This window comes from Sandaracinaceae bacterium (assembly GCA_016706685.1).
In the GTDB taxonomy this organism is placed as follows: Bacteria; Myxococcota_A; Polyangia; order Polyangiales; family Houyiibacteriaceae; genus JADJJE01.
The window spans coordinates 338120-394321 of record JADJJE010000003.1 but is presented as its reverse complement, the minus strand read 5'-3'; the positions used below and the strand labels follow the sequence as shown (position 1 = coordinate 394321).

Below are 56202 nucleotides of genomic sequence, written 5' to 3'. Positions count from 1 at the left end.
TCGTGGACAGAGCCCGCGCGACCAGTAGTAGAATGTGCGATACCAGGAACGCACCTCCTGCTCCACCATCTGCTCGAGGCAGTCCACGCCATACAACGCTGGAGACCCCGAACGGGGTGTCAGTGCACTGGATGTACCCATGATGTCTCCCTAGTGATGTCCTCATCACAAAAGAGGTCTATCGCGAAACTGAGACGTATTGGTCTCGGTATCCACGTGCCGCATCAGTGATGGAGGGGGGTGATGTGCCGGCTCCATACGCGCCGTGTGCACATTCGGTACAATATCAGACGATCCAAGAATGTGTTTTTAAATTCACCAATTTTTCGTCCCGACATTGGGACAGATGCACGAAATTCTTGATCAACTGGGGTACGCATCTACCCAGAATGGGTACGCTCGGGCATGCCTGACCGCTCTCTGCTCCTCGTGGCCGCAGCCGCCCTGCCTGCGCTGGTGGTGCTGGCGGTGAACACCCACGCGGCGCTCAGCCTGATGGTCAACGCCCAGATGTTCCTGGATGTGGTGGTGCGGTTGCTGAACGAGGGAAATCGCGACCGGGCCCTCAAGCTCAGCAAGACGCTCGAGGCGCCGGTCGTGAAGCTAGCGCGCTTTGCTCTCGAGCTGCGCCTGCCGCGGTTCGATGGCGAGCGGGCGGCCGGGGACTACCGAGACGCGGCCCCGAGCGACCTCGGAGCGCGAGCGCTGACCGCCCTCGAAGCGCACGCGCGTACTCAGCTGCGTCGCTTCCTGCCCAGCGCCCTCGCGGCGCCGCTGGCGCTGCTCTCGCCGTTGGTGCTGCCGGACATCCCGGACGAGCACGTGAAGTGGGTGGTCATCGCGTGCGTGGTGGGCTTCATCAGCGCCGCGGCCAGCGTGGCGCGCTACGTTCGCGTGAAGCGTCAGCTCGCAGACGTGGTGCAGCGTCTGTCACCGTGGGTGCTGGCCGAGTGAGAGGTGCTACGCCGCGGCGCTGAGCTGCGCGAGGGCGCTCGCCACCTGGGCCGGGCCGAGGCCGTGACCGGCAGGCAACGTCGCCAGCCACGTGCCCGCTTCCACACCCGTGGCGAAGCACTTCGACGGATACGGCTGCCGTGCGATGGCGAACGACGCGGTCATCACGCTGCGTGCCGCGCTGGCCCAGAACCCAGTCCCGTCCACCACCAGCGCCGAGCCCTCCACGTGCGTGCGGTTCTCTTCGATCAACACCGCCGCGCGCTGCCGGACCTGGCTCACGGGGAGCGGCAGGTTGGGGCGGGCCTGCCCCAGCACGAAGGTGCGTGGGAAGCGCGTCATGAGGTTGCGGTGGTGCTGGTTGGCAGCCTCGAGCGCCTCCAGTGTGAGCTCCCCGCGGTAGTCGCAGAGGTGCACGTTGGCAAAGGCGCCGATGGCGATGCTCGGCAGCACCTGCAGGACGTCGAGAGAGAAGGAGGTCGAGTCGGTCACGGCGTGGGTCGCGGCCTCTTCGACCGCGCTCAGGGGGGACGCGAACCCTGTCAGACGCGCCACGTGCCTGCCAGTCGGAGCCCGCGCCGGCTACTCCAGCAGCCGCTCGAAGGTGGCTGCCCGCAGGGCCGCCCGACCGATCACCAGGGCGCCCAGCGCGAAGAGCAGCGAGAGCGCCAGAGGCCGCAGCACGACTCCAGAGATCACCAGCATGCCCACCATGACCAACACGATGGCCGGCCCGATCACCGCGCCCGCCAGGTTGTTGGCGGTGCGGAAGTCTTTGGCCAGCAGGGCCACGAGCAACGACGCGGCGGTGGCGTAGGCGGTGGCCGACGCCAACAGCACCACGAGCGCCACCAGCTCGAGGACATCCGCCAGCCCGAAGACCAGCAGCTCCACGCACAGCACCAGCAGGCACGCCCCGCACACCCCCATGGCGGCGAGGTAGGCGGTGGCCAGCTTGGCAGCGATCACCTGCTGGATGCGCACGGGCAGCGCCACCAGCAGCTCGAGCGTGCGCGTCTCACGCTCTTGCACGATGGAGTGCGTGATCAGCGAGGTGGGCGCAATCAACGCCGAGAGGGTGATGAAGAGGGGCAGAAAGGCCACGCCGAGGCGCGTGGGGTCGCTCACGATGTCGGCGAGCAGCCCGAACGAGATGGGGGACGCTTCATTGGGTGCCTCCGGCGGGTTGTTCGCGACCGCGAGGACGAAGGTCTGCGGGATGAGCAGCAGCATCAGGACGGGGACCAACAGACTGGTCCAGAACGCGGCCCCGCTCGCGCGCAGCTGCCGCCACTCCTTCGCCATCAGACGCTTGGTCGCCGCGCCCAGCAGATCGCGCAGCGGGAAGGGCGGAGAGAGCGGCTCCAGCGTGGACAGCACGTCCGCATCGAGGCCCTGCGTCATGGCGCTCGGGTCCGGCTTCGTGGAGCTCGCCACGATGTCGAGGAAGAGGTCTTCGAGCGTGGGCCGCACTACGCGGCACTCCAGCACGTCCACACCGGCTTCCAAGAGTGCGCGCAGCACCCGCGGCGCGTCGGCCTCCGGGTGCGGCGCGGGCACCACCCACGCCGCCCCCTCACGCGTGCATGACCAGCCCGCCGCCTGGAGCACGGCCTCGGCGCGTTCGCCGCCCTGCAAGAGGCGCAGCGAGAGGGTGGGCGCCACGCGCCCCCGCAGCGTCTCGATGGCTTCGTGCACCAACACACGGCCACCGCTCATCACCACCACGCGGTCGCACAGGCGTTCGGCCTCGGCCAGGTCGTGCGTGCAGAGCAGGATGGTGTGCGCGGGCGACAGCGCGCTCAGGTAGTCCAGCACCTCGCGCGTGGCCACGGGGTCGAGCCCCGCGGTGGGCTCGTCCAGCAGCAGCAACTCGGGCTGCGCGATGACGGCGGCCGCCACGCTCACGCGCCGCTTCTGCCCCCCCGAGAGCTTGCCCATGGGGCGCTCCAGCAACGGCGTGAGGCCCAGCTCGGCGGCCACCACGTCGAGGTCGCCGCTGCCGTACAGGTCGCGCACGAGCTCGAGCCACGCCCGCACGCTCAGGTCGTCGTACATGCCCGGCAGCTGCGGCACCACGCCCAGCTTGCGCTTCGCGGCCAGGAAGTCGGGGTCCTCGCTCTCGCGCCCGAACAAGAAGGCGTGCCCCGCGCTCGTGGCGATGGCGCCCGTCAGCATGCGGATGGCGGTGGTCTTGCCGGCGCCGTTGGGCCCCAGCAGGCACGTGCGGGTACCCGGTTCGATGCTCAGCGAGGCGCTTCGCAAGGCGAGCACGTGCGCTCCGTAGCGCTTGCTGGCGCCCACCAGCTCCACCGGCGCGCCAGAGGGCTCGGGGCGCGGGGTGGCGTCCGTGTCCACCCGCGGCAGCGCGCGTCCCAGCGCCCACAGTAGCGTGAGGCTCAGCACCATCATCGCGAACACCCACACCTCGGCAGCCAGCCCCCCGTGGTGCCACAACAGCCACACCGTGGGCGCGTCCAGCAGCGCGTGGAACAGCACCGCCGCCAGCACGTAGCGCAGGTCACGGCGCACTACGCCCAGCGTCACCAGCAGCGTGGCTGCCAAGTGGAAGGGCAGCACCATCAGGCGCTCGAGCGCCGCGACCAGGGGCAGGAACGCGGGGATGTCCTGCAGCGCCGCGATCTCCACCAGCGCCTCGGCGCGCTCGCGGGGGCCGAGTCCGCTCAGGAACGCGCTCGGGTCGTTGCCCAGCACCAGCAGGTTCACGAGCCCGAGCGTGGCCATGCCCGCGATGATCAGCGCCTCGATGCCGCCGTGCCCCGCGCCGAGCATCAGCGCCGAGCCCTCGTGACGCACGCCCTTGGCCAGCGTGCGCAGCAGGGCGTAGCGCGTGAGCTCTTCGCACAGCCCGGCGCTCAGGCCGAGGGCGAGCGCGCTGATCCACAGCTGCCCCGGCGCGCTCGGCAGTAGCCGACCCAGCCCCAGGTTGAGCGGCAGGTGCACCACCTGAGACAGGATGAAGCCCAGCGCCCCCAGCGCCGCGATGCGATACGACACGCGCGTGCGGCTGCGCAGCCAGCCCAAGAGGCTCAGCGTGGCGCCCAGGATCACGAGGATCTCCACCACGTACGCCAGCACGAGCGCGCTGCTCTCGGCCATGGCGCGCACGCTACCACCATTGACGACCCTGGATCGGCAGGCTTTGATGGCGGCGTGACCAACGAGGTCGAGCCAGGCAGGACGAGCGCGGCCCCGAACCCCCGCCGTCGCGTTCTCCGTGCGCTGCTTGCCGTGGTGGTGCTGGTGGCCTTGCTCGCGCTGGGGCTCGAAGCCGACCGTCACCTGCGCGCGGCTGGCGCGCTGCTGCGCTTTGGCGACGTGTCTGAAGCCACCGGGGTCACGGCCTGGGTGGCGGGCTACCGCGTCACGCCGTTCGACGTGGAGCAGGGCCACGTGGCCGGCCGGCCCATGCGCACCTATCGCCCCGCGCGCGCCACAGGGCAGCAGCTGGTGCTGGCGCACGGCATGCACCCGCTCGGCTTCGACGAGCCGCGCCTGGTGGCGCTGGCCAGCGCGCTGGCGGCCGCGGGCGTGGTGGTGCACACGCCCGACCAGCCGCGCCTCAAGGCCCTGTCGCTGGACCCACGCACGGCGCCGGAGCTGAGCGAGACCATGCGCGCGCTCACGCAGCGCGAGGGGCGCGGGCCGCTCGGCGTGATGGCCATCTCGTTCGCCGGGGGCTTGGCGCTGCGCGCGGCCAGCGCAGACCCCGACGCCTTCGCCTTCGTGGTGCCCGTGGGCGCCCACCACGACCTCACGCGCGTGGTGCGCTGGTTCGCGGGCGAGGCCGCACGTGGCCCGGGTGGCGAGACCGTCACGCACACGCCGCACCCCTATGGCGTGGGCCTCTTGGTGCATGCCGACCCGGCGCGCTTCTTCCCGGCGGCCGAGGCCCAGGCGGCCGGCGAGGCGCTGGACCTCGCGCTTCACGACCACTGGCGCGAGGCCAACGCGCGCGCGGCGGCGCTGTCTCCCGAGGCGCGCGCGGTGCTGCGCGAGGCGCGTGCGCCTTCGCGGCCCACACCGCTCGCGCCCGGCCTGCGCAGCCTGCTGGCGGACCGCCGTGAGACTTTCGAGCAGGCCTCCCCCGCGGGCCGCCTGCGCGACCTCCGCGTGCCGGTGATGGTGCTGCACGGCGCCGAGGACCCCATCGTGCCGCCCACCGAGGGCCTGCACCTGGCCTCCGAGCTGCCCGAGGGCACGCGCCTGCTCATCAGCCCCGCGCTGCGCCACGCCGAGACGGCGGACACGGACCTGCGTGAGCAGCTGTCGCTTGTGCACTTCATCGCCGAAGTGCTGGGAGCCGCAGGGTGACGCGGGTGCTGTCACGCACCTGGCTCGCGGGCCTGCTGCTGCTCATGGCGTGCGCGTCGTGCGGCGGTGGGTCCGCCTCGCAGCGTGAGTCCGAGGGCAGCGCGGCCGGCGCCGCAACCGAGCCAGCAGAGGGCGAGCCGAGCGACACCTCCTCGGCGGGCAGCCCCACGCCCCCGGTGGATCCGCCCACGGTCCACGCGGCACCGGCCCTCGCGGCGCATGGCGTGTTGGCCGCGGCCAGCGAGGTGCCTGCCCCCAGCGTCCCTAGCCCTGCCGAGGACGCGCGCTTCGGCTGTGGCGCCATGGGTCGGCTGCCGCTCGGCCCGCCCACGTCCGTGCTGGACAACCGGCTCACCATCCGTCCGCTAGCCGGGGCAATCGCCGAGCCGCGCGCGTGGAACGTCATGGGCGCCCCCGAGCCCGAGCGCGCGGAGTCGCGGCTGTTCCTGGACCGCGACGGCGAGAAGATGGTCATCATGGCTCACGAGCTGTTCGTCACGGCCGGGCCGGACATCGTGGCGCAGGTGCGCGCCGACGCTGCCGAGAACTTCCCGGACAGCGACGTGACGCGCCACGACGTGCTGGGCGAGGGCGTGGAGGCGCTGCGCGTGGTGCCGCGCGCGCTCGACACCACCGGCGAGGCGGTGCGGGTGCTCACGCTCTACGTGATCTCCCCCGACCGCACGCTGCAGGTGCTCTCGTTCTACGTGAACCCGCGCGCGGCGCGCGGTGGGCGCGACGCTTGCCTGGGGCTCGCCCTGCGCTCGGCCCGCACGCTGCAAGCCGGCACTCGCGCGCTCGAGGTGGGCCAACGCGTGGCGCTCTGGGCCGGTAGCCGCACGCTACACATGACGCTGCCCGCGCGGGGCGTGGTGGTCTCGCAGCCGGGGCCCGACTATCAGGTGCACCGCTACTACGACCTGCTGCCCCTCGGCAGCCCCAGCGTCAGCGGCTTCCTCTACTTCGGCGGGCACCCCGCCAACATGGCCACCTCGCCCGTGACCGAGTCCCACCCGCTCTTCGGGGCCGCGGCCAGCTTCTACCGCACGGAGACCTCGCCCAGCACCGTGCGCCTCGAGCTCATGCAGCCGGTGGACGATCACCTCTTCACGCACGTGTCGGTGGTGAGCCGCGCGGGCGCCCCGCTCGAGCCCTGGCTGCGTGCGCTCGGCGAAGCGCGCTTCCAGCCATGAGCGCCCTCCCGTGAAGGCTGCGCGTGCGCTGACCGTGGGCGGCGTCCTCGGCTTCCTGTTGCTCACGGGCGTGTCGGCGCTGCGCTACCCCGGCGGGACGCAGGCCGACCGCAGCAGTGAGGGCTACGCGTTCTTCGGCAACTACTGGTGCGACCTCTACCGCTCGCAGGCCCTCAACGGCGAGGACCACGCGGTGGGCGCGCAGCTCGCGCAGGTGGGCGCGCTCGCGGTGGTGCTGGCCATCTTCGCCGGGCTGTGGTGCGCGAGCGCGTGGTTCGAAGGCCAACGCCCGCGCCGTGCCACGCGCGCGCTCAGCGGCATCGCGTGTCTGGGCATGCTGGCCATCCCGCTCATGCCGGCCGACCGCTTCGGCCGTCTGCACTTCCTGGTGATCGGGGTCTCCGCCGTGCCCGCGCTGCTCGCGCTGGCGCTCGCGAGCGTTGCGGTGGTGCGCGGGGCGGCTCGGGCCACGCCGCCGGCACACGGCCTGCGCGTGCTCACCCGCGTGGTGTTCGTGGGCGCGCTGCTGCACTTCGCGCAGTACGTGGCCGAGCTGGTGGGTGGGCCCGCCTATGGCGTGGGCGTGCCCGCCATCCAGAAGGTGGTCACGCTGTTGATCCTGCTGTGGCTGGTGGTGGTGGCGCTCACCCCGCTTGCGTCGGCGCCACCTTCGGCCCCCACACGCGAGCACTGAGCCGCCGCGCGGCTCGAAGGTGCAGCGTCACCACACGCCGTCGCGCACCAACCGCTTCATCTTGCCGAAGATGGACTCGTTCACGGCCTCGGGCGGGGCGCCGTGCTCCGCGTCCAGCTCGCCCAGGCTCTTCACCCCGGCCAGCGTGGGCGTGGTGTCCAGCGCGGGCGCGCCCTCGTCGTACAGCTGGAACCACGGGAAGCCGTGCGCCTTGTAGCTGTTGGCGTCCACGGGCGACGCGGGCGCGGGCTCACCCGTGATGGCGCTGTACAGCTCGCTGTTGCAGAGGTGCACGAAGCAGCGCCCGCTCTGGGTGAGGTCCCAGGTGTCTCGGCCGTGCGGGTCCGGGTAGAGCTTCTGCTGCATCTTGCCGCCCGCGGCGAGGCCCATGGTGGCCTGCTGACGTGGGGCGGGCGCGGCGCAGGGGGCCGGGGCGTACATGGGAGGCGGGATGGCTCCGGCCATGCCGTACGCCAAGGGCGGGCCGAACGAGCCGGAGTCCGGGAAGCCCATGGCGGGAGCGCGCGGGAAGGGCGGCGGCGGCGGCGCATCCGGAAAGCGCCCAGGCTTGGGGTCGAACACCTGCAACTGCAGCCCACCCACGCTCTCTTCGCCGGTCACCTGGCCCTCCACCGTGACGCCGGTGCCCAGCGGCATGGCCACGAACTGCTTGATGGTGCCGTGCCCCGCGCAGATGCCGTCCAGCCATGGCTGCGGCGGCGTCACCAGGTAGTTCTGGCCGCCCTTCTGGCTCGGGTCGCCCAGCGTGTTGGACCACGGCTTCCCGGTCAGCGCGCAGACCTTGCCCACGGCCACCTGCACGGCGCGCGGCTGGTGTGCGGGCCCGTTGAACGAGATCCACATGGCCTCGCGCTGGTACATGGGCAGGAACACCCCGCCGCGCTCGCGCCAGTTCTCGGGCACGCGGTCTTTGTAGTCCTCCACGTGGCGCAGCGGGAACGCGCCCAGCGAAGGCGGCAGCGGGTACTGACGGCCGTTGTCGGGGATGCGCAGCGTGCGGTGGAAGGTGATGGTCAGGGCCCCCATCTGGAGGGTGTTGCCGGCGATGCGAACGTTCATGGGCGAGGAGGTCATGGCGGAGTGTTCCTTTCTCCATGCCTGACGAGGCCCCGCTCGGCGTGTCACGCACGCGGCGAAGAAAACTTCTATTCGCCGGGAATCACAACGCTTTCCGGGTGCACGAAAAAAAGCCTGTGACAAAGCGTGGGGCTCCTTCGTCTACTGCCCTGGCACTCATGACCGAGACCAGCGCGCAGAGCTTCGAGGGGCACCTCGAGCGCGGTGACCTGCACGCCGCCGCCGACTGGCTGGTGCGCGCGCACGGGCGGGACGTGCTGCACCTCTGCACCACCATCGTGCGTGACCGCGGCACCGCCGAGGACCTGGCGCAGGACGCGTTCGGCAAGGCTTTCCTCGCGCTGCCGGAGTTTCGCGGCGAAGCGTCGGCGCGCACCTGGCTGCTCACCATCGCGCGGCACCGCTGCCTCGATCACCTGCGGCGCAGCGCGCGCCAGCCGTGGTCCCTCGGGCGCGAGGACGACGTTCGCGAGCCGCTGGTGGCCGACACCGAGGAGGTGCTGGTGAGCGACCTGATGGCCCGCCGCGCCGACATCCGCGAGGGGCTGGCCGTGCTCAGTGAGGGCGAGCGCGCCATGGTGCTGCTGCGCTTCGCGCACGGGCTGTCGTTCGACGAGATCGCGGAGAGCTTCGGGGTGAAGTCTGGGGCCGTACGAATGCGTGTGGGGCGCGCGCTCACCAAGATGCGCGACGCCATCGAAGGCCCCGCGCTCGGGGTGGGCGCTGCGGCGCCAGCCTACTCGGGGGCGCTCCCGTCGTTTGGTGCGCCCGCTGCCCCTGGGGCTCCGCTCGCGCAGCCCGCGCCTATGCCGCCTCCTCCGCGGGCTGCAGCGCCCGAGAGCGCGCAGGTGGCTCCGCCAGCTGCCTATGCACCGCCCGCGCCCGCTCCTGCACCGAGCGCGCGGCCCACGGGCGCGCCCAGCGGACCGGTGGCACCTCCTCTCAGCGCAGGCGCACCGGCTCGCGGAGCGGGAGTGTGGGTCGGGCTCACGCGCCTCTTCGATGGCCTCCGCGGCGTCCCGTCTGCGTCGCCGCCTGCACCCTCGCGCGAGGCCTCTGCCTCGGCCGCTCCGCAGCAGGATGCGAGCGCCACGCTGGGCGCGCTACTACTGGCGGCCGACTCCGACCCGAGCGCCGACGCGGCCTTCTTGGCCCGCCTCACCCTGCAGCTGCGGAGCCCCGCGTGACGGCCCCGAGCGCCTCCCCGTCGCTGCTCGCCGTGGTGCCAGCGGCTCTCTCGCTCGCTGCGGCGCACCCCGCGAGCGCGCTCCCCTGCCCGGGCTGCGGCAGCGTGGTGAACGCCCCCAACCTGGCGGGGCACCTGCACAAGGTGCACGACGTGCCCGTCAGCATGCAGCCTGGTCCGGGCACCCAGGCGTTCACCCTCAGCGGTTCCGACGGGCGCACCTGGAAGGCCGTGGTCGCGGTGGTGCTGCTGTGGTTTCTAGGCCTGCTGGGCGTCATGGCGTGGCGCACGCCGGTGCCGCCCCTCGCGCTGGGGCCTCTTGGGATTACCGCGGTGGCGCTCGGCCTTCTCATCGTGCTCGAGGCGCAGGGCAAGCTGCGCACGCAGCTGCACGTGGACGGGCAGCGGCTGGTCCTGCGCGGCGTGTTCGGCGTGGGCCAGCGCGTGCTCACCCTGCCAGCGAGCGTGGAGAGTGGCCGACGCATCCAACGCCGCCCCGCGCCGCCGGGCCTCTCGCACGAGAACGAAGTGGTGGACCACGACGCCGGGGCCTACCTGCGGCTCACCAGCGGCGGAGTGGCGCTCACCATCCTGGGCGAGCGCGCCCCGGGGCTGGCCAACCACTGGCACGAAGAGGGCTGGGTGCGCGGGCCGCAGCGCCGGGCACACGACGTGCGCGTGTCGGCGGTGGAGCTCGTGCAGCTCATCCTCCACCTGGCCGCGCTGGGCTTGCTGAAGCCCAAGCCTGCCAAGCGCTAGCCCGCTGGGAGTGCGCAGCTCGCGCTACAGCTTCGCGACGATCTCTTCGGTGACCTGCCAGAGCCGCTCGGCCATGGCCTCGTTGCGCGCGTGGCGCGAGGCCTTCTCGATGTTGCAGTCCGCGAAGTACTCGCCGCTCACGCTCGCGAGCGAGGGATGCGTGGCCACGTAGCACTGCGTGGCCGCCCCCTGCTCCATGTTCTTCATCGCCACCGCAGCCGCCACGGGAGCCGCCACGCGCGCCACCACGTTCATGTGCCGCCAGAGGTTGGTGGCGATCACGCCCGGGTGCACCGCGTTGGCGGTCTGGCTGGTGCCCGACAGGCGCTTGGCGAGCGACTTGGCGAACAGCAGGTTGGCCAGCTTCGACTGCCCGTAGGCGCCCCACGGGCTGTAGCTCTTCTGCAGTGTGAGGTCGTCGAAGTCGATGCCCACCTCGGGCGCGCGGTGATGCGCGCCGCTCGACAGCATGACCACGCGGCCGCGCTCCGTGAGCGAGCCCAGCAGCCCCGTGACCAAGATGAAGTGCCCGATGTGGTTGGTCAGGAACTGCAGCTCCTGGCCGTGCAGCACCTCGCGCTTGGGCAGCGCCATGACGCCCGCGTTGCACAGCAGCACGTCCACCGGGATGCCCAGCTGCACCACCTCGGCCACGCACGCGCGCACCGACGCGGGGTCCGACAGCTCACACGCGAGCGGGATGGCCCCGTTGCCCAGCGAGCGGCACGCCTCCGCGGCCTTGTCCTTGGTGCGGGCCGCGCCCAGCACGCGGGCCCCACGCATGGCCAGCACGCGCGCGCTCTCGGCCCCGAGCCCCGAGCCCACGCCGGTGATGAGCACCGTCTTCCCCGAGAGGTCGAGCCCCTGGGTGACCTCTTCGGCCGTGGACGCATACCCGAAGCCGCTCGCGCCGCTCCGACCTTTGATCATGGACACCAACGACATGGGGCACAGCCTGGGACGTGGCGAGGTTCGCTGCAACACCTCACTCACCGAGTGCAGGCGTCTGCACGCATGTGTGCAGCTCATTGCCCACGTTCTGCGCGTCTGAGCCGAACGTACCGGTGTTCCCGGACGAACGGGCTGCGTGGTCCGTGGCACGACCACTGCATAGGCGCGATGCAGCTGAGGTCTCTCGAATGCGTTCGCTCGATGCCATCAAGAACAATCGCGGTCCGGAAGGCAGCCTCCGATGACCGTGCGCGTCGCCACCGAAGCCGACAACGCTGCACTCTGTCGTCTAGCGCGTCGCGCGCCGATGGCTGGGTCGGTGCGCTACTGCCTAGAGCGCGACCCAGACTTCTTTGCGCTCACGCGGCTGCAGGGCACGGCGGCCGAGGTCCTGGCCATCGATGCGCCGGGTGGAGGTGAGATCGCGGCGATGGGCACGCACGCGCCGCTGGTACGAACCGTGGGGACCGAGCCACGCCGCATCTCCTATCTCGGCGACCTCAAGATCGACCCGCATCACCGAGGCAAGCGCTTCGCCGGCGAGCTGCTCGACGCGGCGCGTGGCAGGCTCGAAGCCACGGGGGCGGACTTCGGGATCGCTCTCGTGCTCGGGGGAAACCGCTCGATGTCGAGGATCGTCGAGAGCCGCACGTCTGCGCTCCGTTTCGAGCGCGCCGCGACGATACGCAACTACTCCGTCTACTTCGCTCATCGCGGCTGCCGCGTGTCCGGCATGCGAAGGGCCACCGAGAGCGACATCCCGGAGATGGTCGCGCTCTCGAATCGCACCGGCGCGGTGAGCGATCTCGCCTGCGTGTGGAGCGAGAATTCGCTGCGGGCGCGCATGCGCGCGATGGGCCTCGCCATCGACGACTTCCACGTCATCGAGCGTCGAGGACGAATGACCGCGTTCGGTGCCGTCTGGGATGCGAGCGCGATCAAACGTGTGCGTCTGCTCGGCCTCGGCCCATCACTTGCCCTCGCGCGGCAGGTGCATCGCATCGGTGCGCGCATGGCGGGCGTGGCCCCGATGCCGCGTGACGGGGACCTCGTGCCGTTCGGCTATGTGACGCTGTTCGCTGCAGAGTGTGCGGAAGATCTGCGCGGACTGCTCGTCTCGCTGCTCCGGGAACGCGAGCGCCATGCGCACCTCTATCTCGATCTCGCGCTCGACGTGCGCCATCCCCTCTCCGCCGCCCTGGGCGGGCTCGTCACCACCCACGTCGACTTCGACCTCTACACCGTGCGGAGCGCTGCTGCCGTACCTCTCCGCGTTGGCCCGCGTCCCCTCAGCTTCGACATGGCTCTCGTATGAACCCACTCCTCTATCGTGCGCTCGCGAGCGCTTGGCGGCGTTCGCTCCTCGCCGCTTCGGGCGTTGCCACGAGCGCGTTGCTCGTGGTGGTGCTCGTTGCCAGCTACCGGAACCTGACGTCCGCGGTCGAGTCGTATGTGGGTCAGCCGGGGATCGATCTCTGGATCGCGCCGTTGGGGACCGACAATCTCATCCGGTCGTCGGCGCTCCTCGACGAGGGGACGTTGGGTGCCGCACGCGCGGTACCCGGTGTGCGGCGGGCAGACCCACTGCTGCGCAGCTTCGTCTCGGCGCACCATGCTTCGGACGACCGGGCTCCGCTCTCGTTGCTCGTGCTCGGCTACGAGGCACCGACTGGACTCGGTGGCCCGCCCCGGATCACGGAGGGGCGCGCGCCACGCCGTGATCGAGAGGTCGTGCTCGACCGCGCGTCCGCGTTCCAGCTCGGGGTCGACGTCGGCGGACGTGTGCAGCTCAACGGCGTCGAGACGCGGGTCGTGGGCATCTCCGACGAGACCAACCTGCTCGCGACCCAGTTCGCCTTCTTGACGCGAGAGAGCGCGTCTGGCGCGAGTGGTTTCGGCGAGCGCGTCTCGTTCGTCGCCGTTCAGCTCGTGCGCGACGCGGACCGGGACGCGGTCGCCCGCGAGCTCGAAGCACGGCTCCCGGGCGTCTCCGTCTATGCACGAGAGCAGTTCGTCGAGCGCAACGTCCGCGAGGTGGCCGCAGGGTTTCGTCCGCTGCTCCTCATCGTCTGCGTCGTCGGCATGGCTGCGGCGGCCGTGCTCGTCTCGCTCTTGATCCACGCGGTCGTCGACGATCGCGCGCGCGACATCGCCGTGCTCCTCGCGCTCGGTGCGCCCATCACACGCGTCACCCTCTCGGTGCTCACGCACGCCATCGTGCTCGTCATGGTTGGTGGCGCGTTGGGCGCCCTGCTCTCGTGCGCGTTTCGCAGCGCGCTCGCGCGCTGGTTCCCCACGGTGGGGTTGGTCATCCATGCGCACGACGTGCTCACGATCGTCCTCGTGCTGTGTGTCGCCGCGCTCGCATCCGCGTACGCGCCCTTGGTGCGTCTCCGACGAATCGACCCTGTGGAGGCCTTCCGCGCATGAGCATTCTCGAGCTTCATCGTGTCAGCCGCGCCCGCGGTACCGGCGAGCATGCGGTTCAGGCCCTCTCGGGCGTAGACCTCGTCGTTCGACCCGGCGAAGTGGTGCTCGTCGAAGGACCGAGCGGGTCCGGCAAGACCACGTTGCTCACGGTCTCTGCGGGGCTCCTGTCTCCGGATCAGGGTGACGTCCTGCTCGCGGGAGAACGTGTCGTCACGCTCTCCGCGTCGCGCAGGCGGGCGCATCGAGCGCGCGCTGTCGGCTTCGTGTTCCAGCATCCGAACCTACTCAGCGCGCTCTCGGCGCGCGACAACGTCTTGCTCGGGGCGCTGATCGCGGGGCGTGAGCGGGCCGCGGCGCTGGCTGCGACCGACGCTCTCTTCGAAGAGCTAGGCATCCCACACCTCGCCCATCGGAGACCCCACGCGCTCTCGGGGGGTGAAGAGCAACGCGTGGCCGTCGCGAGAGCGCTCGTGCACGGGCCAGCGCTCGTGCTCGCGGACGAGCCCACCGCGAGCCTCGACAGTGCTTCCGGACGCGCCGTGGGTGAGGCGCTCGCGCAGATGGCGCACACGAAGGGCGTGGGTGTCGTGATCGCCACGCACGACCCGAGGCTGCGCGTGTTCGGCACCAGGCGGCTGTGGATGGAGGACGGGTGCCTCGCCCCGGTCGTCAACCGCACGGATTGAAGGACATGGCGGGCGACTGCCTCGATGGCCTGCTACTCGGTTCCCATGATCCCGGTGCACCACGCCACCCCCGAGACCTTCGACGGCCTGGTCCTCACGCCGCGCGACGAGCTGGTGGTGGTCTACTTCTGGGGCCCGCAGTGTCCCAACTGCGAGTTCTTCGCCTCGCGCCTGCCCGCTGTCCTCGAGCAGCTGGGCGACGTTCCGGCGCGCCTCGTGAAGGTGAACGCCTACGAGCACGACAGCCTGGCCACGCGCTTCGGGCTCTACGGCATCCCGCAGTTCTTCCTGTACCGAGACGGCAAGCGCATCGGCAAGATGAGCGAGTTCCGTGGCGACGCGTTCTTCTTGGGGGTGCTGCGCGACCAGCTGCCCGCCGCGGGGTGAACGCTCGTGACGCCTGGCTCCCCTCGGCGCGCGTGCCAAGGTTCGGCCCCGCATGACCGACAACACCCCCTCGAGCCCCCGTCGCGTCACGGCGCGCACTCTCTTGACGGGCGTGGTGGGTGTGCTGCTGTTGGTGGGCGCTGGCGCCCTACTCTCGCGCCGGTCGACCACGCCGCCCGCAGACCCCGCCAGCGTGTCGGTCACGCCCGAGCCCACAGCCCCCGCGGCTGCGCGCTTCACCCTCGAGCGCGTGGACAGCGGCCTGCCGCGCGCTGGCCAGTGGCGTCATGGCTTCGCCGTCGTCGACTTCGACGGTGACGGCCACCTGGACGTGGTGCACGGACCGGCACGCAAATCGCCCTCGCAAGTGCCCCAGATCTTCCTCGGCGACGGGCACGGCCGCTTCGAGCAGACCACCCGCTTCACCTTCCCTGCGCTGCCCTACGACTACGGCGACGTGGCCGTGGCAGACTTTGATGGAGACGGCGTGAAAGACCTCGCGCTGGCGGTGCACCTCACCGGGCTGGTGGTGCTGGTGCGCCGCGCGGACGTCTTCGAGGTCTACGGGCCCCCGCTCGGCGTGGTGCAGCCCTCCATCATCGGAGCCTTCTCTTCGCGCGCCATCGAGGCGGTGGACTGGAACGCCGATGGCCGCATGGACGTGATCGCCGAGAGCGACGGCCCGCGTCCCTTCGAGCGCAGCACCGACCCGGCGCGACGCCCCCGCGGCATGCTCGTACTCCTGGGCGTGGTGGGCGGCTTCGAGCCGCTCTGGCCCGTGACCGACCTCGCGGGTCACGGCGACTCGCTCGCCATCGCCGACGTGGATCCCGTATCCCCGGGGCTCGAGATCGTGGCCGCCGCCAACACCGTCGGCAGCGCCAACGTGCTGTATCGCACCACCGAAGCCGGCTTGGCGCTCGGCACGCTGCCCGGCCTGACGAGCGACCGGGTGGTGCGCGCCGTGGCGCTGGCCCCGCATGCGGACGGGATGCGTGTCCTGGTGGGCGGGCTGATGCCCGGCGCCGAGGGGCTCGAGGGCGTGCTCGAGTGCGTCCTGCCCGGCAGCGCCACGGCCACCCGGCTGTTCACGGGCCGCCCGCTCATGGCCATCACGGTCATCGGCTCCGGGGACCTGGACGGAGATGGCGCGCTCGAGGTGGTCGCGGGCGAGGAGGATGGGACGCTGCACGTCTTCACCAGCCGAGGCGCAGAGCTCACTGCCGACGCGGTGCAAGAGCCCGAGGCCCGGCTGGCGGGCTGTACCCCCTTTGGGGTGGTCTTCGCCAATGTGGATGGGCAGCCCGGCGACGAGCTCCTTGTGTCGTACGCGGGGGATGACGACGCATGCCCGTCGGCGGGCGGCATCGAGTTGTTCCGCCCTCAGCGCAATTGACCGGGATCACACGTTTTTTCGCCGGGCCATGACCGCTGAATGGGCGTACGTTGCCTGGCATGAGACCCAACCCTCTCGTGCTCACGCTGGCCCTTCTGGGCAGCGCGTGGACATCGACCGCCTCCGCCGAGATCGGGGCGATGGACCCCGTTCCGTCCGCCACGCTCCTCTTCCCCTACTTCGAAGCCGACACCGCGGGCACCACGCGCGACACGCTGCTCACCATCGAGAACACGTCGTCCGCGCCGCAGCTCGCGCACGTGGTGGTGTGGTCCGACCGTGGCGTGCCCGTCCACGACTTCGACCTCTACCTCACCGCGCACGCCCAGCAGACCATCGGCATGCGCGCGCTGCTCATGGGGCAGCGTCCCACCAGCGCGGCGGGCGCGGGCGTCCCGGGTTGCAGCTTCCCGCTCAACACGCTGGGGTCCAGCGTCACGGCCGACCTCGCGGCGGCGCTCACCGGTCAGCACATTCCGAGCGTGGCCAACACCAACCTGGGCTGCCCGGGCGCCGACCATGGCGACGCGATCGCGCGCGGCTACGTCACCGTCGACACGGTCACGGCGTGCAGCACCACGCAGGTCACCAGCGGCACCTACTGGGGCACCCAGCTCGCCACCGCGAACACGTTGCTCGGTCACTTCGTCATGACGCAGGGCGCGGACCGTCCGGCCTACGCCGAGCAGGCCGTGCACATCGAGGCCAGCACCACCGACCCGCGCGTGGACGAGGCTACGTTCTATGGCGCCTTGGTCGGCTACAACGGCGCGGACGCTCGTGAGCGGCTGCCTACGCAGTGGAGCGTGGAGGCCGCCGCCACGCGCTCGGACGTCATCGTGTGGCGCGAGACCAAGCGCACCGAGACCGACCCGGCGGCTGTGGGCTGCAGCGCGGCGGCACAGAGCGCGCTCGACCTCGAGGAGGGCTCGCTCAACTTCTTCAGTGAGGCCGAGGCCTTCACCCAGTACGGGACGGGCGGGACCACGCCGTTCGTCTTCGCGGCGGGACGCCACCCGGTGGGCGGCGCCAACGGGCTGCCCATGCCCTACCGCAGCGGCATGTTCACCCTGCACACCAACTTCCCGGCTGCGGCCGACCCGGCCAGCGCCATGGGCCTCGGGCAGTCGGTGGTGCTGAGCGCGCGCTATCCGGACGCGGTCGGCGCGCCCACGCACGGCACGCTGTCCTTCGGCACCCCCATCGACGACGGCTTCGACCCCACGGTGGCCGGCAACCCCCAGCCCACGTCGGACTACTTCATGGGGGGCAACGTGCGGCCCATCGCCATGCTGGACCCACGGGCGGCAGCCTCACTCGTCCTGCCGTACTTCGAGGTCTCGCTCGACGAGCAGAACGAGGCCCAGACCCAGTTCTCCATCGTGAACAACACGGCGAGCGCCGGGCTGGCGCTGGTGACGCTCTTCACCGACCGTGGCGTGCCCACGCGGACGTTCAACGTGTACCTCACGGGCTACGACATGGCGGTGGTCGACCTGCGCATGCTCTTCTTGGGAGGCCTAGACAGCCGCTCGGCGAGCGACGGACAGGACCCACAGGATACCATCACGCCGCAGGGTCCCATCTCCCAGGACATCAACTTCGCCAGTTGCTACGGGAGCCTGCCCGCGCCGGTCTTGGATGCGGACGCCGTCGCCTTCCTGCGCGCCGCCCACACGGGCCAGCCCACGGACGAGTGGGGCGGCAGCTGCGGCGGTCGCGCCCTGGGCGACGGCGTGGCTCGCGGCTACATCGTCATCGACGACCTGACGCAGTGTCTCGACCACCCGGTATCCGAGAACGATATCGCGTCTAGCGCCCTCGGGAACCGCGACAACTTCTCGGGGTCCTTCGAGGTGCGCAACCGCAACGATGACTTCTCCTACGGCGGCCCGCTGATCGCGCTGCACGAGGTCAGCCCACTGCTCAGCGCGGGCGACATGACGTTCTATGGTTGGCTCGGCGGCTGGCCCATCTCGGGCTCGTCGCGCCGCGAAGCGCTGCCCAACAAGTGGCGCGTGCCGTTCCTCAACAGCGCGGCCACCGGCACCACGGAGCTGATCGTCTTCCGTCCCGTGCATCGCACGGCCACTCCCTACGCGTGCAACGCGGTGCCGGGGTCGTTCGCCGGCGGGGTGGCTTCGCTCACGGCCTACGACGTCTCGCAGAACAGCACCGCGGTCGCCGGCTTCGTCCCCGGCTTCGTGGCGGGGCGTGTGCCCGTAGGCGCGGGCGGCATCGTGACTCCCTATGCGAGCGGCTCGCTCGAGATCGACCTCGACTTCGTCGAAGCCGATGCTCCGGCCTCGCCCGTTCCCGGCGCCCACATGGGCTTCATCGGCGCGGTCCATCGCGTGGCCGGTAGCTCCGACCCGGTCTTCTCCCAAGGTTTCCCCCTCCAGCTGGCAGGTCAGCCATGAATCGCGCCCTCAAGAACCTCGCGCTCGGGTCGGCGCTCCTCCTCCCGCTCTCGCTGCCCGTGCTCACGCGCGCGCAGACCTACGAGTGCGAGGCCCCGCTCGGCACCAACTGCGCCACGCCGATCAACGACGCGTGGTTCCGCTTCAGCGTGCCCACCACGACGGGCGTCACCACCAGCAGCCTGATCGTGCTGCCGGGCGCCTGCGACCCGAGCGACACCGTGGTGGACGTGGACCTCGACGTCGACATCCTCCACCCGTACGTGGGCGACCTCGAGCTGCTCCTCACCCACCCGGACGGAACAGCCGTCACGCTCATGTACCGTCCCGGCGTGGGCGCCATCGACCTGAACTGCCCGAACGACGACCTCAGCGTCACGTTCGACGACGAAGACGGTGTGGTGGCGACCGACCTGTGCGAGACCACCATCCCGGCGATGTCGGGCGAGTTCCTCCCGTTCAACCCGCTCTCCGCGTTCGACGGCAAGGCCCGCAACGGTGTCTGGACCCTGACGGTGCGTGACGCCGTCGAGGGCCAGCAGGGCGTCCTGCGCGGCTGGACGCTGCGCCTGCCCTGCGTCCCGGACCTGCCGAACGTGAGCTTCGAGGTCACCGACGGAGTGCTCTACGAGCGCGGGCCAGACACCACCGCCACCATCACGGTGGTGCGCACCGGCGACACGTCGGCCGCGCTCGACGTAGTCTACACCGTGGTGGGGACGGCCACGGGCGCGGACTACGAGGCCCTCTCCGGAGAGGTGACCATCCCCGCCGGCAGCGCTTCGGCCACGGTCGAGATCCTCTCGGTGGACGACGACCTCGACGAGATCGACGAGGTCATCGTGCTGCGCCTCGTGGCGGATGCGTCGGCTTACGACGTGGGTGCCGGCGACAGCGCCACGGTCACGCTCATCGACGGAAACGGGAGCGAGGGCGACGGCGGCTGCGGCTGCTCGGTGCGCGGCAGCAGCCAGACGCCCTTCGGGCTGATGGCCTTTCTGGCGCTCGGCCTGCTGGTGCGCCGCCGCAGGTTCCGGCTGCGGCGCTGAGCGTGGTGGGGCTCCGACGTGTCGTGGCTCATGCCCTCCTGGCGTGGGCGACCTTCGGCGCGTCGGTCGCCCTGGCCGACGCGGACGAGCCTCCGGTGTCCGCGGCGGAACCGTCCGCTCCGGCGACGCCGCCGTGGTGGCTCAGCGGCGGGGTGCACAGCGCGTTCCTGAGCGATGTCATCGACGGCTCCTGGCAGGGGCTGACCTTCGGCGCGGAGCTCAAGCTCGGTTTCCGGGGCGCATCGCCGCGGAAGCTGGGTGTCTTCCTGCAGCTCGACACCACGTTCTGGTTCGCGCCCATCGTGGCCGAGGGAGACGCGGGGCGCCCCTTCGACTCGGTGCTGCAGGGCGCGCTCAACGTGGGCCTCGGGGCCGACGTGCGCTACTTCGACGACCACCTGCGCGGCGCGTTCAGCGCAGGCCCATCGGTGCTGCTGCGCGACAACGTGGTGGACAACGCCGGCGCCGTGGGGGTGTTCATCGACTTCCGGCCGGCGGGCGTGCGCGTGCCGCTGCGGGGCGGAGGCATGCTGGTGATCGACCCGCTGACCTTCACCTTCCTCATGCCGGATCTCACTCGCATCCCGCTCGTGCAGATCGAGTACCGCACCGTCCTGGCCATCGAGTTCGGCGTGGGAGGTGCGCCATGAGGCGCTGCGGCTGGGCGCTGTCTCTCGGGCTGCTGGCCACGCTGGTGGCCGGCGACGCCAGCGCGTTCGAGATCCGCACCGGGTTCTCGCGGGGCTGCCACGAGCAGATCGCCACCAGCGCGTTCCTGCGCAGCATGGACCAGCTCCCGCGCTTTCCGGACAGCGCCGTCCCCGATGAAGAGTGGGAGGGCGTGGCCGACGCCTACCTGGGTGACGCCGGCGAGCTCGACCGGGCCTCGCGCTTCTTCCTCTTCAGCGTGGTGATGGGGGCGCGGGCGCCCGACACCGAGGGCCACTCCGTCACGAACGCTCAGACCCTGCGTGCGGCGCAGGCCGACCCTGGCGGGCAGTACCTGCACTGCCTGCGCGCCGCCACCGACGACTTCGACGCGGGCAACGCGAGCGCGCTCGGGGGCTGTCGCGCCGAGATCCTGGCCAGCCTCACGCACGTGGCGGACGAGGCCACGCTGTCTGGTGGTGACCGCGCGGCAGAGGTGGACGAGATCTACGTGACCCTCGACATCTACGGCGTGTTCGAGGTGGAGGTGTGGGGGCCGGCCTACCACCTGGGGCGCGCGCTGCACACGCTCCAGGACAGCTTCGCGCACTCGCTGCGCACGGCCGACATGCGTGGCGTGGTGCACGTCATGAACTTCGAGGCGCCGCTCGCAGGGCGCCACGACGAGGAGCGCGACGGCATGGCGCACTCGGAGGCCACCGACCGCTGTGGCCCCGATGGCGAGGGCGAGAACCGCGATCGCTACGCGGCCGCGGTGGACGCCAGCAGCGACCTGCTGCTGGTCTTCGAGCCCTTTCTGCGCGTGCCCGAGCAGGGCGTCCCGCCTGCGCGCGCCGCGCTCGACGAGGTGCTTGCGCGCTGGCTCACGCTCACCGACCCGGCGGCGCTCGGCGACTACACCGCGTGCACACAGAGCAACGACTACTGCGACTCGCCCTGGCTCGAGCTGGCGCGCCGCTCGCCCACCACGCCGGTGCTGTCGTGCACGGTGGGGCCTGCGCCGCGGCGCTCGCACGTGCCTGCTGCGCCGCTCGTCCCGCTGGTGGTCGTGGCAGTCGTGGGGGTCATGCGCCGCCGTGCTCGGCGCAGCTTGCTCTCGGAGGCCGTATGACGCGCCGCGCCCTCGCGCTGGCGGCGCTGGTCCTGTTGGCTCCGTGTTCCGCGGCCGCGCAGGCCGATCCCAACCCGAGCGGCGCTGAGAGGCGCGACGTGTGGCTGGGCGCCGAGCTGCACGGCTCGTTCTTCGGCGACCTGCAGGACCGCTCCACCGTCTTGCCGCGCTTCGGCTACGGCGTCCGTGCCGGGCGCCGCTGGGGCCGCTACGGCGTGTTCGGGCTGGTGGACCGCGACCACTGGATCGTCAGCGAGCTGGACGTGGACTACACCACCGGGGTGCTCAACCTCGCGGTGGGCAGCGAGCTGCTCTTCGCACGCGGCCGGGTCAGCGCGTCCGTCGCCGTGGGGGTCTCCATCCTCCTGCAGGATCAGGTGCTGGATGATCGGGGCGCCACGGGTCTCTACCTGGCCATCCGGCCCACCAGCCTGCGCTACCCCGTGCTGCGTCGCGCCACGGTGCAGCTCGACCTGCTGAGCCTGGTGGTGGAGGCGCCCGTGCTGCGCCACCCGGTGCTGGTGGAGGTGCAGTACCGCGTGGCGGTCAGCGTCGAGTACGGCCTCTGAGCCGCTCACGGGCTGGCGACCTGCGGCGCGCAGCGGCTCACTCAGCCGGGCGTAGCGCGCCGCTGCCATAGCAGGATCGACCCCGCTAGCACCGCGATCACGCAGCCCCCCAGCATGGCGAACGCACCGCAGTTCATCGCGGTCGAGATGCCGCGCGCAAGCTGCGTCGCTTTGGCGCTCGAGTCTGCGTCCGCCACGGCGCTGAAGCTGCCGACGAGCAGGACTACGGTGACCACGGGCGCTGCGGTGGTGATCACCACGCCAGTCACGGCAAGGCCGAGGGCCAAGCGCTGAAGCGGAGGGCGCGGCGTCGAGGACGCGCGACGCGCCCTCCCGAGCACCCACCAGGGCACCGCGAAGACCGCGACCAAGACAACGACCCCTAGGGCCAGAGTGAGCAGCTGCACGGCGCCAGACTAGCGCGTCCCGCGCATCGCGGCTGCCGCAGGCACACGGCTTGCGGGTTCACCAGCGTGTCCAGGCGTGTGTGAGCTAGTCTCCCCCGGTGGAGACGAGTTCTTGAGCACGCCACAGCCCGGGCGGCCCACCCGCGCCGACGACGGTCCCTCGCCGCTCCAGCGCTCCATGCGCGGCGCTTGGCTGATACTCGCTGGGCTGATGGCGCTGCTCTCCGCGCTGGGTCTGCTGGCCGTGGGCCTGTCGTTCATGACCTACGAGGGGCCGGCTGCGTGGGACTCGGCCACGCCCATGCTGGTGCTCGGGTTCTTGGGGGCGCTCGCGACCGTGGCGTGCTGGGTGATGGCGCGCAGGCCGCAGCCCGCTCCACGCGCGTCCGGGTGGGTGGCTTCCCCCTGGTCGGAGCACACGTGGCACCGTCGCTATCGGCTGCCCGCGTGGACCGACTGGTTCTCGCTGCTGTTCCCGGCGGGCATCACGCTGGGGCTCGCGGGCGGCGCGCTTCACTCGCTGGAGACGCAGACCGCCCCGGTGACCCACGACGACGTGGCTGGCGCGGTGGGCGCCACGCTGCTGGTTGGGTTCCTGCTCTTCGCGCTGGTGGCCTTCCCGCTGCGCGCGGCGCGGCGTGAGCTGGTGCGCCTCACGTTGCACCCGAGCGGGCTCGTGGTGGCGCTGCGCAACGGCCGCGAGCGGCAGGTGCCACGCGAGGCGATCGCGAGCGTGTTCTTGGGCACCGTCGACATCGCCGGGATGGACGTGGGCACCGTTGGGGTGACGCTGCACGGGGGTGAGCGCCTGAGCCTCCGGGAGCCGCTCAGCGCGCCGTTCCCGCACGTGGCCCATCACTTGGCGCGTCACCTGGGCCTGCCCGTCACGCGCGGGTGACTGAGCAGCGCCCCCGCTCCATGAGGCTCAGGCGCCCGCGAAGAACGCGCCGAGCCTGCCGGCCAGCCACTCCCGGAACTCGTCCGTGGTGGGTGGGCTGTGCTTGGCGCCAGGCAGCAGCTCACTGTGCGTGAGCGTGGGGAACAACTCTTTGGCGCGCGCCAGCAGGCGGTCTCCGGGGAAGCTGTAGTCGTTCGCCGCCGCGATCACCATGACCGGCGCGCGCAGCGGCGCGAACTCTGCGGGCTTCGCCAGCGGCGGAATGCTCATGTTCATGCGGTAGCTCTGGAAGGCGTCGCTCAGGTAGTCGCTCCAGTCGTCGTCCGTGGTGGTGAGCAGGTTCCCCAGGAAGCGCTCGCGGTTGGCCTGGGTGGGGGATCGCCGGAAGCGCGCCATGGGGATGCCCATCTTGAAGATGCCCTCGAGCACCTTCCCGTTCACCACACCCGCCGGCACCAGCAGCGCCATGCGCTCGATGCGCTCGGGCGCGAGCGCGGCAAAGCGCAGCGTGGCGAAGCCTCCCCAGCTCACGCCCAGCACGTTGGCGTGCTCGAGCCCGAGCTGGTCCATGACCTCGCCCACCCAGCGCCCGTGGGCGTCGCCCTTGACCGGCAGCGCGGCGTCCGCGCTCTTCACGGACTGGCCCAGCACGTCCACCACGTGGACGCGGAGCTCCTTGGTCAGGTGCCACAGCTCGCGCAGCAGCAGCGCCGAGTTGGCCATGGCGCCGTGCAGCGCGACCAGCGGCGGGCCGTCTTCGGGGCCCGCGCTCAGCACGTGCGTTGCGCCGAAGCTGGTAGTGAGCGTCTGGCTGGTGGTCGGCGTCGGGATGGCTTCGCGCACGCGCTCGTACCAGGCCTCCATGCGCTCACGCGCGGCGTCGTCTCGGAACAGGCTGGGGCTCATCGGGTGTGTTCTCCGGAGGGTGAATGAGGTGGCGCAGCTGGACCGCGACCAGCGCCTCGGGGTCGGCGACGGTCTGCTGCACCCAGGCGATCAGGGCGAAGTAGAAGATGGACAGGTAGGTGACCGACAGCAGCGTGGGGTCCGTGCTGGCGGGCAGCTCTCCGCGGGTGCGCGCGGCCCCGGCCAGCAGCGCGATGGCCTGGCTCACGCGCGTGGTCTGCGCGGCAAAGCGCTCTGCCCAAGGTGGGTCGGCGAAGAGCGACTCGCGCAGCGCCACGCGTGAGAGGCTGGGGCGCGCCTTGTAGTAGGCGAACACCGCGCGGGTGAGCGCGTTCAGCTGCCGAAGCAGCGTGGGAGCCGCCTGTGCCGCGGCGATGGCGTGGTCGAGCGCCGCGTCCAGTTCCTCGAAGAGCGCGGCGTGCAGGAGGCCGCGCTTGTCTCCGTAGTAGTGCAGCACCGTGCCGGCCGAGACGTCCGCGCGCGCCGCGATCTCGCGCAGGTTGGCGCGCTCGAAGCCCAGCTCCTCGAAGCTGTCGCGCGCGGCCGCCAGCACGGCTTGCTGCGTGGCCAGCTTGGCGGCCTCGCGCTGGTTCAGCGGGGTGTCGGCGGTTGGCGCTTCGAGCTCGGGTTTGCGGGTCATGCGCAGGGCTTTGCTTGTTCGTTGAACACGTTCAACCAAACGCAAGCTAGCGGCACTCCACTCGGGCGTCAAGGCATCCGCACCTTCGGTGTGGAGCACAACTCCGGACATCGGCAGGCTCGCAGCACCGCCAGCTCGACTCGAGCCCGGTGACACCGCGAGCCGTGCGCTCACGCCTCCGCCGGCCGCCGCGCGATGAAGCGCAGGCGTGTGTAGTCCGCGACATCACGCCCTTGCTCGTCGCGCAGCGTGGCCTCGAGGCGCAGGGTGGCCCAGCGCAACACGTGGGCGCGCTGCTCCGCGGGGACGCGCGCCAGCTGTGCCTTCGCGAAGGTCTCGAGCCACGCGCCAAAGCCCGCTGGCACCACCGTGGGACGCGCCACCACCACGATCTCGTCCACCACGAAGCCCGCGCGCTCGAGCACGCCCCGGTGATGCTCGGCGGTGGGGAAGTACCAGGGGTGCGCCCCCGTAGCGTCCACGCCCGCGCGCTCCATGGCGTCGGCCAGCGCCACGCGCACGGCGGCCACGCAGCCGAAGCCACCGGCCTCGGCCACGAAGCGGCCACCCGGGCGCAGCGCACGGAACACACCCGCCGAGACCCGCGCCGCGTCCGGCATCCAGTGCAGCGCCGCGCTCGAGAAGACGGCATCGAAGGCCTGGTCGAAGTCGAGCGCTTCGCCATCGATCAAGCGCCCGTCGAGCCCCCGCGCCTTGGCGGCGGCCACCATGGAGGGCGAGGCGTCACCCGCCACCACGTGCGCGCCGGCGGCCACCAGCTTCTCGGTGAGCACGCCGTCCCCGGCGCCCAGGTCCAGGATGTGCTCTCCCGGCTGAGGGGCGAGCCAGCCCAGGATCACGTCGCCGAGGGCCGGCACGAAGGAGGCGTTCTGTTGGTACTGGGCCGCGTCGAAGGAGCGGCCGGCGTCGAAGCTCTGCTGTGTGTTCATGCCGCTCACTGTGCGGTCCACTTTGAGCGCCGGCCAATATCGGTTAGATACCAGTTGATACCGTGGAGATATCAAACGTCGACACCCGCCGCCTGCGCCAGTTCCTCGCCGTGCTGGACGCCGGTGGCGTGCGCGAGGCCGCGCGCCGCATCCACGTGGCGCAGCCCGCGCTCAGCCGCACCATCGCCGAGCTGGAAGACGACCTGGGCGTGCGCCTCTTCGTGCGGCAGGGGCGGCGCATGCACCCCACCGACGCGGCGGGCATGGTGGCCGCCGACGCGCGCCGGCTCCTGGTGGAGCTCGACGATTTGGTCATGCGCGCGCGTGGGCTCGCGGGCGGCCTCGAGGGGCGCTTGCGGCTGGGCTCGTCGCCCTCCGCCACGTTCCACCCGCTGGTGCCCAGCCTGGTGCGCGCGCTGCGCCAAGAACGGCCGCAGGTGCGGGTGGAGCTGGTGGAGCGGTCCACGGCTGCGCTGCTGCATGCGCTCGAGGAGCGCGAGCTGGACGCCGCGTTCGTGCGGCCCAGCGGCGCGCTTCCGCCGCGCATCGAGGGCCGGGTGCTGGCGCAAGAGCCGCTGATAGCGGTGTTCCCGGAGGACCACCCGCTCGCGCACCGCAAGCGCATCACGGTGGCCGCGCTGCTGGACCTGCCGCTGTTGCTGCCCTCGCCGGGGCTCGGCTCCAGCCTGAGCGCGCTGGTGGACCGCTTGGCTGCGGCCGAGGGCCGCCCGCTGCACGTCGCCGCGCATGCGGGTCACGCGGCGTCCCTCGTGCACCTCGCCGCTGCTGGCATGGGCGTGGCGCTGGTGCCGGCCTCGCTCGAGGCCATGCGCACCGAGGGCGTGCGCTACGTGCGGGTGGCCGCGCGCACCACGCTGCCGCTCATCCTGGCCACGCACGCGGACAGCGCCAACCCGGTGGTGAGCGCCTTCGTGCAGCTGGCGCGGGGGGCTGCGCGGAGTGCGCATGCAGCCCTCGACCGCTGAAGCCCAGCTGCCTACACTCGACGCTGTGCGACGCCCCGTGGACCCCGACACCGTCACCGATGGTCTCGATGCGCTCAGCGACCTGCCCGGAGCGGATTGTGTTCTCGCTGGTCTGCGAGATGTCGCTTCGGACCGGCGCACGGCGGAGGCAGCACTCGTTCAAGCGGCCTCGCACCGTTTCTCACGTCACGGTATCGTCATTCCCGGTCGTCCCGAGGGAATGGACGCGGAGCTCGTGCTCTACCGACGGCTCGGTGAACGCATGCCGCCGGACGCTGACGTGTACGGCCGCTATGGCGCGCTGCTCGAGGAGCTGGTCAGCTTCCTCTCGGCTCTCGACCAACGCGGCGGGCGCTAGTGCACTCGCCGCTGCTGAACGAGCATCTCGGCGCGCTGATCGAAGCCTCGGCGCTCGGACCCATCGTGGACCTCGCCTGCGGCAGCGGCAGGAACGGCCTCTTCCTGGCGCGCATGGGCTTGCCCGTCGTGTTCGCGGACCACTCGCAGGAGGCGCTCGACAGCGTGGCGCACCAGCTCCACGCCGAGGGACTGCCCGGTGAGACGTGGCAGGTGGACCTCGAGGCTGGCACCGGCGACCCGCTGGCTGCGCGCCGGTTCTCGGCGGCGCTGGTCTTCCGCTACCTGCACCGCCCGCTCATGCCGCACCTCCGAGCGTCCATCTTGCCCGGCGGCCTCGTGGTCTACGAGACGTTCACCCAGCGCAACACCCGGTACGGGCGGCCGCACAACCCGGACTTCCTGCTGCAGCCTGGCGAGCTGGCCGAGCTGTTCGCGGGCTGGACCACGCTCCACTTCTTTGAGGGCTTCCTCCCGGATCCAGACCGAGAGGTCGCGCAGCTCGTGGGCCGCAAGCCCTTCGAGTAAGCGGCCAAAAGCTCCTCTTGGGGGCACTCCAGGCCCCCGCCACTGGCCGAGAACGTTCCAGCTACTGGCACGGGTTGGACCGTTTCCCGCCGACCATGGGGGTCCCAGGTTCCGGGCATGCGAAACCTCGCCATCTTCTTCTCCGTGCTCGCCCTCGCTCCCCTCTCGGCCCTCGCGCAAGGCGCGCCAGTGCCCGCTTCGCTCGAGAGTGGGCCCCCCGCGCTGATGGCCGCCCCCGAGCCCGTTCCGGCCCCCGTGGTCACCCCGGAGCCCGAGCCCATCGTCAACGAGCGTGAGCTCGGCCTCTACGTGGGCGTGGGGCTCGGTTCCAGCCTGAACCTCGGCGGCGGCTCGTTCGGCTACCAGCTCGAGGCGGCTGTCGGGATGTACTACTGGATCTTCTCGGCCGAGATCCTCGGCGGGGCCACCACCATCAACAGCGACCAGCTCGCGTCCGTGGGCCCGCACCTCGGAGGCGCGCTGCGTGTCCACGTACTCGACAACGAGCGCGTGGGCCTCCAGCTCGGGCTCGGGGCTCGCCACCAGGCAGCGCGCGCCGAGACAGGCGTGGACTACCGCTTCACCGGCGGGTTCGTCTCGCTGCGGCTGGTGCTCCCGGTCACCGAGAACATCCACGTGCGCATCGACTCGGAATTCGAGCATGCGTTCGACGGACCCCTCAGTGGCGCGGCCCAGAACCGCCTCATGCTCGGCTTCGGGATCGAGACGCGCATCGCGCCGTGACGGCCCTTGCAGTCCTCAGTGGTTGCGCGCGTAGATGATCGCCGCGTGCGTGACGTGCGCCGCGACGAAGGCCGCTGAGAGGGCGAAGTACATCCACGGGCGGTAGGCCTTCCCAATGAAGAGTTCCCGCCCCGTGAGGCCCAGCCCTGCGAGCCAGAGCGCAGGCGTGTAGGCGGGCGCGAGGAATCCCAGCGCGCTAGTGGACCACGCCGACTCAGGCGCCAGGACCAGCGGGAGCCAGCTCGCGAAGTACACGAGCGTGCCCACCACGAAGAGGCCGAGGCCTAGGCGTTGAACCTTCGTCGATGCACCGAGCGGCATGAAGAAGGGCAGCCCGAGCGCGAAGACTCGGAGGACGTTCTCGGTGAGCACGAGCCGGGTGGCAGCGCGCGATCGAACTCGGCTGGCTGGAAAGCGGGTGGTAGGTGCCCCGCGAGCACCGCGTTCCAGGCCATGGCCGGCAGCAGCATCAGCCCGCAGCTGAAGAAGTATCGATGGCCCACGTCAACCCAGCCCCTCCGCGAACAGCTGCGCGGCCACCTCGAGCCCCGCGCGCACTCTCGGCAGGTGAGTGCCCGCGCGGGTGGTCACACCCCACACCGTCGCCGCGAGGCCCACGGCGTCGGAGAGCAGCGGCACCAGCCCCCGGGCGGCGTAGTCGGGCAGGATGGCGATGCCCATGCCGTCGGCCACGCAGCCCTGGATGAACTCGTTGTCGGTGGAGTGGATGCGCGGCGTCACGCTCACGTCGCCTCCAGCGCGCAGCGGCCAGCGCACCTCGCTGTGCTGGGCGAGCGTGTGCGGCGCCGCCTCTGCGTCCAGGATGGTGTGCAGCAGGGTGTGCTGCGCGAGGTCGCCGAGCGAGCGGGGCTGGCCCATGCGCGCCACGTAGTCGGGGCTGCCGTAGAGCCCCGTGGTGATGCGCCCGATGGCCACCACCACCAGCTCCCCCGCCGTGGGCAGCGTGAGCGTGAGCGCGGCGTCGGCGCCGTGGCTGAGGTGCTTCACCGGGTCGGGCGTGGCGCGCAGGCGCACGCGCAGCTCGGGCCACGCGGTCAGCAAGCGCCGCACGAAGAGCGGGCCTAGGCGCCGTGACGCCCCCACCGGCAGGGCCACGTCGAGAGTGCCGGCCGGGTCCTGACCCGCGCGCTCGGCCAGCTGGCCGATGGCCTCGAGCTCCCGCACCGGCGCTCGTGCGTGCCGTGCATACAGCTCGCCCGCCGCCGTGAGCTCCACGCCGGCCTCGGTGCTGCGCGCCAGAGACACGCCCACGCGCGCCTCGAGCGCAGCCAGCCTGCGCCGCACGGTGGCCCGCGAGACCCCCATCCGCTCGGCGGCGCCAGACACGCTGCCCTCTTCGGCCAGCGCGAGCAGGGTGCGTGTCTCGTCGAGGTCCATGCGGGTGCCGTTCGAAACGTGCCGCCCGCGAGCATCGCGCTCGCAGGCGGGGATTCTCCCTCAGCGCGCGGGCCGGCCCGTTGCGGGCAGCCGCCGCACCACCTCACCAGCCGTGTTGGTGATGGTCACCGCGCCATAGGCGCGCATGGGCTCTGCGATCTGCGAGGCCTCGCCCACCAGCACCACCACCATCTGGCTGGGGTGCACGTGCGCGCGCGCCGCGGCCAGCGACTGCTCGGGGGTGACCGAGCGGATGCGCGTGCGGAAGCTCTCCCAGTAGTCGTCCGGCAGGCCGTAGCCGCGCAGGTCGCTCACCAAGCCAGCCACCTTGCCGGGCGTGTCGATGCTGAGCGGGAACGAGTCGCTCAGGAAGCGCCGCGCCAGGTCGGTCTCTTCGTTGCCGGGGGCCTCGCTCGAGATGGCCACCAGGTGCTCGAAGAGCGCCTCCATGGCCTGCGCGGTGACCTCGGTGCGCACGGCGGCGCCCACGGTGAAGGAGCCCACCTGCTGGCGCTCTTCCACATACGAGTAGGCGCCGTAGGTCAGGCTGCGACGCTCGCGCAGGTCCATGAACAAGCGTGACGAGGCGCTGCCGCCCAGCACCTGGTTGGCCACCTGCAGCGGCACCCAGTCGTCGTGCTGGCGCGCGATGGCCAGGTTGCCCACGCGGATGGAGGTCTGCTGCGAGCCCTCACGGTCCACGATGATGATCTCGCGCTCGGTGCGCGTGGGCGGCGCGGGGTAGCTCACTTCGGGCACGGTGCCCTGGCGGAAGCGGCTGAAGGCGCGGCCGGCGCGGCGGCTCACGTCGGCGGCGGTCACGTCGCCCACCACCACCAGGTAGGCGTTGTTGGCCACCACGTGCGTGCGGTGCCACGCGATCAGGTTGGCCTGCGTCACGGCGCGCACGGCGTCGGGCGTGGTGTCCACGCGGCCATAGGGGTGCGCCCCGTACAGCGCGCGGTAGTAGGCACGCGTGGACAGGAAGCGCGGGTCCTGCTGGCTGAGCTCCAGCCGGTCCAGCTCGCGGCGGCGCAGCTTCTCGAGCTCCTCGGCATCGAACACCGGCTGCATGGCCACCTCGGCCATGAGCGAGAGCGCCTGCGGCAGGTGCTCCTTCAGGGCGCGGAACGTGATGACCAGGTTCTCGGAGGTGGCGCCCACCACCATGTCGGCGCCCAGGAACTCGATCTCCTCGGCCAGCTCGGCGCTGGTGTGGCGCGTGGTGCCCTCCTTGAGCATGTCGGCCACGAGCCCAGCGAGGCCCGGCAGGTCCGCCGGGTCGGTCTCGCCGCCGCTGCGAATGACCAGCTGCAGGTACACCACGGGCAGCTGCGTGCTGCTGACGGTGTTCAGCTCGAGGCCGTTGGGCAGCGTGGAGCGCGCGATGGCCGGGAACGCGATGTCGCGCGCCGTGCCGCCCGCGGGGGCGGGCTCACGCGGGGCCTCCGGCTCCGGCTCCGGCTCGGGTTCCGTCTCGGCGGTCTCGGTGCCCTCCACGCTGTCGAGCGGCGGGTACTCGGGGGGCGGCCCCTGCTCGCGGTTGCAGGCCCCCGCCACGGTGCCGAGCGAGAGCAAGAGGCCGATGGCCAAGGGCGCGCGACGTGCGCGGCGAATGAGATGCATGGGGTTCACGGGTTGCCTCCGGTCGTGCTGGCCGCGGCCGGGGGGAGCACGTCCAGCACGGTGCGCTGCGTGGTCCCGAAGTAGGTGTTCGCCACGCGCTGGATGTCCGCGCGCGTGACCGCGTTGTAGAGGTTGATCTCGGTGCGCAGCAGCTCGGCGTTGCCGTAGTACATCTCGTACTCGGCCAGGCGCTGGGCGCGCTCGAGGCTGCTCTGGATGCCGAACACGAAGTAGGAGGCCACGCGGTTGCGCGCCTTCTGCAGCTCGCGCTCGGTGACGCCGCCCGAGGCCACCTCGGCCAGCGTGTCGTAGATGACCTGGCGCGCCTCGGCGGGCTGGTGGTCACCCGCCATGATGCCGAAGACCGAGAACAGGTCCGGGCCGCGCTGGTCGTCGGTGGCCACCTGCAGCTGCTGGCAGATCTCGCGCTCCTTCACCAGCACGCGGTAGAGGCGCGACGAGTCGCCGTCACCCAGGATGAGCGCCAGCATCTCGAGCGCGTAGTGGTCGGGCTCGCGGTTGGGCGGGATGCGGTAGTTCACGTGGAACGCCGGGAACGGGGCCAGCGGGTCCGTCATGGTCTCCACGATCTCGGCCGTCTGCGGGTTGATGGGCCCCGGGTTGTACGCCGGCACCGGGCGCGACGAGATGCCCTCGAAGTACTGACGCACCAGCACCATGGCCTCGGCCGGGTCGAAGTCGCCGGCGATGCTGAGCACCGCGTTGTTGGGCGGGTAGTACGCGTCGAAGAAGGCCTGCACGTCGCCCAGCGTGGCGTTGTCCAAGTCGGCCATGTCGCCGATGGTGGAGTGCGCGTACGGCCAGTAGTCGCCGTAGGCCAGCTCGTTGATGCGCAGGATGCTGTTCATGTAGGGGCGGTTGTCGTAGCTCTGACGCCGCTCCTCCTTCACGGTCTGCCGCTGGTTCTCGAAGTTCTCGGCGGTGATGGCCAGCGAGCGCATGCGGTCTGCTTCCAGCCACAGGCCCAGCGCCAGCTCGTTGCTGGGGAGCGTCTCGTAGTAGTTGGTGCGGTCGGTGCTGGTGGTGCCGTTCATGTCGCCGCCGCGGCTGTCGATGTAGGTGAAGTGCTCGCCCTTGCGGACGTTGGCCGACCCCTGGAACATCATGTGCTCGAAGAGGTGCGCGAAGCCCGAGCGGCCCCGCACCTCGTTGCGCGAGCCCACGTCGTAGTAGAGCGCGACCGCCACGGTGGGGATGCTGCGGTCGGGGCTCATGACCACGCGCATGCCGTTGCTGAGCCGCTCGCGGACCACCGGCAGCTGCGAGAGCGAGCTCTCTCCACCGCTGGGCGGCGCGGGGCGTCGTGCCCGCTGCGCGAGGACGCTGTGAGTCGAGGGGCCCGCGAGGCCGAGCGCGGTCAGCGCCAAGAGGGCGGCCGCGAGCCGGTGCCGCTTCGTCGTGCGTTTCATCATCCGGTTCGCATAACACGAAGCGGACCGTGCTGGCCACGCCAAGCGCCTTGCGCGGCCATGCGGCTCAGCGGCGGCGGAAACGAAGCACGTGACGGTAAATCTGGGTGTTGCCCAGCTGCCCAGGACGCCACGCCAGGGGCTCGCCCTCGGGATCCGAGCTGTAGTCGTACACGAAGAACTCGCCAGGCTCGCTGCCCGCGATCACGCTCGGGAAGCAGGTGTCCCCGTTGCTGGGGAGGTCCGTGATGTACGCCACGCGCAGCTCGTCCTGCACGATGCGCCACAGGCTGCAGCGCTTGGGCGCCGCCACGTAGCGCAGGGACGCGACCACCGCGTTGGTGAGGCCCTCGGCGCCGAAGAAGCCCGTCTCGGTGAGGTTGCGGCGGCCCAGCAGGTAGACCTCGCCGTCGTACTCGAACATGAACGGCGAGTCGTACTTCTTGAAGTCGGCGTTGCACGTCCAGTTGCCCAGGTCGTCGGCCGGCGCGCGGCAGACGCGGCTTCCCAAGCCCTCGGTGTCCGCAGCCTCGTTGCGGATGACGGCAAACAGCTCGCCGCTCTCCGCAAAAGCGAACGCGGTTTCGCTGCCGCCGCCTTCGTAGACCATGGAACCATCCGGATCGGCCGGGGTCCAGCTCACCCCGTCGAGGCTCGTGCGGAAGTGCACCTGCAGCGGCTCGCCGTTGAACAGGTACTCGTTCTCGCCGCCGTTGTACGCCGTCATGAAGTGGCGGCCGTCCGGCACGGTGGTGGTCCGCCACAGCAGCGTGTCATCGCCGTACAGCTCAGTGAGCGCACTCCACGCTTGGCCCGCGTCGAGCCGCGCATAGCGCACGCCCATGGGCTGGAACTGCGTCTCGCTCACCCCCAGCACGCTCATGTACAGGAACAGCGTGTCGCCCACCGCCAGGAAGCGGGGCTCGCGCAGGTCGGTGCCGATGGCGTACTCGGTCTCGTAGCGCCAGGTGACCTCGTCCTCGCTGCTCACCACGTAGAGGATGGTGTCGGGGTTGGCGAAGTGGTTGGGCGCCGTGCGCCACGCCAGGAACACGCGGCCCGCGTGGCGAATGACGTCCAGGTTGTTGTTGGAGTGCTGCGGCACGGTCTCGGCGGGCAGCCCGTCGCTCGGCACCACCTGGCGCGTGTCCTGCACGGTGACGCTGTGGCGACCCAGCTCCACCACGGGGCGGAAGGTACCGTCGTCCACCGGCGGGGGCTCTTCGCTGCCACAGCCAGCGAGCACACTCGTCCCGAGCAGCATCGCGAGCCAGGCCCTATTGGTCATGCTCGTCATCGTTGCATCACTCCACGCTGAGCACGTGCCACTCGCCAGCTTCGCGCACCATGCGGATCACTCGCCCGCTGGCCGTGCGCACCGTGGCCTCGTTGCCCTGGATGTCCACGTCGAGCGCCGGCTGGTCCTCGGTGTCCAGCAGGAAGCGCTCGATCTGCGCGTCGATCTCGGCGCGTGGCGCCCGCGCCAGGATGCGGCCGATGCTGCTGAGGCTGCGGCGCTCGAGCGCGCTGCGGAACGCCATGACTGCGTCCTCCGGGGTGGCCAGCGACACCGCGTCCAGCAGCGTGCCCACCAGCCGCCAGCGCTCCCCCTCGATGACCAGCACCGCGTGCTGCCCGGTGCGCAGCGGCACGCTCGCGCGCGTCTCCACCAGCTGCGGGTCATCCAGCGCGGCCTCCACCGCCGTGGCCTGTTCACGCAGCTCCTCCGGCGCCTCGGCCATCTGGGCGCGCAGGTCGTCGAGTGTCAGGCTCGCGCGCGTCTCGGCGTCCAGCAGGGCGTACACGGCCTCGGCGTCACCGCGCCGCACCGCATCGGCATAGGCGCGGGCGGTGTCGTGCGCGGGGCCCAGGGCCTGGCTGCCTCCGCAGCCGGTGATCAGCGCCGCGCCGGCGACTGCCGCGAGCCAAGCTCGAACGGGGTGAAGGAGGGGGCCAGCGTCCAGCGTGCGCACCGGGGGAGACTACCACAGCGCCGGCGGGGCGACCGGTAGCGTTGTCGCTTGCTTGACCGACCACGCGGCCCGTGGGTTACACCACCCAGCATGAGCCAGCACCCTCCCGCCCCCGGCGTTGTCCCCACCCCGGGCTGCGCCGCCTGATGGCCACCCTGCGCGTCCTCGGCGTGGATCCCGGCTCCGTGCGCACGGGCTACGGAATCATCGAGCGGGACGGCACGCGCCTGCGCCTGATCACAGCGGGCACGCTCACCGCCGGTGAGAAGGCGCCGCTCGAGGAGCGGCTGCTGCTCATCCACACGGGGCTCGTGGCGCTGATCGCCGAGCACGCGCCGCAAGCGGCCGCCGTGGAGGACATCTTCATGGCGAAGTTCCCGAACGCGGCGCTCAAGCTGGGGCACGCGCGTGGCGTGGTGTTGCTGGCCATCGCGCAGGCGGGGCTCGCGGTGCACCCCTATCCGCCCGCCGTGGTGAAGCGCTCCATCGTGGGCAAGGGCGCGGCCGACAAGACGCAGGTGGCGCGCATCGTGGGCGCGATGCTGGGGCTGCCTCCCGGCGAGCTGCCCGGCATCGACGCCACCGACGCGCTGGCCATCGCGCTCACCCACGCTCAGGCGGCGCGCATGCATGCGGCGCTGGTCACGTCCACGCCCGCCAAGAAGGCCACCAAGCAGCCCACGGGCAGCGCGGGCCCACGACGCGCGCTCAAGGCGCGGGCGGCGCCGAAAACGGATCACTGAAGCGCGGGTCGGTGACGAAGGTCTCGTCGGTCAGCGCGTTCAGGAACGCCAGCAGGTCGGCGCGCTCTTGCTCGCTCAACACGAAGCCGCTGATGAAGCCGTTCTTCAGCGGGCTCAGGCGCCCGTCGCCCGCGTTGGGCCCCTCGGGCGTCAGCGTGCCGCCGCGCGCGTAGTGGTCGATGACCGCTTCCAGCGTGGCCAGCGAGCCGTCGTGCATGTAGGGCGCCGTCAGCGCGATGTTGCGCAGCGTGGGCGGCTTGAAGCGCCCCATGTCCAGGCGGTCGCCGGTCATCTCGAACAGGCCCGTGTTGGCGGCCGGGTACCCGCCGATGCCGTCCACGTTGTAGAGGCCGTTGTTGGCGAACAAGGACTGGTCGAAGAAGTTGCCCTCGTGGTCCACCGAGCCCGACAGGTTGAAGCCGCCGTGGCAGTGGAAGCACTCCACCTTCTCGCTGAAGAACAGCTCCATGCCGCGCCGGGCCGAGTCCGAGAGCGCGGTGGTGTCGCCGGCCTGGTAGCGGTCGTAGGGCGAGTCGCCGGTCAGCAGCGCGCGCTCGAACGAGGCCAGCGCGCGCAGCACGTTCTGCACGGTGATGGGGTCGTCTTCGCTCGGAAAGGCCGCGGCGAACATCGCAGGGTAGCTCGGGTCGGCGCGCAAGCGCTGCTCCAGCACCTGCTCCATGCCGCCGAGGCCCAGCTCCACGGGCTCCACGCCAAAGAGCGGGATGCGCGCCTGCATCTCGAGAGTGACCACCGCCTGGTTGGCCCAGTTGAGCGTGGCGGCATAGCCCGCGTTGCCCAGCGCCATGGAGCCGCGCGCGGTGTGCTCGCCCGTGGACCCCACGGCGTGCGGCAGTCCATCGGTGAACGCGAGCTCCTGCCGGTGGCAGCTCCCACACGACTGCGTCTGGTTGGCGCTCAGCCGCACGTCGTAGAACAAGAAGCGGCCCAGCTCGATCTTGGCCTCGCTCAGCGGGTTGTCCGCCGGCACGCGCGGCTCGGGGAAGCCGCGCGGGAGGTCCAGCTCATAGCTATCCGAGCCGCAGCCCCCCTGCAGCGCCACCAGGGCCAGCGTGAGGGCCAGCGTGAGCCATGGCGCTCGAGGATGCGGAGGGGTTGGCTGCACGGTGCGGCGCCATCGCGTGCGGGAGATCACGCTGTCAGTCTACGGTGAACACACGCTGCACGCCGGCCGGGCTGCTGGCGTGGGGGAGGCCCAGCGCCTCGAAGTACTCCGTACAGTCCGGGTCCATCGCGCCCGACATGCAGCCGGGAGGCGTCTCCGGGGTGAACGTGTCGAGATCCACGTCGGACACCAGCTCGGCGATGTCGAAGCGGATGCTGTCGGCTGCGAGGTCCATGCCCATGAGCTCCACGTCGAAGCGGTTGGGGGCCGTGCAGCTGGTCACGCCGCCCGCCATGGGGTCGCCCACGCAGCCGGTGCTGCCCAGGTGGAAGCGCCAGGTGGGCACGCCGGTGCTCGCGCCGTCCAGCTTGATGAACTTGTAGCCGCTCTGCCACGCCCAGAACATGTCGGTGATGTTCAACGGCGACGCCGCCACCGAGGCCTCCTGGTGGTTCTGCTCGAAGGGCATGCCCACCGTGAAGCGCACGCCCACGTAGTCGCCCTCGGGCGCGCTGCCCTCGATCACCAGGCGCGTCTCGGGGTTGCCCTCGCAGCCGGTGTCGTTGCTGTCGGCGAAGTCCAGGTACGCGATGCCCTGGTGTTGGAAGGCGTTCTCGCCGAGCTCGAGCGCCACCTCGTCGCCCGCGGCGGTCACCAGGCGGACGTCGTGCACGTACATGCGGGCGTCCCTCACCGTGAGGGTCTGGTCACCCGTCACGCCCAGCCCGGTGAAAGGCTGGCCACAGGCGAAGGTCTCGCTGCCCATGGTGGCGCGGAACGTGAGGCTCACGTCTTGCCGGGGAGCGGCATCGCCGCAGGCGCCAACCAGCGCGAGCGGGGCGAGCAGGGAGAGACCGAGGAGGCGGGGGGGACGCGTTTTCATGCCCACAACGTAGCGCCGCCATACCCATCGCGGCATGCGGCAAATGGTCGCACGCCAGGCCTCAGGGTGGATGGTTCGTGGGTTCGGGTTGCATGTACGCGCGGAACGGATTCACATGCCCGGGTGCTCCCGCTGCGTGACATGAACCCGACGCGCCGAAGGCCGGTCGTCACGTGGGCGCTGATCGCGCTCAGCGCGGCCATCTTCGCCTACGAGCTCATGCTGTCCACCGAGGCGGCCACGGTCATGCTCACGCGCTACGGGGTGGTGCCCTCCGTGCTCAGCGGCGGCGGGCTCACGCTGCCCCGCTCCGAGGGCGGCTCGCTGGGCGCGCTGGTCACGCCCATCACCAGCCTGTTCCTGCACGGCGGCGGGCTGCACCTGCTGGGCAACATGTGGTTCCTGCACGTCTTCGGTGACAACGTGGAGGACGAGCTCGGGCGCGTGCCGTTCCTGCTCTTCTATCTGGGCGCGGGCCTCGGCGCGGCGCTCTTCCAGGTGCTGGTGGACCCGAGCAGCACGGTCCCCATGGTGGGCGCGTCGGGCGCCATCAGCGGCGTGCTGGCGGCCTATGTGGTGCTGCACCCGCGCGCGCCGGTGCTCACGCTGGTGCCCATTCCGCTGGCGCTGTTCGTGGAGGTGCCGGCCTTCGTGTTCATCTTCGTGTGGTTCGCGCTGCAGCTGGTGTACGGCCTCTTGTCTACGGGGGGCTTCTCGAGCGGCGGGGTGGCGTGGTGGGCGCACATCGGTGGCTTCCTGGTGGGCCTGTTCGCCATCTTGCTGCACCGCAAGCTGCTGGGCGGGGAGAGCTCGAACGCCCATCAATAAGATGGACTAGGGCCGGTCACTCTGGAGGCCGCGCCCGCCACAGGGCAACGCGGAGGCTTGCTGCAGGCGCGAAACGCGCATGGGAAGTACGGCACGCGGCGTGCAGAGGTGGGCGTCAGGAGACCTCTTACTGATGACCTATACACAACGCACTCTTTCTTTCCTCACGGTTCTGTTGTCGCTCACGGGCGCAGCCGGCTGTGACTCCGGTTCCAGCAACGGCGCGCCCAAGCTGGTCGCGCAAGGCCGCGTGGAGTCCAACCTGGACGACAGCAGCACCACCGTGACGGCCTCCACCATCACGAGCGATGGCTCGCGTGAGCCCGTCGAGATGGACGCCACCATGACCACAGCGAACGGTCGCTACCGCGTGGAGAGCCCGGTCGAGTTGAGCGCGGGCAGTCACCTGCTGCTCGAAGCCACGGACGGAACGAACCGCGCCTCCGTGGTGTTGCTCGTCGAGGCGGACGGCGAGATGACCGCAGAGCCCATGAACGAAGAGACGTCGCTCGAGGCAGCGGTGTTCGAGTCGCTCAGCGCGTCCACGTCCTGCGACGCCTGCTCGCATGAGGCGGTTCGCGCCCACGTGGGCACGGAGGCCGCCACGACCTTCGCCGCGGGCAGCGAGACCGCATCCACGCTGGCCGACGTCAGCGCGGCCCTCGAGGCGCGCATCGACGCCGAGGCGACGGTCCTCACGGACGAGAGCGACAGCGCCTTCAACACCTACGTGACCGCGCGCGCCAACGCCCAGGCCGATGAGGTCGCCGCGCTCGACGCTGCCACCAGCGTGTCCGCCACCGCCGAGGCGCGCGCCGCCTACGAGGCGGCTCTCGTCGAGGCTCGCACCTCGGGGAGCCTGTCGTCCGAGACGTGGGCCGTGAGCGCCCACGCTGGCGCCGAGGCCATGCGCCTCGAGGCCACCGCGCTCGACGTCGCGCCGGCGCTGTACGCGCAGCTGGTCGCTGACGCCGAGCTGTCGCGCGCGGTCTCCGTGCAGGCCGCCATGGAGGCCGAGCTCGCGGCCTCGGGTGCCACGGACGTGAACCTGGACGCCACCTTCACCACGCTCCTGGTGGCCATCGAGGCCGCACGGACCGACGGTGTCATGGCCGGTGCCACCATCTCGGACGCTTGGACCGCCGCTGCGCTGTCCATTCGCGTCGAGATCGCAAGCTCGCTGGACGCGGCGGGCACCGCGGCCTTCGACCTCTGGGCGACCTTCTCGACGACCACCGTCGCCGCGCTGCGCGCCAGCGTGATCCTCATGGGTGTCTCGAGCGTGGAGACGGCCGTGCTCTTCAGTGAGGGCGTGGCCGACGCCACCGTGGACGTCACCGCGCTGACCGCCGCGGGCATCGACGCGGACATGGCCAACGCCTTCGCCAGCATCCTGCTGCAAGCGGAGCTGGCGGCCAGCGCGGAGTGAGCCGGGGCTCCCGCTGAGGAGCACCTCCGAGAATGCGAGAGGCGCGGCGATCCACTTCGTCGCGCCTCTCTGCTTTCCGTCCCCGTTCTGCGTGTTACGTTGCCTGGTCATGAGCATGAAGTCGATCGCCGTACGCGACCGCTACGGCCCCGTGGGGCTCATCACGGGCGCCGCGTCGGGCATCGGGGCTGCCTTCGCGCGCCGGCTCGCTGCCGAGGGCATGGCGCTCGCGCTGGTGGACCGCGACGCCGCGGGCCTCGCCGCGCTGGCTCAGGAGCTCCGCGCGAGCACGGGGGTCAGCGTGGACGTGCTGGCCGGCGATCTCACCGACTCGCAGTTCGTGCAGCAGCTGACCGACCTCGCCGACACGCGCGAGATCGGGCTGGTGGTGCACTCGGCCGGCATCACCTCCATGGGCGAGTTCTTGGAGATGCCGCTCGAGCCGCAGCTCAAGGCCGTGGAGCTGCACTGCGTGGTCACCGCGCGCTTGATGCACGCGTTCGGGCGGCCCATGCGTGCCCGCGGGCGCGGCGGCCTGGTGCTCCTCTCCAGCAACTCGGCCATCCTGCGCGCGCCGTTCGTGGCCAACTACGCCGCCACCAAGGCGTATACGCTCGCGCTCGGAGAGGCACTCTACGAAGAGCTGCGCCAGCAGGGCGTGGACGTCCTCGCGCTGGTGCCCGGCATGACCGACACACCGCTCTTCGCCGCCAGCCAGCCCGTCATGGGGCGTGCGCGCTCGTTCATGCAGTCGCCCGAAGACGTGGTCGATGGCGCGCTCGTCGCGCTCGGTCGGCAGCCCGTGTACATCTCGAGCGCCTCCGACCGCGTGGCCGCCAACCTGCTGGGCGCGCTGCTGCCGCGCAAGGTCGCGCTGCGGCTAGCGCGTCGCTCCATGGGGTACTTCTTCCCCCACCTCGCGGGAAACAAGGCCGACTGACGCCGTCAGCGGTGGCGCAGCGACACCAGCACATCGCGCAGCGCGCCGGCCTCTACAGTGGGGCACGCGCGCTCCACCACGAAGTCGGCCGCGGCCTGCTCGTCGCCCACCATCCGGAGCGGGACGCGGCTGCGGGCAAGCGTCACGATCCCGGTGATCACGGCACGCATGGTGCTGGCAAAGAAGCCATCGCTGCCGATGAGCACCGAGTGAGCCTTCAGCATGTGCTGTGTCTTCTCGCGCAGCAGGGCGGCCTCGTCGCGCACCGGGCCGGGCGGCACTTTCGCGCTGGGCTCCACCATGGTGATCACGGCGTAGCCGGTGGGGTCGTGCGCGAGCGCTGCGTGGTGGCCAGCCAGCGAGGCGCGCAAGAAGGCGGCGTCGATCGCGCCCGTGACGTTCTGGATCATCACGTTGCGGTATACGACCACCACGTAGTTGGCGGCGTCGTGAGGACTCGAGATGGGCGAGACGCTCATGCCGGGTAGGAGACCACGATCAGAGGTCCAGCTGGATGCCGATCTCCACCACGCGCTCGTGCGGCAGGTTGAAGAAGGCCGTGGCGCTCGTGGCGTTGCGCGACATGAACGAGAAGAGGTTCTCGCTGATTCGGTTCATCTCGCCCTGACCCGTGGCCAGCAGCGTCTCGCGACCCAGGTAGTACGTGGTGTCGTCCGCCGGGATGGGCAGGCGCAGCTGGGCCATGGCACCCGCCACCAGCACGGGCACGTCGGTGTTCTCCATGAACCCCGAGCGCAAGATGACGCGATAGAACCCCTCGGCGATCAGGTGCGCCTCGATGCGCCGCTCCGCGCTCACGCGAGGCTTGCGCTCGATGACCACGGTCAGCAGGATGACCGTCTGCTGGAGCGCGTTGGAGCGCTCCACGTGGTGCAGCAGCACGGGCGGCGCCTCGTCGGCGTTGGAGGTCAGGAACACCGCGGCGCCGTGCACCCGTGCCGTGTCTCCCGTGCGCAGCTCGGCCAGCACTTCGTTGAGCGGGCGCGTGCGCTTCTTGAACTCTTCCGCCAGCAGCACGCGGCCCTTCCGCCAGATCACCATGGCGATGAAGATGACCACCGCCATCACGACCGGGACATAGCCGTTCTCGAAGAACTTGAGCATGTTCGCCGCGAGGAACCCGAGGTCGAAGATCAAGAACAGGATCAGCAATGGCAGCGCCCGGTACAGGGGCCAGCCCCAGCGCTCGCGCGCCACCACGTAGAAGACGATGGACGTGATGGCCATGGTGCCCGTGACCGCCAAGCCGTAGGCGGCGGCGAGCTCCGTGGACTCGCGGAACACCAGCACCAACAGGATGCACGCGATGCACAGCGCCCAGTTCACGGCGGGGACGTAGATCTGCCCCTCCGTCTCGCTGGACGTGTGCTTGATCTGGAAGCGCGGCATGAAGCCCAGCTGGATGCCCTGGCGCGTGAGCGAGTAGGCTCCCGAGATGAGGGCTTGGGACGCGATCACGGTGGCGGCGGTGGCCAGCGCCACGAGCGCGTACGTCGCGGGCCCCTTCGGCACCATGGAGAAGAACGGGTTCTCCGCAGCCTCCGGATGCTGGAGCAGCAGCGCGCCCTGCCCGAAATAGTTGATGAGCAGCGCGGGCATGACCATCCAGTACCAGGCCTTCATGATGGGCTTGCGTCCGAAGTGCCCCATGTCGGCGTAGAGCGCCTCGCCACCCGTGATGCACAGCACGACCGAGCCGAGGATCGCGAACCCGTGAAACTTGTGGTCCACGAAGAACGTGACGGCGTGCCGAGGGTCCAGCCCCACGAGCACGGCCGGGTACTGCCACACCGAGTACAGACCGAGCCCCGCGAGCACGCTGAACCACACCACCATCACCGGGCCGAACACCTTGCCGATGCCCGCGGTGCCCTTCTGCTGAACGGCGAACAAGCCGAGCAAGATCACGCAGGTCAACGGCAGCACCACGGGCTCGAGCGTGGTGGTGGCCACCTTGAGGCCCTCGACAGCGCTGAGCACGGAGATGGCCGGCGTGATGATGCCGTCACCGTAGAGCAGCGCGGCGCCGAAGAGCACCATGGCGGCGATCCAGCCGATGCGCCGCTTGGACTTGGGGCGCAGCTCTTCGGGCACCAGGGCGAGCAGCGCCATGATGCCGCCCTCACCCTCGTTGTCGGCCCGCATGATGAACGTGAGGTACTTGACCGCCACGACCATGATCAGCGACCAGCTCATCAGCGACAGCAGCCCCAGCACGTTCTCGTACGAAGCGGGGACACCGTGCGGGAGCGTGACGCACTCCTTGAGCGCGTAGAGCGGGCTGGTCCCGATGTCACCGAACACCACGCCGAGCGCCGCGATCACGAGCGCAGAGGTCGCGCCGTGGTGGTGCCCCGGCACGCTGTGAGCGGAAGAGTGCTCGGAGTTCGGCAGCGGATGCGCGAGGTGCCCGTCCGTGGCCACGGGCAAGGGGTTGGTCTCGGATACTTCGGCCGGAGGCGGCGCGGCGGCGCGAAGCTCGGCCGCGAGCTGCTCAGCGGCGAGCTGCTCGGTGGCGAGCGCCTCGGCCGCGCGCAGCTCGGCGTCGCGTTGTTCGGCGGCCCGAAGCTCAGCCGCGCGCAGCTCGGCCGCGCGCTCGGCGGCCCGGCTCTGCTCGGCGGCGAGCTCTGCAGCAGCCTTCGCTTCGGCGGCCGCCTGTTCCTCGGCAGCGCGCTGCCTGGCAGCGGCAGCGGCGAGCTCGGCAGCCTGTCGTTCGGCGTCGACGAGTTCTGCAGCAGCCGCCGTCTCGGCGGCGGCGAGCTCAGCCGCCCTTGCCTGCGCAACGCGCTCTTCATCCTGCCGGCGTTCCGCTTCCGCAGCGAGCACATCGCCCGCCGGTCCCTCGCCGTGCGGCTCGAGGTCGGGTGTTTCCGAACTGGGGGGAGGGCCCGGAGGAGGGGTCTCGGTCATGGCGGCCGGAAGCTACCCCCGCGCCTGCCACCGGTCGAGCGGGGGCCCCCGCGCCCGGCGGTAGTGACCACGGCCCACGCAGGACGATATGCTCCGCCGCGACCGAGGAGCGTCCCGTGACCGAAGCGCCGAAGTTCTACTACCCACCCCACTTTCGCGCGTGCGACCCGCGCGTGCGCCGCGAGGTGCTGGCCATGCACGCGCTCGACGGACACCCGCTGGCCGCGCAGCTCTACCTCCCGCCGCTGCCGGACGGACACGTCGGTCCCCTGCCGCGTGACCCCGACACCGTGCTGCTGCTCATGCACCCGCGTGGGGACTTCCAGCTGCACTACACCGCGCCACACCTGGCGCTGGGCGGCTACGCGGTCTGCGGAGCTACCACGCGCCATCTCCACAATGACGCCGACGCGCTGCACGAGCGGCTCTTGCTGGACGTGGGGGGCGTGATCCGCGCCTTGCGACAGCGCTTCACGCGCGTGGTCCTGCTGGGCAACTCGGGCGGCGGCTCGCTCTTCGCGCTCTACCTCCAGCAGCAGGGTAAGGCGCCTGCGGACCGGCTCGCGCGCGCGCCCTCGGGCGACAAGGTGCCGCTCGCGGACTTCGACCTGCCGCCCGCCGAGGGGCTGGTGCTCATCGCGGCGCACCAGGGCGAGGGGCGCTTCATGCTGGAGCGCCTGGACCCGAGCGTGGTGGACGAGAGCGACCCCACCGCGGTGAACCCGCGCCTCGACATGTACGACCCGCGCAATGGCTACCGGCCCATGCGCGAAGGACCGTCCCGCTATCCGGCCGGACTTCGTGGCCGAGTTCCGGCGCGGGCAGGTCGAGCGCTGCGAGCGGCTGGACGCGCGCTGCCTCGCGTGGTGCGAGGAGGCTCGCCAGGCCCGGGCACGAGCCGGCATCGAGGGTCTGCCGGAGGCGCTCCGCCGCGACGCGCTGCGACGAGGCATCACGCGGCGCTACATGCTCATCTATCGGACGCTGGCCGACCCGCGCTACCTCGACCTCACGCTCGACCCCAACCGCCGTCCCATCGGCTCGCTCTTCGCGGTGGGCGGGCGTGACCCCATCGCGGGCAACTACGGTGAGGGCCTCGGTCGCGTGATGAGCGCGCGTGGCTGGCTGTCCACCTGGTCCGGTCTCAGCAGCAACGCGGCCCTCGAGAAGACGCTGCCCGACGTGCGCGTGCCAGCGCTGGTGGTGTATGCCGACGCCGACACCGAGATCTACGAGGCCGAGTGCCGCGCGCAGCTCGCGTGGCTGGCGAGCGAGGACAAGACGTTCACGCAGGTGGACCACGTGGACCACTATTTTCACAGCGTCGGAGCAGAAGGCGAGGCGCTCGGGGAGGGCCGCGCGCGGCTCTGCAACGCGCATCTTCTGCCTTGGTTACGGGAGCGATTCGCAGCATGAGCATCTTCGACTTCAGCGGTAAGCGTGTGGTGGTGACGGGGGCCAGTCGTGGGCTCGGGCGCGAGCTGGCGTTGGGCTTCGCGCGTGCGGGCGCCGACTTGGTGCTCACCGCGCGTCAGCAGCCACTGCTCGAGCAGCTTGCCAGCGAGGTGCGCGCGCTGGGGCGCGAGGCCCTGGTGGTGCCCGCGGATCTCGCCACGCGTGAGGGCGCCGATGCGCTGATCGCGGCCACGCTCGCGGGTGGGCCCGTGGACGTGCTGATCAACAACGCGGGGTACAGCGAGCCGCTGCCCTTCGTGGACGCCAGTGACGAGGTCTGGGAGCGCGTCATGGCCATCAACGTCATGGGCGTGGTGCGCCTGACGCGTGGCCTCGGCGCCGCCATGCTGGCGCGCGGGCAGGGCAGCGTGGTCATGGTGGGCAGCGTGCTCGGCCGGACGGCCATCCCGGGCGCATCGCCCTACATCACCAGCAAGGGTGCCATCGAGCAGCTGACCCGCGCGCTCGGGGTGGAGTGGGCTCGCCGTGGGGTGCGCGTCAACGCGCTGGCGCCCGGCTTCATGGACACCGACATGGTGGGCGGCGAGAGCGAATCCGCTTCCCTGCGGGGCTACGTGGAGCGTCGCGCGCCCATGCGCCGCCTGGGCCGCGCCGACGAGGTGGTGTCCGCCGCGCTGTACCTCGCGAGCGACGCCAGCAGCTACGTCACGGGCAGCATCGTGCACGTGGACGGTGGCTGGACCGCCGCCTGACGTCGCAGGCGGCTCGCTCTCCCTCGCCATGTTCAAGGATCTGCGGAACCCGTGCTTCTGCTGTTACTGTACGGCTCGTGACCGACACCGAGACCACGACCCCCGTCAGCGCGCCCTCCACCACCGCGGGCGCAGGCCCCATCACGGCGCCTGCGAGCACGGGCACGGCGACAGCGTCTCCCCCAGCCAAGCCCAGCGTGGCCCCCATCTGGCTGCGCATCCTGCAGGGTCTCTCGGGCGTGGGCTTGATCGTTGGCTTCTTCCTGCCCTGGATCAAGCTCGGCGAGCTGGTGTCGCTCAGCGGCTTCAGCCTCGTGCTCGCTGGCGGTGAGGCGGTCGAGCAGCTGTCGGCGCCGAGCCGCGGATTGATCTTCAGCATCCCGCTCATCGGTCTCGCGCTCCTGGCCACCTCCATCAAGGGCTTCCGCGGGCTCGCGTGGGCGGGCATGGCCACCGGCATCCTGATCGTGTTGGTGGGCCTCTACACGCTCATCAGCGCCTTCCTCGACTCCACCGGCGCGGGCATGTGGCTGGTGAGCGGGTGCGCTCTGCTGTCGCTCGGCACGGGGGCGCTCGCGCTGCGGCTCGCCAAGGGGCGCTGAGGCCACAACGGCGCGTCAGTCCAGCGCGTGAGCCAGCGCCGAGAGCAGCGCCGACACCCCGATCACCACCACCAACACCGGGTCCAGCTTGGGCCACGTGTGGGGCAGGCTGGGGTCACGACCCGCGGTCTGCTTCGGCCTCAGCTCCGCTTCCGGGACGGGAGCGCTGGCGCCCACCCCCACCACGCGCACGTGGCCACTCGCCCCCGGGGCCATGGCCCAGCAGTCGGTGCGCTCTCGGTAGCCGCCGCCCAGCCCACTCGGCAGTGGCTCGCGCCGCAGCACGCCCGACACCTCCACGGAGTCACCCTCGCGTAGCACCACCTCGAAGCGCTCCTCGCGGCGCTGGAGCGAGCGCCCGGCCTCGTTGGTGGCGATGTGCACGTGCGCGGCGATCCACTTGCGCTGCCCCGCGAGGTCCCCGCCCACGTGCACGTTCCCGCGTGCCTCGGCGCGCACGGCGCACAGCAGCGTGGCCACCTTCGCCAGCCGGCGCCGCTCGCGGTTGGCCTCGCCCTGCTGCGCGAGCGGGCCGTGCTTGGCGGTCTCCTTGAGCGCGCGGATGGTGGCGCTCACCGCGATGATGTCCTCCTCCACGAGCTGCACCAACGACTCGGCGCGCTGCGCCCGCACGTCCACCTCGAGCGCGTCCACCCGAACCAGGAAGCGCTCGCCGCCTTCGTCCTCCACCCAGAAGGTGCACACATCGGTGGCCTCGGGCTCATCGGCCAGCCCCACGCGCACGTCCCAGTACACGCACGGCGCGTCGTTCAGCTTGGAGCGCAGTGTCTGGCCAGCGGTGCGCACCACGCCGCGGATGCGGCTCGCCTCGCCCTCGCGCCGCGGCGAGGTCTCGGCCTCGCTCATGGGTTCCGCCACTCGAAGGCGCAGAACCCGTAGCGGCAGGACGCTTGGTGGGTGTCGTCGGGGTCGCTCGCGGTGCTGCAGCCCGGGGTCTCGGCCGCGAACGCGGTGCGGGCCTCGCGCTCGGCCCGGCGTGCCACCACGTCCCAGCCGCCACAGTGACGCGGCACGTTCACGCACTCGGACGTCTGCCGGCAGAGCCGCCACTCGGGGTGGTCGCTCGGGGCAGTGGCGCACAGCAGGCCCGTGCACACCGCGCGCACCGGCGCCGTCATGGGACCCCCCGCGCACTCTCCCACCGAGAGCTGCAGCTCGGTCTGGCGGGCTCGCTCGCTGGCGCGCAGGTCGCGCGCGGCCACAGGAGACGTGCAGTCGCCCGTAATCAGCACGCAGTCGGCGTCACGCACGCAGAGGTCGTCCGGGTGGGCGGGGAAGGTGAAGGGTGCGCGCTCGGCCGTCGCAGCCTCCACGCGCAGCGGGACGGTCAGGTGGCCACCCAGCGGGTCCCCAGAGGCACCCACGCGGGCCACGGTGAGCGCAGCCCGGATGCACGTGAGCCGGGCCTCGTCCCCTGCGCCCATGGGCGCGAGGCTCGCTTCCCCGAGGCTACCGTCGGTAGCCACCGGCACGCTTACCGTCACGTCGCGCGGCAACGCCCCGCCGTCGAAGCAGGGCTCCACCAGGCGCGCCAGCGCGTGCGAGAAGACCTCGCCGCCGTGCACCTGACCCGACCAGCTCGCTGCGCCCGCGATGCGCGCCTGGGCCCGGACGGGCACCGCTGGAGGCTCGGCTTCGGCGGCCGCCACGACCTCGTCCTCGGCTGCGGCTTCGACCTCTGGCGGGTGTGCCTCCGCGCTCTCTTCCTGTGTGCCCGTCCGCCTGCCGCTGGACCCGTTGCTGCACCCGGCCACCGCCGTCGCTCCCGCGAGGGTCATCATCATGCACCAGCATGCACGCTGCTTGCGAACGCTCATGCCGACGACCCTACCGCTCGGCGCGCCGCATCGTCCAGGCCCTGGCCCCTGCGAGCTCGTCGGGGTGCCACAGGCACAGGTAGTAGGCGATCGCCGCCCACGAGAACGGCCCCACGTTCAGCGTGACCAGGATGCCGAGGTGCAACACGAGCCCGATGGCCACGAACGGGAAGCGCAGGTCGCGGCGCGCGAACCACGCCCGCGCGCGCCCCGGGCGCTCACGGGTGTGGCGGAAGTAGAACCACACCAGCAAGAGCGGCGCGCCCACCTCGAAGAACCACGTGGTGGCCGTGGCCAGCTGCGTCAACGGATAGACGTGGGCGGTCCAGCGCATGTCGAAGCGGCGCCACGTGGGCTCCTGGAGCACGTCGTAGAGCGCGGAGTAGCCGCCCATGGGGAGCCACGGGGTGCTGAGCTTGTGCAGGCCGGTGGTGGTGTACATCACGACCAGCTGGAACACCGCGAGGTAGCGCGGCCACGCGGGGATGCTCGCGTCACTCACGAAGCTCCCGGAGCGCAGGCGGCAGTCCAACGAGAGCGTGCGTGTGGCGTCACCCAGCACCAGCAGCCAGAGCGCGTTCGTGATCAACATGTCGTAGCCGCCCGTGGCGCTGCCGTTCACGAACACCAGGGCCATGTACGTCTGGCCCGCCACGAGCGCGCTCAGGCGCCCCGCGAGGCCCATGGTCACCAGCAGCGCGCTGCCGAGCGCCACGCCATACAGGGCGTGAACCACCGGCGGCGTGGCTCCGCCCATCAGGGTCATCAGCCAGTTGCCGGTGCCGAGGCAGGCGTAGCCACCCGAGTGGTAGTCCACCCACAGCACGTCCACGAGCCCGCCCAGCCCCACGTCCAGCAGGCTGTAGAGCGTGACCAACCCGATGGCGATGCGGAAGCAAGCCAGCGTGGTCGCCGCTTCGCGCCGGTCGCACCGCGCCACCCACGCGCACCACCGAGCCTTCACGGAGCGCCTCCCGCGCGCAGGGTGGCCGCGTTGTAGCGCCGCGCGTGCTCGTACTCACCGAGCGGCGTCGCTCCCGCGCGCACGGCTTCGGGTGGAAGCGTGGCATAGCGGTAGAGCTGCACCCGCACTCGGCGCGCCTCGGGGTGGGCCCTCGCCACTTCGCGCGCCAGGAACTCGGCGAGGCGGTCGTAGGTGGGCATGTCGAACGTCCGCGCGAACCGCCCCAACTGCTTGCGCATGCGGTGATGGCGCAGACGCTCGCCCCAGAAGTCGTGCGCGCTGTCGTGGGGGCGATAGACGGCTTGCCACGCGGTCCCATCCCACAGGTCGATGTGCAGCTCCGCCGGGTGGCGCTGGGGCTTGGCGAACATCACCCAGCCCTGCCGCGCGCCGCTCAGCTGCGAGTACATGGAGAACGGCGCAGTGAGCGCGGTGTGGAACCCCCGGTAGCGCTCGGCGCCCTGCCGAACGGAGGCCCCGAGCGCATCCGGCGTAGTCTCGGCGCCCACGCGGCTGAGCCCCTCCGCCCAGCGGGCCACCTCGGCCTGCGTGTTCACGCTGTCCCAGCCCATGCCGCTCAGCAGCGCGTCCGGTGCAGGGAGCGACATCACCACGACCATGAGCACGTGGAACGCGATCAACGCTGCTCGAAGCTGCGGCCAGCGGGCCTCGAAGCGCTCCCGCCTGCTCTCTCGCGGCGGCGTCATGAGCGCTCGGGGCCCACCGCTTCAGCCCTCCGACTTACCTGGCGGAGTCCACGCGTGGCTCTCGGGCGGCAGCAGCGAGCGCTCGCGGCTCTCGGTGCTGCCCAGGAACGGGAACGCCTGCTGTTTCAGGAAGCCCACCGGGATGTAGTCCCCGATCACGCCATAGCGGTCGGGCCACATGCGGTCCGCTCGCACGGCCGTGCCGAACGCGTAGTCGATGAACGCGAAGTGCGCCGCGTAGTTCTTGTCCACCGCTTCGGTGTCGCGCGAGTGGTGCCAGTGGTGGAAGTTGGGCGTCACCAGCACGTAGCGCAGCGGGCCCAGGCGCACGTTCACGTTGCAGTGGTTGAACACCGCCTGGAAGCCCACGATGATGACGTAGGCGTCGATGACGCGCTGGGAGAAGCCCAGCAGGAAGATGGGCGACAGCACCAAGATGCGCGTGGCGATGAGCTCGAGGATGTGCTGCCGCGAGCCCGCCAACCAGTCCATCTCCTTGGCGCTGTGGTGCACCGCGTGGAAGCGCCAGAGGAAGCCCACCTCGTGGTACGAGCGGTGCGCGCCGTACTGCACCAGGTCCGCCACCAGCACCACCAGGAAGAGCTGCAGCACGAAGGGCAGCCCCGCGATGAACCCGCGCACGCCGTCGTGGGTGGCCCAGCCGAGGCCATCGTGCACCACGCGGTTGGTGATGAGCAGCACGAAGCCCACGACCAGGTGGTTGAAGAAGAAGTGCGTCAGGTCGTTCTGCCACTCGGCGCGGAACACCGGCTGATCCCGGCGCAGCGGGCGCACCTTCTCGATGAGCACGAACACCAGCGTGGACCCGAGCAGGTCCAGGATCAGGAAGTCGAGCCCGAGATACGGCGTGTTGTCGGGGAAGTCCGGGATGGGCGTGGTGGGCCCGCCCAGCAGCTGCGCCACCACCAGGATCAGGAACGTCCACGCCGCCAGCCAGCGCGTGCGCCCGAAGACGCCGTTCACGATGGAGATGGCCCCCGCGATGACCATGCCGCCCGCCATGAGGTAGCGCAGGGTGGTCACGTCGTAGACGGCGCGGAACTCGGGCGTGGACAGGTACGCCGGGAAGTGAAAACCGATGACGCCGAGCAGGCTCATGACCGCCAGCGCGAAGCCCACCACGCCGGACAAGAGCCCGCGTCCGGTGGTGAGCGCGCCGTGCGCCGAAGCCAAGCTGCCGAGGCCCGTCAGCTCGGGCCCTTCGTCACTCGGCTCTGCTCCGGCCGCGCCGTCACGCTCCTCGGTCACCGCGTGCGCCTCAGCCGGCGGCGTCCAGCTGCTTCTGGTTGTACTCGAACTCTTCGCGCATGCCCTTCTGGGACTGCTCTTCCACGTAGGCCTCCACCTTGCCGCCGATGAGCGGGATCTTGGCGGTGCCCTTGAACTCGATGGAGTAGGTGCTGCCGCTCGCGGCCGGGGCGATGGTGATGGTGCCGTGGAGCTCTGTGGGCGTGCCCTGCACATCCACGTCCAGGCGGCCGACGACCTTGTCGCCCTCGACTCGCCAGGCCTTCTTGTCCACCACGGTGTTGGTGGGGTTGAAGAGCTTCTTCATGAAGCCCGGCACGTCCGCCGTCACCAGGCGCGTGTTGGTGATGGTCTTGGTCCCGCCGGCTTCGCTCACGTCGATGCGAATGTCCCGGTCGCCGAAGGCCACCGAGCGCTTGCGCACTTCCTCGGCGTTGCTGACGAACGCGTACACGGTCTGGACGTCTTGCTTGAACTTGAAGGTCACACTGGCCACGGGTGTCTCTCTCGCTGTGAGGGGGGAGCGGGATGCTACCCCTGGTTGGGCGTCAGGCGCCAGCGCTCGCGAGCCGGGTCTCGATCTCGCGCAGCGTCTCGGCGTCCAGCGCCAAGGGGTCGGCTTCGTTCACGCTGTCCATGAGCAGCGCCAGCTGCTTGGTGGTGCGCGGCCCGATGGCCACGCTGGCCACGCGCGGGTGCGAGAGCGCGAAGCGCAGCGCCAGCGCGGTGAGGTCGGGGATGTAGGTCTCGCTCTTGCGGGCGTTGTCGGTGTGCCGCTTGGCGAGCCCTGCCAGCGCGCGCGCGTGGTAGATGCGGGTGCGCAGCGCGTCCTCGGTCCAGCGGTCACGGCGGTGGTCCCCGGGCGGGTAGACGTGCCCCGCGGGGATGCGCGCCGGCATGACCCCGTGCAGCAGCGGGGAGTGGGCCAGCACGCAGCGTGGGCTCTCGTCACCCACCACCGGGAAGCCCTCGTCCAGCTCGCGCACGGCGTGCGTCTGGAGCGCGTTGTAGGGCATGGCCGCACAGGCGAAGCCCTGCTCGAGCGCGGTCAGCGCGACGGCGCCGCTGGTGGTGCTGAGCCCGATGGCGTGCACCAGCTCTTCGCTGCGCAGCTCGTCGAGGGACTGCATGGTCTCGCCGCGCTCCACCAGCGTGCGCGGCGGGGCGTGCAGCAGCAGCATGTCGATGCGCCCCACGCCCAGCAGCTCTCTCGCGCGCTCCACGTGCGGGCGCAGCGCCCGCAGCCCGAAGTCCGCGGTGATGGGCGCGTTGGGCTTGCCGGTCGGCAGGCGGCCCGCCCGCAGGAAGAAGAAGCACGAGGCGGTCTCCGGGCCGAGGGCCTCGGCCAGCAGGCGCATGGCGCGCTCCCCGTCCCACAGCAGCGCCAGGTCGAAGCTGCGGATGCCCAGCTTGTAGGCATAGACCACGAGCTCCTGGAAGGCCGCGTCCGTGAGCACGTCCTGGTAGGCGTCCGTCATCACGCCCCAGGTGCCGAGGGTGAGCGGGGTGGGTTGTGTGGGACAGCCGCGCAGCGCGACACGATCGAGGTAGGGGGCGGTCATGGGGCGCGTCAGCTTGTCACGGAGAACACGTACTGCGCGACGCCGAAGTAGACCATCAGGCCCAGCACGTCGACGACGGACGCGATGAAGGGGGTGGACGACACGGCCGGGTCCAGCCCGACGCGCTTGATGATGAGCGGCAGCACCGCGCCCACCACGGCGCTCAGGCTGACGATGCCCAGGATGCTGGCGGAGACCACGATGGCCAGCGCGAAGGGCGCCGCCTCGCCACCGGCGACATAGCCGCGCAGGAAGCCCATGGCGCCCAGCACCAGCCCGAGCATGAGCCCGATGGCCAGCTCGCGCGCCACCACCCGCATCCAGTCGCGCGACTCGATCTCGCCCACGGCCAGCGCTCGGATGATGAGCGTGGAGGACTGCGACCCCACGTTGCCGCCCGACGAGATGATGAGCGGGATGAAGAGCGCCAGCTCCATGGTGCGCTGCAGCGTGAGCTGGTTGATCTCCATGACCGTGGCGGTGAGCAGCTGCCCCAGGAACAGCACCACCAGCCAGACGCCGCGCTTCCAGACGAAGTCGAACAGACCCGTGGCGAAGTACGAGTCCTCGAGCGGCATCACACCGGCCATCATCTGGGCGTCCTCGGTGGCCTCCTCGATCACGACGTCCACCACGTCGTCGACGGTGACCATGCCCAAGAGCGCGAAGCCCGAGTCCACCACGGGGACGGCGCTCAGGTCGTAGCGCGCGATGATGTCGGCCACCTTCTCCTGGTCGTCCAGGGGGCCCACGTGCACCACCTTCTCGATCATGAGGTGCTCGAGCTCTTGGCCCGGGTCACCCAGGATCAGGTCGCGCAGCGACACCACGCCCAGCAGCTTGTTGCCGTAGCCGCACACGTAGACGTAGTAGATGGTCTCCACCTCGCCCTCGGCTGCGGCGCGGCGCACGGCTTGGATGGCCTCCCAGACCTTGGTGGTTGGCGGCAGGGCGACGAACTCGGTGGTCATCAGACCGCCGGCCGTGTCGGGCCCGTAGAGCACCAGCTCGCGGGCTTCCTCGGCGGCTTCCACGTCCACGCGCTCGAGCTCGTTCAGCAGCGGCGCGCGCTCGGCGTGCTCGAGCTCCTGGAGGACGTCCACCAGGTCGTCCGGGTCCATCTCGCGCAGCACCGTCACGGCGTCCGTGGCCGTGAGCCCGCGCAAGAACATGACCTGCAGCTCGGGGTTGATGCGCTCGATCACGCTGGCCGCCAGCTCGGGCGTCAGGGCGCGCATCAGGGCGATGGCGTCGCCCTCCTCGAGATCGTCCAGGATCTCGGCGATGTCCTCCGCGTGAAAGTCCGCGAGCGCTTCCCGGAGGGACTCCGGGTCACTCTCGAGGACGGCCCGTAGGTCCGGGCCCAGCAGAGAGGAGAGGCGCATCGGAGACTCCTACCACAACGGGGGCCGGAAGCAGCAGTCCTGGACCGCTGGGCTCACTCTTCGGCGGCGAGCACCCGGCGGGCGCGCTCGCGGGGGATGTCCTCGTCGAGCTCGTCTTCCCAGCCGGCGTAGTGCACGCGCAGGCGTCCGTCCGGGTGCGTGGCCACGACCACGGCGCGGTAGTGACCGTCCCGCCAGGCCACCTCCAGCACGTCCCCCTCGTAGACGGGCGAGTCGGGACCCACGGGCGCGCCGCTGCCCTCCACCGGACCGCGGGAAGCCCGGATGGCGGCCTCCGAGATGCGCACGTCGGCTTCGTCGACCTCGCCGTCGAAGGCGTCGCTCCAGCCCACGTAGTGCACGCTCATGCTGCCATCGCCGTAGTGCACCTTGCTCACGGCGCGGTAGAAGCTCTCGTTCCACTGCACCTCCAGCTCGGTGCCCGGGGGCACGCGCAGGCCGGGGGGCAGCAGCACACCCGTGGGCGTGATGGGCCCGCGCGCGCTCATCTCCACCGGTGCGCTCTCGGGCGCAAGATCCGGGATGCCCAGCGCCCAGGCCCCCACGCCCACACCCACCGCGGTGGCCGTCACCACCAGCCCCGCGAACAAGCGGGGGGTGATGGGCCGCGCGGGGGTGTACAGCGCGCGCACGCGCGCCACGTCCACGATCTCGTCCAGCTCGTCGGACCAGCCCTCGTAGTGCACCTGCCAGATGTCCTCGGCCACCACCCGGCGCACCCGGGCCGGCCACCAGCGCTGACCCCACAGCACCAGCACGGTGTCGCCCACGCGGAACTCGGCGGTGGGGTTGGGCGGGGCCTCGGGCCGCGTCGACGCGCGGTGCTCGCGCCCGCACGCCGTACACACGAGCAGGCCGGGCTCCCGCTCACTCGTCAGTGGGAGCTCGACTCGGCAGTTTGCGCACTGGAGGTTACGCATCGGGCGGGACTCTACCAGCGTCGTCGCGGACGCGCTCGCCTCCCGTGCTCGATCCCGCTCAGAAGGGCACGGTGGCCGGTTTCAGACGTGGTGCTCCGACGCATCGAGGGTGCGAACCCCGCGCCGGATCTTCTGGTCCTCGGTGGCCACGCGCAGCTGCTCGTAGAGGGCCAGCACGTCGGTCCGGATTCCGTTGATGTGCACCTCGGGGTTGCTCCGGTCCATGGACGTGAGGACGATGTTGCCCGTGCCCATGAGGCGCTGCCCGAACGGGCGCTCCACCACGAAGTCGTTGATGCGGTAGGTGTCCACCTGGTCCATCTTCTTCGACAGGATGCCGCGCTCGATGATGATGCGCTGGGTGGTGATCTTGTAGTGCGTCTGCCGCGACCGCACGAAGAAGTAGATCAGGGCGAGCCCGAGGGTCAGGGTCGCGATCAGCAGCGCGAGCGCCCCCGGGATGACGGAGGGGTAACCCTCGAAGAGAACCTTCTCGTTGTTCGGGGTCGTGGGCGCGTCCGGTGTGGTCATGCCGCGCAGTATGCCTGCTCTCGCGGCGTTCTGCGCGGTCCTCGCGTCGTTCGGGAGCCTCTGGCGCGCTCGCTCCACGGCGTCGCGGTAGGCGCAGCTGGGCTCCGGCAGCCGGGCAATCCCTTGCCCGAGGTTGTAGTGCGCCTGCAGAGAGTCCGGCGTCAGCGCCCAATCGAGCCCAGACGAGCCCCCGTCGCAGCGAGCGGGCCCGATGCGCGGCACAGCTCACGTGCGTTCATGGACGCCACCGTGGAGGGCGACGGGCGCCCTGGGCAGCGGGACTTGGGGGGCCCCGGAATCAAACGCAGCGCGCAGCGCGCAGTGCCGATTCCAGGGGGGTACCAGAGCGAGCGCCAGCGCGAGCGATCCCGCAGACCAGGGTGCCCGTCGCACTCCCATCGATCACGCCCCGCTGAACGCCACCGCGCTCAGGCGCAGCGAGCCGCGAGCCCCGCGAATTCGAAGATCCGTCCGTCGCCGATCGGGCTGCCGCCCCCGCAGTTGGTCACGTAGGCCACCGCCATGCGCCGGCGCGGGTCTGCGAACGCGCCTGACCCGCGGAAGCCGTAGTGCCCGAACGCGCCGCGGTGGAAGCCGCGCTTCGATGCGATGCTGTGGAACCCCA

The 56202-nt window shown here is 71.0% G+C and carries 58 protein-coding genes (1 of these 58 running past the window's edge); 29 read left to right on the top strand and 29 right to left on the bottom strand.

What is annotated here, in order from left to right:
* Positions 1-405 precede the first annotated feature (405 nt).
* Positions 406-954: a hypothetical protein gene (locus tag IPI43_07670; GenBank protein MBK7774006.1), complete on the top strand. Its 549-nt coding sequence runs from the start codon at positions 406-408 to the stop codon at positions 952-954.
* A 6-nt stretch (positions 955-960) separates the two neighbouring features.
* Here IPI43_07670 and IPI43_07665 read toward each other — a convergent pair whose 3' ends face one another.
* On the bottom strand, positions 961-1446 hold the full coding sequence (locus tag IPI43_07665) for a hypothetical protein (protein MBK7774005.1): 486 nt from the start codon (positions 1444-1446) through the stop codon (positions 961-963).
* A gap of 90 nt (positions 1447-1536) precedes the next feature.
* Positions 1537-4074: a YhfC family intramembrane metalloprotease gene (locus IPI43_07660; protein ID MBK7774004.1), complete on the bottom strand. Its 2538-nt coding sequence runs from the start codon at positions 4072-4074 to the stop codon at positions 1537-1539.
* 54 nt (positions 4075-4128) lie between these two features.
* Here IPI43_07660 and IPI43_07655 point away from each other — a divergent pair, with 54 nt between their 5' ends.
* From IPI43_07655 to IPI43_07645, 3 genes are read left to right on the top strand one after another with little or no spacing between them, the layout of a single operon-like run.
* Positions 4129-5289 carry an alpha/beta hydrolase gene (locus IPI43_07655; protein MBK7774003.1) on the top strand — a complete coding sequence of 387 codons (1161 nt, stop codon included), beginning with the start codon at positions 4129-4131 and terminating at the stop codon, positions 5287-5289.
* Positions 5286-6482: a hypothetical protein gene (locus IPI43_07650; protein ID MBK7774002.1), complete on the top strand. Its 1197-nt coding sequence runs from the start codon at positions 5286-5288 to the stop codon at positions 6480-6482. The genes IPI43_07655 and IPI43_07650 overlap by 4 nt, the downstream gene beginning before the upstream one ends.
* 10 nt (positions 6483-6492) lie before the next feature.
* A complete protein-coding gene (locus IPI43_07645) occupies positions 6493-7176 on the top strand; it encodes a hypothetical protein (GenBank protein ID MBK7774001.1) in 684 nt (227 codons plus the stop codon).
* Between the two features lie 27 nt (positions 7177-7203).
* Here IPI43_07645 and IPI43_07640 read toward each other — a convergent pair whose 3' ends face one another.
* On the bottom strand, positions 7204-8256 hold the full coding sequence (locus IPI43_07640; protein MBK7774000.1) for a hypothetical protein: 1053 nt from the start codon (positions 8254-8256) through the stop codon (positions 7204-7206).
* Between the two features lie 176 nt (positions 8257-8432).
* Here IPI43_07640 and IPI43_07635 point away from each other — a divergent pair, with 176 nt between their 5' ends.
* Entirely contained in the window at positions 8433-9461 is a 1029-nt protein-coding gene (locus IPI43_07635; protein ID MBK7773999.1) for an RNA polymerase sigma factor, read from the top strand.
* Entirely contained in the window at positions 9458-10219 is a 762-nt protein-coding gene (locus tag IPI43_07630; GenBank protein ID MBK7773998.1) for a hypothetical protein, read from the top strand. Before IPI43_07635 ends, IPI43_07630 begins: the two co-directional genes overlap by 4 nt.
* Positions 10220-10243: 24 nt before the next feature.
* On the opposite strand, the gene IPI43_07625 is transcribed toward IPI43_07630, so the two are convergent.
* Positions 10244-11164: an SDR family NAD(P)-dependent oxidoreductase gene (locus IPI43_07625; protein ID MBK7773997.1), complete on the bottom strand. Its 921-nt coding sequence runs from the start codon at positions 11162-11164 to the stop codon at positions 10244-10246.
* A gap of 247 nt (positions 11165-11411) precedes the next feature.
* Between IPI43_07625 and IPI43_07620 the strand changes: the two genes are divergently transcribed.
* Genes IPI43_07620 through IPI43_07575 form a run of 10 tightly spaced genes read left to right on the top strand, consistent with a single transcriptional unit; the run spans position 11412 to position 21887 of the window.
* Complete coding sequence (locus IPI43_07620) at positions 11412-12485, top strand: hypothetical protein (protein ID MBK7773996.1); 1074 nt, start codon at positions 11412-11414, stop codon at positions 12483-12485.
* Complete coding sequence (locus tag IPI43_07615) at positions 12482-13600, top strand: ABC transporter permease (GenBank protein MBK7773995.1); 1119 nt, start codon at positions 12482-12484, stop codon at positions 13598-13600. Before IPI43_07620 ends, IPI43_07615 begins: the two co-directional genes overlap by 4 nt.
* Positions 13597-14286, top strand: a complete 690-nt coding sequence (locus tag IPI43_07610; protein ID MBK7773994.1) for an ABC transporter ATP-binding protein — start codon at positions 13597-13599, stop codon at positions 14284-14286. Before IPI43_07615 ends, IPI43_07610 begins: the two co-directional genes overlap by 4 nt.
* A gap of 45 nt (positions 14287-14331) precedes the next feature.
* Complete coding sequence (locus IPI43_07605; protein ID MBK7773993.1) at positions 14332-14673, top strand: thioredoxin; 342 nt, start codon at positions 14332-14334, stop codon at positions 14671-14673.
* Between the two features lie 52 nt (positions 14674-14725).
* Positions 14726-16069: a VCBS repeat-containing protein gene (locus IPI43_07600; GenBank protein MBK7773992.1), complete on the top strand. Its 1344-nt coding sequence runs from the start codon at positions 14726-14728 to the stop codon at positions 16067-16069.
* A gap of 59 nt (positions 16070-16128) precedes the next feature.
* Positions 16129-18489 (top strand): hypothetical protein, encoded by a 2361-nt coding sequence (locus tag IPI43_07595; protein MBK7773991.1) that lies wholly within the window; start codon positions 16129-16131, stop codon positions 18487-18489.
* Entirely contained in the window at positions 18486-19538 is a 1053-nt protein-coding gene (locus IPI43_07590; GenBank protein ID MBK7773990.1) for a proprotein convertase P-domain-containing protein, read from the top strand. Before IPI43_07595 ends, IPI43_07590 begins: the two co-directional genes overlap by 4 nt.
* A gap of 23 nt (positions 19539-19561) precedes the next feature.
* Positions 19562-20188, top strand: a complete 627-nt coding sequence (locus tag IPI43_07585) for a hypothetical protein (protein ID MBK7773989.1) — start codon at positions 19562-19564, stop codon at positions 20186-20188.
* Positions 20185-21318, top strand: a complete 1134-nt coding sequence (locus tag IPI43_07580) for a hypothetical protein (GenBank protein ID MBK7773988.1) — start codon at positions 20185-20187, stop codon at positions 21316-21318. Before IPI43_07585 ends, IPI43_07580 begins: the two co-directional genes overlap by 4 nt.
* Positions 21315-21887, top strand: a complete 573-nt coding sequence (locus tag IPI43_07575; protein MBK7773987.1) for a hypothetical protein — start codon at positions 21315-21317, stop codon at positions 21885-21887. Before IPI43_07580 ends, IPI43_07575 begins: the two co-directional genes overlap by 4 nt.
* Before the next feature lie 41 nt (positions 21888-21928).
* On the opposite strand, the gene IPI43_07570 is transcribed toward IPI43_07575, so the two are convergent.
* Complete coding sequence (locus IPI43_07570; protein ID MBK7773986.1) at positions 21929-22147, bottom strand: hypothetical protein; 219 nt, start codon at positions 22145-22147, stop codon at positions 21929-21931.
* A 259-nt stretch (positions 22148-22406) separates the two neighbouring features.
* Here IPI43_07570 and IPI43_07565 point away from each other — a divergent pair, with 259 nt between their 5' ends.
* On the top strand, positions 22407-23192 hold the full coding sequence (locus IPI43_07565; GenBank protein ID MBK7773985.1) for a hypothetical protein: 786 nt from the start codon (positions 22407-22409) through the stop codon (positions 23190-23192).
* A gap of 27 nt (positions 23193-23219) precedes the next feature.
* Here the strand turns inward: IPI43_07565 and IPI43_07560 are convergent, their stop codons facing one another.
* The 3 genes from IPI43_07560 to IPI43_07550 form a co-directional block, all read right to left on the bottom strand.
* A complete protein-coding gene (locus tag IPI43_07560; GenBank protein MBK7773984.1) occupies positions 23220-24098 on the bottom strand; it encodes an alpha/beta hydrolase in 879 nt (292 codons plus the stop codon).
* Complete coding sequence (locus IPI43_07555; protein ID MBK7773983.1) at positions 24061-24738, bottom strand: TetR/AcrR family transcriptional regulator; 678 nt, start codon at positions 24736-24738, stop codon at positions 24061-24063. The genes IPI43_07560 and IPI43_07555 overlap by 38 nt, the downstream gene beginning before the upstream one ends.
* Before the next feature lie 170 nt (positions 24739-24908).
* The gene (locus tag IPI43_07550; GenBank protein ID MBK7773982.1) at positions 24909-25688 is read right to left on the bottom strand and encodes a class I SAM-dependent methyltransferase; all 780 of its coding nucleotides are present in this window, start codon (positions 25686-25688) and stop codon (positions 24909-24911) included.
* A 62-nt stretch (positions 25689-25750) separates the two neighbouring features.
* Here IPI43_07550 and IPI43_07545 point away from each other — a divergent pair, with 62 nt between their 5' ends.
* The 4 genes from IPI43_07545 to IPI43_07530 all read left to right on the top strand — a co-directional run bounded on the left by IPI43_07545 (position 25751) and on the right by IPI43_07530 (position 28303).
* Positions 25751-26674 (top strand): LysR family transcriptional regulator, encoded by a 924-nt coding sequence (locus IPI43_07545; protein ID MBK7773981.1) that lies wholly within the window; start codon positions 25751-25753, stop codon positions 26672-26674.
* Positions 26675-26711: 37 nt separating this feature from the next.
* Positions 26712-27032 carry a hypothetical protein gene (locus tag IPI43_07540; protein ID MBK7773980.1) on the top strand — a complete coding sequence of 107 codons (321 nt, stop codon included), beginning with the start codon at positions 26712-26714 and terminating at the stop codon, positions 27030-27032.
* The gene (locus tag IPI43_07535; protein ID MBK7773979.1) at positions 27032-27559 is read left to right on the top strand and encodes a methyltransferase domain-containing protein; all 528 of its coding nucleotides are present in this window, start codon (positions 27032-27034) and stop codon (positions 27557-27559) included. The genes IPI43_07540 and IPI43_07535 overlap by 1 nt, the downstream gene beginning before the upstream one ends.
* 117 nt (positions 27560-27676) lie before the next feature.
* The gene (locus IPI43_07530; protein ID MBK7773978.1) at positions 27677-28303 is read left to right on the top strand and encodes a hypothetical protein; all 627 of its coding nucleotides are present in this window, start codon (positions 27677-27679) and stop codon (positions 28301-28303) included.
* 15 nt (positions 28304-28318) lie between these two features.
* Here the strand turns inward: IPI43_07530 and IPI43_07525 are convergent, their stop codons facing one another.
* The 6 genes from IPI43_07525 to IPI43_07500 form a co-directional block, all read right to left on the bottom strand.
* Positions 28319-28675, bottom strand: a complete 357-nt coding sequence (locus IPI43_07525; protein ID MBK7773977.1) for a hypothetical protein — start codon at positions 28673-28675, stop codon at positions 28319-28321.
* 132 nt (positions 28676-28807) lie between these two features.
* Complete coding sequence (locus IPI43_07520) at positions 28808-29701, bottom strand: LysR family transcriptional regulator (protein MBK7773976.1); 894 nt, start codon at positions 29699-29701, stop codon at positions 28808-28810.
* Positions 29702-29761: 60 nt separating this feature from the next.
* Positions 29762-31336 carry an insulinase family protein gene (locus IPI43_07515; protein ID MBK7773975.1) on the bottom strand — a complete coding sequence of 525 codons (1575 nt, stop codon included), beginning with the start codon at positions 31334-31336 and terminating at the stop codon, positions 29762-29764.
* A complete protein-coding gene (locus tag IPI43_07510; protein ID MBK7773974.1) occupies positions 31333-32757 on the bottom strand; it encodes an insulinase family protein in 1425 nt (474 codons plus the stop codon). Before IPI43_07510 ends, IPI43_07515 begins: the two co-directional genes overlap by 4 nt.
* A gap of 67 nt (positions 32758-32824) precedes the next feature.
* Positions 32825-34045 carry a hypothetical protein gene (locus IPI43_07505; protein MBK7773973.1) on the bottom strand — a complete coding sequence of 407 codons (1221 nt, stop codon included), beginning with the start codon at positions 34043-34045 and terminating at the stop codon, positions 32825-32827.
* Between the two features lie 16 nt (positions 34046-34061).
* A complete protein-coding gene (locus tag IPI43_07500) occupies positions 34062-34730 on the bottom strand; it encodes a hypothetical protein (protein ID MBK7773972.1) in 669 nt (222 codons plus the stop codon).
* A gap of 146 nt (positions 34731-34876) precedes the next feature.
* On the opposite strand from IPI43_07500, the gene ruvC reads away from it, so the two are divergent.
* Positions 34877-35473: a crossover junction endodeoxyribonuclease RuvC gene (gene ruvC / locus IPI43_07495; protein ID MBK7773971.1), complete on the top strand. Its 597-nt coding sequence runs from the start codon at positions 34877-34879 to the stop codon at positions 35471-35473.
* Here the strand turns inward: ruvC and IPI43_07490 are convergent.
* Positions 35439-36557, bottom strand: coding sequence for a di-heme enzyme (locus tag IPI43_07490; protein ID MBK7773970.1), 1119 nt, complete (start codon positions 36555-36557; stop codon positions 35439-35441). The two genes, ruvC and IPI43_07490, sit on opposite strands and share 35 nt — an antisense overlap.
* 76 nt (positions 36558-36633) lie before the next feature.
* Complete coding sequence (locus tag IPI43_07485) at positions 36634-37482, bottom strand: metallo-mystery pair system four-Cys motif protein (protein ID MBK7773969.1); 849 nt, start codon at positions 37480-37482, stop codon at positions 36634-36636.
* A 123-nt stretch (positions 37483-37605) separates the two neighbouring features.
* On the opposite strand from IPI43_07485, the gene IPI43_07480 reads away from it, so the two are divergent.
* The 3 genes from IPI43_07480 (at position 37606) to IPI43_07470 (ending at position 40679) form a co-directional block, all read left to right on the top strand.
* The gene (locus IPI43_07480; protein ID MBK7773968.1) at positions 37606-38310 is read left to right on the top strand and encodes a rhomboid family intramembrane serine protease; all 705 of its coding nucleotides are present in this window, start codon (positions 37606-37608) and stop codon (positions 38308-38310) included.
* Positions 38311-38443: 133 nt separating this feature from the next.
* Positions 38444-39739, top strand: coding sequence for a hypothetical protein (locus IPI43_07475; protein ID MBK7773967.1), 1296 nt, complete (start codon positions 38444-38446; stop codon positions 39737-39739).
* Positions 39740-39848: 109 nt separating this feature from the next.
* The gene (locus IPI43_07470) at positions 39849-40679 is read left to right on the top strand and encodes an SDR family NAD(P)-dependent oxidoreductase (GenBank protein MBK7773966.1); all 831 of its coding nucleotides are present in this window, start codon (positions 39849-39851) and stop codon (positions 40677-40679) included.
* Between the two features lie 5 nt (positions 40680-40684).
* On the opposite strand, the gene IPI43_07465 is transcribed toward IPI43_07470, so the two are convergent.
* Both IPI43_07465 and IPI43_07460 read right to left on the bottom strand, forming a co-directional pair.
* The gene (locus IPI43_07465; GenBank protein MBK7773965.1) at positions 40685-41158 is read right to left on the bottom strand and encodes a hypothetical protein; all 474 of its coding nucleotides are present in this window, start codon (positions 41156-41158) and stop codon (positions 40685-40687) included.
* A 19-nt stretch (positions 41159-41177) separates the two neighbouring features.
* The gene (locus IPI43_07460; GenBank protein ID MBK7773964.1) at positions 41178-43061 is read right to left on the bottom strand and encodes a potassium transporter Kup; all 1884 of its coding nucleotides are present in this window, start codon (positions 43059-43061) and stop codon (positions 41178-41180) included.
* A 665-nt stretch (positions 43062-43726) separates the two neighbouring features.
* Here IPI43_07460 and IPI43_07455 point away from each other — a divergent pair.
* From IPI43_07455 to IPI43_07440, 4 genes are all read left to right on the top strand, one after another.
* On the top strand, positions 43727-44677 hold the full coding sequence (locus IPI43_07455; protein ID MBK7773963.1) for a hypothetical protein: 951 nt from the start codon (positions 43727-43729) through the stop codon (positions 44675-44677).
* Complete coding sequence (locus tag IPI43_07450) at positions 44577-45026, top strand: hypothetical protein (protein ID MBK7773962.1); 450 nt, start codon at positions 44577-44579, stop codon at positions 45024-45026. The genes IPI43_07455 and IPI43_07450 overlap by 101 nt, the downstream gene beginning before the upstream one ends.
* A complete protein-coding gene (locus tag IPI43_07445; protein ID MBK7773961.1) occupies positions 45023-45778 on the top strand; it encodes an SDR family oxidoreductase in 756 nt (251 codons plus the stop codon). Before IPI43_07450 ends, IPI43_07445 begins: the two co-directional genes overlap by 4 nt.
* A 77-nt stretch (positions 45779-45855) precedes the next feature.
* Positions 45856-46380: a hypothetical protein gene (locus IPI43_07440; protein ID MBK7773960.1), complete on the top strand. Its 525-nt coding sequence runs from the start codon at positions 45856-45858 to the stop codon at positions 46378-46380.
* Between the two features lie 15 nt (positions 46381-46395).
* Here IPI43_07440 and IPI43_07435 read toward each other — a convergent pair whose 3' ends face one another.
* The 11 genes from IPI43_07435 to IPI43_07385 all read right to left on the bottom strand — a co-directional run.
* Positions 46396-47247, bottom strand: a complete 852-nt coding sequence (locus IPI43_07435; protein ID MBK7773959.1) for a hypothetical protein — start codon at positions 47245-47247, stop codon at positions 46396-46398.
* A complete protein-coding gene (locus IPI43_07430; protein ID MBK7773958.1) occupies positions 47244-48218 on the bottom strand; it encodes a hypothetical protein in 975 nt (324 codons plus the stop codon). Before IPI43_07430 ends, IPI43_07435 begins: the two co-directional genes overlap by 4 nt.
* 10 nt (positions 48219-48228) lie before the next feature.
* Positions 48229-49182, bottom strand: coding sequence for an HTTM domain-containing protein (locus tag IPI43_07425; protein MBK7773957.1), 954 nt, complete (start codon positions 49180-49182; stop codon positions 48229-48231).
* Positions 49179-49889, bottom strand: coding sequence for a hypothetical protein (locus IPI43_07420; GenBank protein ID MBK7773956.1), 711 nt, complete (start codon positions 49887-49889; stop codon positions 49179-49181). The genes IPI43_07425 and IPI43_07420 overlap by 4 nt, the downstream gene beginning before the upstream one ends.
* Before the next feature lie 21 nt (positions 49890-49910).
* The gene (locus tag IPI43_07415; protein ID MBK7773955.1) at positions 49911-51008 is read right to left on the bottom strand and encodes a sterol desaturase family protein; all 1098 of its coding nucleotides are present in this window, start codon (positions 51006-51008) and stop codon (positions 49911-49913) included.
* A gap of 160 nt (positions 51009-51168) precedes the next feature.
* On the bottom strand, positions 51169-51654 hold the full coding sequence (locus IPI43_07410; protein MBK7773954.1) for a DUF2505 domain-containing protein: 486 nt from the start codon (positions 51652-51654) through the stop codon (positions 51169-51171).
* Between the two features lie 52 nt (positions 51655-51706).
* Entirely contained in the window at positions 51707-52720 is a 1014-nt protein-coding gene (locus IPI43_07405) for an aldo/keto reductase (protein MBK7773953.1), read from the bottom strand.
* 8 nt (positions 52721-52728) lie between these two features.
* Positions 52729-54105 (bottom strand): magnesium transporter, encoded by a 1377-nt coding sequence (mgtE, locus tag IPI43_07400; protein MBK7773952.1) that lies wholly within the window; start codon positions 54103-54105, stop codon positions 52729-52731.
* 53 nt (positions 54106-54158) lie between these two features.
* Positions 54159-55046 (bottom strand): hypothetical protein, encoded by an 888-nt coding sequence (locus IPI43_07395; GenBank protein MBK7773951.1) that lies wholly within the window; start codon positions 55044-55046, stop codon positions 54159-54161.
* An 81-nt stretch (positions 55047-55127) separates the two neighbouring features.
* Complete coding sequence (locus IPI43_07390) at positions 55128-55577, bottom strand: PH domain-containing protein (GenBank protein MBK7773950.1); 450 nt, start codon at positions 55575-55577, stop codon at positions 55128-55130.
* A gap of 428 nt (positions 55578-56005) precedes the next feature.
* Positions 56006-56202, bottom strand: the end of a protein-coding gene (locus tag IPI43_07385) for a beta-lactamase family protein (GenBank protein MBK7773949.1). It continues 1036 nt past the right edge of the window; 197 of the gene's 1233 nt are visible here — the last part of the coding sequence; the start codon falls outside the window, past its right edge; its stop codon occupies positions 56006-56008.

Coding starts and splice junctions, on each gene's coding strand:
- IPI43_07510 (MBK7773974.1), bottom strand. CDS start 32,757: ATGAAACGCACGACGAAGCGGCACCGGCTCGCGGCCGCCCTCTTGGCG.
- IPI43_07550 (MBK7773982.1), bottom strand. CDS start 25,688: ATGAACACACAGCAGAGCTTCGACGCCGGCCGCTCCTTCGACGCGGCC.
- IPI43_07470 (MBK7773966.1), top strand. CDS start 39,849: ATGAGCATGAAGTCGATCGCCGTACGCGACCGCTACGGCCCCGTGGGG.
- ruvC (MBK7773971.1), top strand. CDS start 34,877: ATGGCCACCCTGCGCGTCCTCGGCGTGGATCCCGGCTCCGTGCGCACG.
- IPI43_07580 (MBK7773988.1), top strand. CDS start 20,185: ATGAGGCGCTGCGGCTGGGCGCTGTCTCTCGGGCTGCTGGCCACGCTG.
- IPI43_07420 (MBK7773956.1), bottom strand. CDS start 49,889: ATGACGCCGCCGCGAGAGAGCAGGCGGGAGCGCTTCGAGGCCCGCTGG.
- IPI43_07505 (MBK7773973.1), bottom strand. CDS start 34,045: ATGACCAATAGGGCCTGGCTCGCGATGCTGCTCGGGACGAGTGTGCTC.
- IPI43_07625 (MBK7773997.1), bottom strand. CDS start 11,164: ATGTCGTTGGTGTCCATGATCAAAGGTCGGAGCGGCGCGAGCGGCTTC.
- IPI43_07660 (MBK7774004.1), bottom strand. CDS start 4,074: ATGGCCGAGAGCAGCGCGCTCGTGCTGGCGTACGTGGTGGAGATCCTC.
- IPI43_07395 (MBK7773951.1), bottom strand. CDS start 55,046: ATGCGTAACCTCCAGTGCGCAAACTGCCGAGTCGAGCTCCCACTGACG.
- IPI43_07640 (MBK7774000.1), bottom strand. CDS start 8,256: ATGAACGTTCGCATCGCCGGCAACACCCTCCAGATGGGGGCCCTGACC.
- IPI43_07465 (MBK7773965.1), bottom strand. CDS start 41,158: ATGAGCGTCTCGCCCATCTCGAGTCCTCACGACGCCGCCAACTACGTG.
- IPI43_07475 (MBK7773967.1), top strand. CDS start 38,444: ATGACCTATACACAACGCACTCTTTCTTTCCTCACGGTTCTGTTGTCG.
- IPI43_07405 (MBK7773953.1), bottom strand. CDS start 52,720: ATGACCGCCCCCTACCTCGATCGTGTCGCGCTGCGCGGCTGTCCCACA.
- mgtE (MBK7773952.1), bottom strand. CDS start 54,105: ATGCGCCTCTCCTCTCTGCTGGGCCCGGACCTACGGGCCGTCCTCGAG.
- IPI43_07415 (MBK7773955.1), bottom strand. CDS start 51,008: ATGAGCCTGCTCGGCGTCATCGGTTTTCACTTCCCGGCGTACCTGTCC.
- IPI43_07390 (MBK7773950.1), bottom strand. CDS start 55,577: ATGACCACACCGGACGCGCCCACGACCCCGAACAACGAGAAGGTTCTC.
- IPI43_07635 (MBK7773999.1), top strand. CDS start 8,433: ATGACCGAGACCAGCGCGCAGAGCTTCGAGGGGCACCTCGAGCGCGGT.
- IPI43_07615 (MBK7773995.1), top strand. CDS start 12,482: ATGAACCCACTCCTCTATCGTGCGCTCGCGAGCGCTTGGCGGCGTTCG.
- IPI43_07620 (MBK7773996.1), top strand. CDS start 11,412: ATGACCGTGCGCGTCGCCACCGAAGCCGACAACGCTGCACTCTGTCGT.
- IPI43_07520 (MBK7773976.1), bottom strand. CDS start 29,701: ATGGACCTCGACGAGACACGCACCCTGCTCGCGCTGGCCGAAGAGGGC.
- IPI43_07430 (MBK7773958.1), bottom strand. CDS start 48,218: ATGAGCGTTCGCAAGCAGCGTGCATGCTGGTGCATGATGATGACCCTC.
- IPI43_07560 (MBK7773984.1), bottom strand. CDS start 24,098: ATGAGCCCCAGCCTGTTCCGAGACGACGCCGCGCGTGAGCGCATGGAG.
- IPI43_07590 (MBK7773990.1), top strand. CDS start 18,486: ATGAATCGCGCCCTCAAGAACCTCGCGCTCGGGTCGGCGCTCCTCCTC.
- IPI43_07485 (MBK7773969.1), bottom strand. CDS start 37,482: ATGAAAACGCGTCCCCCCCGCCTCCTCGGTCTCTCCCTGCTCGCCCCG.
- IPI43_07435 (MBK7773959.1), bottom strand. CDS start 47,247: ATGAGCGAGGCCGAGACCTCGCCGCGGCGCGAGGGCGAGGCGAGCCGC.
- IPI43_07445 (MBK7773961.1), top strand. CDS start 45,023: ATGAGCATCTTCGACTTCAGCGGTAAGCGTGTGGTGGTGACGGGGGCC.
- IPI43_07600 (MBK7773992.1), top strand. CDS start 14,726: ATGACCGACAACACCCCCTCGAGCCCCCGTCGCGTCACGGCGCGCACT.
- IPI43_07575 (MBK7773987.1), top strand. CDS start 21,315: ATGACGCGCCGCGCCCTCGCGCTGGCGGCGCTGGTCCTGTTGGCTCCG.
- IPI43_07670 (MBK7774006.1), top strand. CDS start 406: ATGCCTGACCGCTCTCTGCTCCTCGTGGCCGCAGCCGCCCTGCCTGCG.
- IPI43_07595 (MBK7773991.1), top strand. CDS start 16,129: ATGAGACCCAACCCTCTCGTGCTCACGCTGGCCCTTCTGGGCAGCGCG.
- IPI43_07450 (MBK7773962.1), top strand. CDS start 44,577: ATGCTCATCTATCGGACGCTGGCCGACCCGCGCTACCTCGACCTCACG.
- IPI43_07605 (MBK7773993.1), top strand. CDS start 14,332: ATGATCCCGGTGCACCACGCCACCCCCGAGACCTTCGACGGCCTGGTC.
- IPI43_07530 (MBK7773978.1), top strand. CDS start 27,677: ATGCGAAACCTCGCCATCTTCTTCTCCGTGCTCGCCCTCGCTCCCCTC.
- IPI43_07555 (MBK7773983.1), bottom strand. CDS start 24,738: ATGACCCGCAAACCCGAGCTCGAAGCGCCAACCGCCGACACCCCGCTG.
- IPI43_07610 (MBK7773994.1), top strand. CDS start 13,597: ATGAGCATTCTCGAGCTTCATCGTGTCAGCCGCGCCCGCGGTACCGGC.